At 59.6% G+C, this 55,045-nt stretch carries 57 protein-coding genes (2 of these 57 only partly in view); 33 read left to right on the top strand and 24 right to left on the bottom strand.

Annotated features, from left to right (window positions below; genetic code table 11):
* Positions 1-529 carry the 3' portion of an AEC family transporter gene (locus tag CKW15_RS10360; RefSeq protein WP_095058419.1) on the top strand. The gene continues 413 nt to the left of window position 1, outside the view, so 529 of the gene's 942 nt are visible here — the last part of the coding sequence; the start codon falls outside the window, past its left edge; its stop codon occupies positions 527-529.
* Positions 530-602: 73 nt separating this feature from the next.
* Here the strand turns inward: CKW15_RS10360 and CKW15_RS10365 are convergent, their stop codons facing one another.
* The 6 genes from CKW15_RS10365 to gatC all read right to left on the bottom strand — a co-directional run bounded on the left by CKW15_RS10365 (position 603) and on the right by gatC (position 5,765).
* Positions 603-983, bottom strand: coding sequence for a carboxymuconolactone decarboxylase family protein (locus CKW15_RS10365; protein ID WP_095058420.1), 381 nt, complete (start codon positions 981-983; stop codon positions 603-605).
* Positions 980-2,041: a calcium/sodium antiporter gene (locus tag CKW15_RS10370; protein WP_095058421.1), complete on the bottom strand. Its 1,062-nt coding sequence runs from the start codon at positions 2,039-2,041 to the stop codon at positions 980-982. The genes CKW15_RS10365 and CKW15_RS10370 overlap by 4 nt, the downstream gene beginning before the upstream one ends.
* Before the next feature lie 50 nt (positions 2,042-2,091).
* Complete coding sequence (locus tag CKW15_RS10375; protein ID WP_095058422.1) at positions 2,092-2,466, bottom strand: septal ring lytic transglycosylase RlpA family protein; 375 nt, start codon at positions 2,464-2,466, stop codon at positions 2,092-2,094.
* Positions 2,467-2,553: 87 nt separating this feature from the next.
* On the bottom strand, positions 2,554-3,999 hold the full coding sequence (gatB, locus tag CKW15_RS10380) for an Asp-tRNA(Asn)/Glu-tRNA(Gln) amidotransferase subunit GatB (protein ID WP_095058423.1): 1,446 nt from the start codon (positions 3,997-3,999) through the stop codon (positions 2,554-2,556).
* 10 nt (positions 4,000-4,009) lie between these two features.
* A complete protein-coding gene (gatA, locus tag CKW15_RS10385; protein ID WP_095058424.1) occupies positions 4,010-5,461 on the bottom strand; it encodes an Asp-tRNA(Asn)/Glu-tRNA(Gln) amidotransferase subunit GatA in 1,452 nt (483 codons plus the stop codon).
* 16 nt (positions 5,462-5,477) lie between these two features.
* Positions 5,478-5,765, bottom strand: a complete 288-nt coding sequence (gene gatC, locus CKW15_RS10390) for an Asp-tRNA(Asn)/Glu-tRNA(Gln) amidotransferase subunit GatC (RefSeq protein WP_007901429.1) — start codon at positions 5,763-5,765, stop codon at positions 5,478-5,480.
* 211 nt (positions 5,766-5,976) lie between these two features.
* Between gatC and mreB the strand changes: the two genes are divergently transcribed.
* The 8 genes from mreB (at position 5,977) to tldD (ending at position 17,191) form a co-directional block, all read left to right on the top strand.
* Positions 5,977-7,014 (top strand): rod shape-determining protein MreB, encoded by a 1,038-nt coding sequence (mreB, locus tag CKW15_RS10395; protein WP_002555108.1) that lies wholly within the window; start codon positions 5,977-5,979, stop codon positions 7,012-7,014.
* 143 nt (positions 7,015-7,157) lie between these two features.
* Entirely contained in the window at positions 7,158-8,273 is a 1,116-nt protein-coding gene (gene mreC / locus CKW15_RS10400) for a rod shape-determining protein MreC (protein WP_095058425.1), read from the top strand.
* Entirely contained in the window at positions 8,273-8,764 is a 492-nt protein-coding gene (gene mreD, locus CKW15_RS10405; RefSeq protein ID WP_095058426.1) for a rod shape-determining protein MreD, read from the top strand. The genes mreC and mreD overlap by 1 nt, the downstream gene beginning before the upstream one ends.
* A gap of 32 nt (positions 8,765-8,796) precedes the next feature.
* Positions 8,797-9,393: a nucleoside triphosphate pyrophosphatase gene (locus tag CKW15_RS10410; RefSeq protein WP_095058427.1), complete on the top strand. Its 597-nt coding sequence runs from the start codon at positions 8,797-8,799 to the stop codon at positions 9,391-9,393.
* Between the two features lie 57 nt (positions 9,394-9,450).
* Complete coding sequence (rng, locus tag CKW15_RS10415) at positions 9,451-10,908, top strand: ribonuclease G (RefSeq protein WP_095058428.1); 1,458 nt, start codon at positions 9,451-9,453, stop codon at positions 10,906-10,908.
* 75 nt (positions 10,909-10,983) lie between these two features.
* Positions 10,984-14,787 (top strand): YhdP family protein, encoded by a 3,804-nt coding sequence (locus CKW15_RS10420; RefSeq protein ID WP_095152085.1) that lies wholly within the window; start codon positions 10,984-10,986, stop codon positions 14,785-14,787.
* A gap of 94 nt (positions 14,788-14,881) precedes the next feature.
* Entirely contained in the window at positions 14,882-15,736 is an 855-nt protein-coding gene (locus tag CKW15_RS10425) for a carbon-nitrogen hydrolase family protein (RefSeq protein ID WP_095058430.1), read from the top strand.
* A 12-nt stretch (positions 15,737-15,748) separates the two neighbouring features.
* Complete coding sequence (gene tldD / locus CKW15_RS10430; protein ID WP_095058431.1) at positions 15,749-17,191, top strand: metalloprotease TldD; 1,443 nt, start codon at positions 15,749-15,751, stop codon at positions 17,189-17,191.
* Between the two features lie 105 nt (positions 17,192-17,296).
* Here tldD and yjgA read toward each other — a convergent pair whose 3' ends face one another.
* Positions 17,297-17,821 (bottom strand): ribosome biogenesis factor YjgA, encoded by a 525-nt coding sequence (gene yjgA, locus CKW15_RS10435; RefSeq protein WP_034148278.1) that lies wholly within the window; start codon positions 17,819-17,821, stop codon positions 17,297-17,299.
* Between the two features lie 108 nt (positions 17,822-17,929).
* Here yjgA and pmbA point away from each other — a divergent pair, with 108 nt between their 5' ends.
* From pmbA to CKW15_RS10465, 6 genes are all read left to right on the top strand, one after another.
* Entirely contained in the window at positions 17,930-19,276 is a 1,347-nt protein-coding gene (gene pmbA / locus CKW15_RS10440) for a metalloprotease PmbA (protein ID WP_095058432.1), read from the top strand.
* A gap of 226 nt (positions 19,277-19,502) precedes the next feature.
* Positions 19,503-19,910 (top strand): FagA protein, encoded by a 408-nt coding sequence (locus tag CKW15_RS10445; protein WP_095058433.1) that lies wholly within the window; start codon positions 19,503-19,505, stop codon positions 19,908-19,910.
* A complete protein-coding gene (locus CKW15_RS10450; protein ID WP_095058434.1) occupies positions 19,891-21,267 on the top strand; it encodes an aspartate ammonia-lyase in 1,377 nt (458 codons plus the stop codon). Before CKW15_RS10445 ends, CKW15_RS10450 begins: the two co-directional genes overlap by 20 nt.
* A gap of 28 nt (positions 21,268-21,295) precedes the next feature.
* On the top strand, positions 21,296-21,724 hold the full coding sequence (locus CKW15_RS10455) for a hypothetical protein (protein ID WP_095058435.1): 429 nt from the start codon (positions 21,296-21,298) through the stop codon (positions 21,722-21,724).
* A gap of 1 nt (position 21,725) precedes the next feature.
* Positions 21,726-22,337, top strand: coding sequence for a superoxide dismutase (locus CKW15_RS10460; RefSeq protein ID WP_095058436.1), 612 nt, complete (start codon positions 21,726-21,728; stop codon positions 22,335-22,337).
* A gap of 29 nt (positions 22,338-22,366) precedes the next feature.
* The gene (locus CKW15_RS10465; RefSeq protein WP_095058437.1) at positions 22,367-23,260 is read left to right on the top strand and encodes a ZIP family metal transporter; all 894 of its coding nucleotides are present in this window, start codon (positions 22,367-22,369) and stop codon (positions 23,258-23,260) included.
* A gap of 168 nt (positions 23,261-23,428) precedes the next feature.
* Here CKW15_RS10465 and CKW15_RS10470 read toward each other — a convergent pair whose 3' ends face one another.
* The 10 genes from CKW15_RS10470 to CKW15_RS10515 all read right to left on the bottom strand — a co-directional run bounded on the left by CKW15_RS10470 (position 23,429) and on the right by CKW15_RS10515 (position 30,455).
* Positions 23,429-23,701, bottom strand: a complete 273-nt coding sequence (locus tag CKW15_RS10470; protein WP_095058438.1) for an HPr family phosphocarrier protein — start codon at positions 23,699-23,701, stop codon at positions 23,429-23,431.
* 15 nt (positions 23,702-23,716) lie between these two features.
* Positions 23,717-24,574 carry an RNase adapter RapZ gene (rapZ, locus tag CKW15_RS10475; RefSeq protein ID WP_095058439.1) on the bottom strand — a complete coding sequence of 286 codons (858 nt, stop codon included), beginning with the start codon at positions 24,572-24,574 and terminating at the stop codon, positions 23,717-23,719.
* A gap of 2 nt (positions 24,575-24,576) precedes the next feature.
* Positions 24,577-25,041: a PTS IIA-like nitrogen regulatory protein PtsN gene (ptsN, locus tag CKW15_RS10480; protein WP_095058440.1), complete on the bottom strand. Its 465-nt coding sequence runs from the start codon at positions 25,039-25,041 to the stop codon at positions 24,577-24,579.
* Between the two features lie 12 nt (positions 25,042-25,053).
* On the bottom strand, positions 25,054-25,362 hold the full coding sequence (gene hpf / locus CKW15_RS10485) for a ribosome hibernation-promoting factor, HPF/YfiA family (protein ID WP_060542979.1): 309 nt from the start codon (positions 25,360-25,362) through the stop codon (positions 25,054-25,056).
* A gap of 74 nt (positions 25,363-25,436) precedes the next feature.
* Positions 25,437-26,930 (bottom strand): RNA polymerase factor sigma-54, encoded by a 1,494-nt coding sequence (locus CKW15_RS10490; RefSeq protein ID WP_095058441.1) that lies wholly within the window; start codon positions 26,928-26,930, stop codon positions 25,437-25,439.
* Between the two features lie 186 nt (positions 26,931-27,116).
* A complete protein-coding gene (gene lptB / locus CKW15_RS10495) occupies positions 27,117-27,842 on the bottom strand; it encodes an LPS export ABC transporter ATP-binding protein (protein WP_053154596.1) in 726 nt (241 codons plus the stop codon).
* The gene (gene lptA, locus CKW15_RS10500) at positions 27,842-28,390 is read right to left on the bottom strand and encodes a lipopolysaccharide transport periplasmic protein LptA (protein ID WP_095058442.1); all 549 of its coding nucleotides are present in this window, start codon (positions 28,388-28,390) and stop codon (positions 27,842-27,844) included. Before lptA ends, lptB begins: the two co-directional genes overlap by 1 nt.
* Complete coding sequence (gene lptC / locus CKW15_RS10505) at positions 28,377-28,949, bottom strand: LPS export ABC transporter periplasmic protein LptC (RefSeq protein ID WP_095058456.1); 573 nt, start codon at positions 28,947-28,949, stop codon at positions 28,377-28,379. The genes lptA and lptC overlap by 14 nt, the downstream gene beginning before the upstream one ends.
* Before the next feature lie 7 nt (positions 28,950-28,956).
* Positions 28,957-29,481: an HAD family hydrolase gene (locus tag CKW15_RS10510; RefSeq protein ID WP_095058443.1), complete on the bottom strand. Its 525-nt coding sequence runs from the start codon at positions 29,479-29,481 to the stop codon at positions 28,957-28,959.
* The gene (locus tag CKW15_RS10515) at positions 29,481-30,455 is read right to left on the bottom strand and encodes a KpsF/GutQ family sugar-phosphate isomerase (protein ID WP_095058444.1); all 975 of its coding nucleotides are present in this window, start codon (positions 30,453-30,455) and stop codon (positions 29,481-29,483) included. The genes CKW15_RS10510 and CKW15_RS10515 overlap by 1 nt, the downstream gene beginning before the upstream one ends.
* 275 nt (positions 30,456-30,730) lie before the next feature.
* Between CKW15_RS10515 and CKW15_RS10520 the strand changes: the two genes are divergently transcribed.
* From CKW15_RS10520 to hisC, 10 genes are all read left to right on the top strand, one after another.
* Positions 30,731-31,540: an ATP-binding cassette domain-containing protein gene (locus CKW15_RS10520; protein ID WP_095058445.1), complete on the top strand. Its 810-nt coding sequence runs from the start codon at positions 30,731-30,733 to the stop codon at positions 31,538-31,540.
* Positions 31,540-32,337 carry a lipid asymmetry maintenance ABC transporter permease subunit MlaE gene (mlaE, locus tag CKW15_RS10525; RefSeq protein ID WP_095058446.1) on the top strand — a complete coding sequence of 266 codons (798 nt, stop codon included), beginning with the start codon at positions 31,540-31,542 and terminating at the stop codon, positions 32,335-32,337. The genes CKW15_RS10520 and mlaE overlap by 1 nt, the downstream gene beginning before the upstream one ends.
* Complete coding sequence (gene mlaD, locus CKW15_RS10530) at positions 32,337-32,804, top strand: outer membrane lipid asymmetry maintenance protein MlaD (RefSeq protein ID WP_095058447.1); 468 nt, start codon at positions 32,337-32,339, stop codon at positions 32,802-32,804. Before mlaE ends, mlaD begins: the two co-directional genes overlap by 1 nt.
* A gap of 11 nt (positions 32,805-32,815) precedes the next feature.
* Positions 32,816-33,457, top strand: a complete 642-nt coding sequence (locus tag CKW15_RS10535; protein ID WP_095058448.1) for a phospholipid-binding protein MlaC — start codon at positions 32,816-32,818, stop codon at positions 33,455-33,457.
* Positions 33,454-33,759 (top strand): lipid asymmetry maintenance protein MlaB, encoded by a 306-nt coding sequence (locus CKW15_RS10540; RefSeq protein ID WP_095058449.1) that lies wholly within the window; start codon positions 33,454-33,456, stop codon positions 33,757-33,759. Before CKW15_RS10535 ends, CKW15_RS10540 begins: the two co-directional genes overlap by 4 nt.
* Positions 33,760-33,873: 114 nt before the next feature.
* Positions 33,874-34,113: a BolA family protein gene (locus CKW15_RS10545; protein ID WP_007912386.1), complete on the top strand. Its 240-nt coding sequence runs from the start codon at positions 33,874-33,876 to the stop codon at positions 34,111-34,113.
* A gap of 22 nt (positions 34,114-34,135) precedes the next feature.
* On the top strand, positions 34,136-35,401 hold the full coding sequence (murA, locus tag CKW15_RS10550) for a UDP-N-acetylglucosamine 1-carboxyvinyltransferase (RefSeq protein WP_053154618.1): 1,266 nt from the start codon (positions 34,136-34,138) through the stop codon (positions 35,399-35,401).
* Between the two features lie 129 nt (positions 35,402-35,530).
* Positions 35,531-36,166, top strand: coding sequence for an ATP phosphoribosyltransferase (gene hisG / locus CKW15_RS10555; RefSeq protein ID WP_007970278.1), 636 nt, complete (start codon positions 35,531-35,533; stop codon positions 36,164-36,166).
* A gap of 125 nt (positions 36,167-36,291) precedes the next feature.
* Positions 36,292-37,617 (top strand): histidinol dehydrogenase, encoded by a 1,326-nt coding sequence (gene hisD / locus CKW15_RS10560; RefSeq protein WP_095058450.1) that lies wholly within the window; start codon positions 36,292-36,294, stop codon positions 37,615-37,617.
* A 2-nt stretch (positions 37,618-37,619) separates the two neighbouring features.
* The gene (hisC, locus tag CKW15_RS10565; RefSeq protein WP_095058451.1) at positions 37,620-38,672 is read left to right on the top strand and encodes a histidinol-phosphate transaminase; all 1,053 of its coding nucleotides are present in this window, start codon (positions 37,620-37,622) and stop codon (positions 38,670-38,672) included.
* Positions 38,673-38,795: 123 nt separating this feature from the next.
* On the opposite strand, the gene algW is transcribed toward hisC, so the two are convergent.
* The gene (gene algW / locus CKW15_RS10570; RefSeq protein ID WP_095061753.1) at positions 38,796-39,956 is read right to left on the bottom strand and encodes a Do family serine endopeptidase AlgW; all 1,161 of its coding nucleotides are present in this window, start codon (positions 39,954-39,956) and stop codon (positions 38,796-38,798) included.
* Between the two features lie 103 nt (positions 39,957-40,059).
* Between algW and CKW15_RS10575 the strand changes: the two genes are divergently transcribed.
* From CKW15_RS10575 to cysN, 4 genes are all read left to right on the top strand, one after another.
* The gene (locus CKW15_RS10575) at positions 40,060-40,818 is read left to right on the top strand and encodes a Nif3-like dinuclear metal center hexameric protein (protein ID WP_095061755.1); all 759 of its coding nucleotides are present in this window, start codon (positions 40,060-40,062) and stop codon (positions 40,816-40,818) included.
* 261 nt (positions 40,819-41,079) lie between these two features.
* On the top strand, positions 41,080-41,997 hold the full coding sequence (gene cysD / locus CKW15_RS10580) for a sulfate adenylyltransferase subunit CysD (protein ID WP_053154630.1): 918 nt from the start codon (positions 41,080-41,082) through the stop codon (positions 41,995-41,997).
* Between the two features lie 57 nt (positions 41,998-42,054).
* Positions 42,055-42,396 carry a four helix bundle protein gene (locus CKW15_RS10585; RefSeq protein ID WP_095061757.1) on the top strand — a complete coding sequence of 114 codons (342 nt, stop codon included), beginning with the start codon at positions 42,055-42,057 and terminating at the stop codon, positions 42,394-42,396.
* Positions 42,397-42,449: 53 nt separating this feature from the next.
* Positions 42,450-44,348, top strand: coding sequence for a sulfate adenylyltransferase subunit CysN (gene cysN, locus CKW15_RS10590; RefSeq protein ID WP_095061759.1), 1,899 nt, complete (start codon positions 42,450-42,452; stop codon positions 44,346-44,348).
* Between the two features lie 180 nt (positions 44,349-44,528).
* Here cysN and CKW15_RS10595 read toward each other — a convergent pair whose 3' ends face one another.
* From CKW15_RS10595 to CKW15_RS10605, 3 genes are read right to left on the bottom strand one after another with little or no spacing between them, the layout of a single operon-like run.
* Positions 44,529-45,434 (bottom strand): acyltransferase, encoded by a 906-nt coding sequence (locus CKW15_RS10595; protein WP_095059865.1) that lies wholly within the window; start codon positions 45,432-45,434, stop codon positions 44,529-44,531.
* Complete coding sequence (pta, locus tag CKW15_RS10600) at positions 45,435-47,534, bottom strand: phosphate acetyltransferase (RefSeq protein ID WP_095059864.1); 2,100 nt, start codon at positions 47,532-47,534, stop codon at positions 45,435-45,437.
* Between the two features lie 60 nt (positions 47,535-47,594).
* Positions 47,595-47,921 carry a DUF3565 domain-containing protein gene (locus CKW15_RS10605; protein WP_095059870.1) on the bottom strand — a complete coding sequence of 109 codons (327 nt, stop codon included), beginning with the start codon at positions 47,919-47,921 and terminating at the stop codon, positions 47,595-47,597.
* Between CKW15_RS10605 and CKW15_RS10610 the strand changes: the two genes are divergently transcribed.
* From CKW15_RS10610 to CKW15_RS10620, 3 genes are all read left to right on the top strand, one after another.
* Positions 47,890-48,375 carry a peptidylprolyl isomerase gene (locus CKW15_RS10610; protein ID WP_008054392.1) on the top strand — a complete coding sequence of 162 codons (486 nt, stop codon included), beginning with the start codon at positions 47,890-47,892 and terminating at the stop codon, positions 48,373-48,375. The genes CKW15_RS10605 and CKW15_RS10610 overlap by 32 nt on opposite strands.
* Before the next feature lie 112 nt (positions 48,376-48,487).
* A complete protein-coding gene (locus CKW15_RS10615; RefSeq protein ID WP_095059863.1) occupies positions 48,488-48,970 on the top strand; it encodes a glutathione peroxidase in 483 nt (160 codons plus the stop codon).
* 199 nt (positions 48,971-49,169) lie between these two features.
* Entirely contained in the window at positions 49,170-50,273 is a 1,104-nt protein-coding gene (locus CKW15_RS10620) for an NADH:flavin oxidoreductase (protein WP_095059862.1), read from the top strand.
* 104 nt (positions 50,274-50,377) lie between these two features.
* Here the strand turns inward: CKW15_RS10620 and CKW15_RS10625 are convergent, their stop codons facing one another.
* On the bottom strand, positions 50,378-51,577 hold the full coding sequence (locus CKW15_RS10625) for a glycosyltransferase family 1 protein (RefSeq protein ID WP_095059861.1): 1,200 nt from the start codon (positions 51,575-51,577) through the stop codon (positions 50,378-50,380).
* Between the two features lie 40 nt (positions 51,578-51,617).
* On the bottom strand, positions 51,618-52,370 hold the full coding sequence (cysZ, locus tag CKW15_RS10630; RefSeq protein ID WP_095059860.1) for a sulfate transporter CysZ: 753 nt from the start codon (positions 52,368-52,370) through the stop codon (positions 51,618-51,620).
* A gap of 314 nt (positions 52,371-52,684) precedes the next feature.
* Between cysZ and trxB the strand changes: the two genes are divergently transcribed.
* The gene (gene trxB, locus CKW15_RS10640; protein WP_095059859.1) at positions 52,685-53,641 is read left to right on the top strand and encodes a thioredoxin-disulfide reductase; all 957 of its coding nucleotides are present in this window, start codon (positions 52,685-52,687) and stop codon (positions 53,639-53,641) included.
* Between the two features lie 164 nt (positions 53,642-53,805).
* On the opposite strand, the gene CKW15_RS10645 is transcribed toward trxB, so the two are convergent.
* A protein-coding gene (locus tag CKW15_RS10645) for an aspartate aminotransferase family protein (RefSeq protein ID WP_095152086.1) crosses the window boundary here: on the bottom strand, positions 53,806-55,045 show its 3' portion. It continues 11 nt past the right edge of the window; the window shows 1,240 of its 1,251 coding nt (coding positions 12-1,251); its start codon lies beyond the right edge, outside the window; it ends in the stop codon at positions 53,806-53,808.

The following is a 55,045-nucleotide window of genomic DNA, read 5'->3' on the forward strand; positions in this document are numbered from 1 at the left end:
GTTCTACAACACGCTGTCGACCATTGTGCTGGCGGTGTACAGCCCGGTGATCAAGTCCGATCCGTGGAGCATCTGCAAAAGCGTGTTCAGCAATCCGTTGATCATCAGCGTGATTGCGGCGGCGCCATTTGCCTATTTCAAGATCGGGTTGCCGGGTTGGCTGGAAACTTCCGGACAGTATCTGGCGCAAACCACGTTGCCGTTGGCGCTGATCTGCATCGGCGGTACGTTGTCGCTGGCGGCGCTGCGCAAGAGCGGCAACATGGCGCTGAGTTCGAGTCTGGTGAAGATGATCGGCCTGCCGGTACTGGCGACCCTGGGTGCCTGGTTGTGGGGCTTTCGTGGCGCGGAGTTGGGGATTTTGTTTTTGTACTTCGGCAGCCCGACCGCAGCGGCCAGTTTTGTCATGGCCCGGGCGGCTAATGGCAACCATGAGCTGGCGGCGGCGATTATCGTGATCACCACGTTGATGGCGGCGGTCACCACCAATCTCGGGATCTTCGTTTTGCAGTGGGGTGGGTGGATCTAAAGGCAAAGGTCAAAAGATCGCAGCCTGCGGTGTAGGCGCTGCCGCAGGCTGCGATCTTTTCAAAGCAACAAAATTATTCCGGCTTCTGATAACTGTCGATCACTTCCTGCGCTGCCCGAAACGCATCAATCGCCGCCGGCACACCGGCATACACCGCGCAATGCAGCAGGGCTTCACGAATCTCTTCCACTGTGCAGCCATTGTTCAGCGCGCCGCGCACGTGACCTTTCAATTCCTGCGGGCACTTGAGTGCCGTCAGCGCGGCGAGGGTGATCAGGCTGCGGGTTTTCAGCGGCAGGCCTTCGCGATTCCACACACCGCCCCAGGCGTGTTCGTTGACGAAATCCTGCAGCGGCTGGGTGAATTCGGTGGCATTGCCCAGTGCGCGGTCGACAAAGGCGTCCCCCATTACTTGGCGACGCACTTCAACGCCGCTTTTTTTATTCTCGCTCATGGCAATTCTCTCTTGTGGTGTTGGCGACGCCAGGCGCGCAGTGACGTGAACAGCAAATACGCCACCAGCGCCGGCAGGACGAAAAACAGCATCAGGTGTTCAAGCTTGCCCGCCAGCGGCATGCCGGTGGTGAACGACACCACGTGCAGTCCATATGCCAGGTACAAACCCAAAAACAGCAGGCCTTCGGCGCGGGTCACGCGGTAGCCGGTATAGAACAGCGGCAGGCAAAGCACGGCGACACCGAGCATCACTGGCAAGTCAAAATCCAGCGCGTTGGGCGACACCGACAGTGGCGACGGCGCCACCAGTACCGTAACGCCGAGCACCCCCAAGAGGTTGAACAGGTTGCTGCCGATAACGTTACCTACAGCGATGTCACGCTCGCCGCGAATCGCGGCGATCAGCGAGGTGGCCAGCTCGGGTAAGGATGTGCAGACGGCAACGATAGTCAGACCGATGATCCGCTCTGAAAACCCCAGGTCAGTGGCGACCGCGACGGCCGCGCCCAGTAGCAGATGTCCTGCGTAAACCAGCATTGCCAACCCGCTGACAATCATCAGCAAGCTGCTGATCCAAGGCGCCTGTGCCTTGTGGTCATGGCTTGAAACCGGGCGCGCTGAGTGTCGCGATTGGCGCAGCAACAGGCCGAGGTACAGCGCCAGCGCCATCAGCAATATCACGCCGTCCGTGCGGGTCAGTTCTTCGTTCCACGCCAGGACCGACACCAGCAAACTGGCACCGATCATCAGCGGGATGTCCAGGCGCACCAGTTGCCGGGAAACCCGCAAGGGAATGATCAGCGCGGACAGTCCAAGAGTGACGAGGATGTTGAAAATGCTGCTGCCGATCACGCTGCCGACGGCGATGTCGGCGTTGTTCGTCAGGGTCGCTTGCAGGCTCACCGCCATCTGCGGTGCGCTGCTGCCGAGGGCGACGATGGTCAGGCCGATGATCAGGGGCCGGACATGCAGGCGCGCGGCCAGGCGCACGGCGGCGCGGACCATCAGTTCGGCGCCGACAATCAACAGCAGCAGCCCGCTGAACAGTTCGATCACACTGATCAGGGGTAAATCGGCTAATCCGAAAATGGTCGGGACTCCATCCGTCAGTCGTCGAGGACTTGCACGCGAACCTTCGCAGTGCCGCTGCGCAGCATGCCCAGGCGCTCGGCGGCTTCCCGGGACAGGTCGATCAGGCGGCCACGGGTGTGCGGCCCGCGATCATTGATGCGTACCACGCAGGATTTGTCGTTATTCAGATTGGTGACCTTCACCCGTGTACCAAAGGGTAGCTGGCGATGGGCGGCGGTCATGGAATTCATGTTGAAACGCTCGCCGTTGGCGGTGCGTTTGCCTTGGTGTTTGGCGCCGTAGTAAGAAGCCACACCGGTTTTGTCGTAGCCATGCGGATCGACGGTGTCGGTGCTGGCGCAACCGGCCAAGAAAGAGAGCAGGGCGCAAAGGCTGAGCAGATGCTTCATTGAAGGTTTCCCGAAAACAAATGTGGGAGCCAGCAGGCTGGCTCCCACAAGGAGTGGAGCCAGATTTGAAGGCTGGCTCCATTTTCATCAGCCTTCGAGTTTGCTTTTCAGCAATTCGTTCACCTGTTGCGGGTTGGCCTTGCCTTTGGAGGCTTTCATGGCCTGGCCGACGAAGAAGCCGAACATCTTGCCGCGCTTGGCTTCGTCTGCCGCGCGGTATTGCTCGACTTGCTCGGCATTGGCCGCGAGCATTTCGTCCAGCACCGCCGAGATGGCGCCGGTGTCGGTCACTTGCTTGAGGCCGCGCTTGTCGATGATCTCGTCCGCGCTGCCTTCGCCATTGGCCATCGCTTCAAACACCACCTTGGCGATCTTGCCGGAGATGGTGTTGTCCTTGATGCGCAGCAGCATGCCGCCCAGAAGCTCGGCGGAAACCGGCGACTGTTCGATGTCCAGGCCTTGCTTGTTGAGCAGGCTGCCCAACTCGACCATCACCCAGTTCGCCGCCAGCTTGGCGTCGCCGCCGATGCTCGCGACTTTCTCGAAGTAATCGGCTTGTTCGCGGCTGGTGGCCAGCACGCTGGCGTCGTAGACCGACAGGCCGAACTGCTCCTGGAAGCGCTCGCGCTTCTGCGGTGGCAATTCCGGCAGGGTGGCGCGCACGTCGTCGAGGAACGAGTTCTCGATCACGACGGGCAGCAGGTCCGGATCGGGGAAGTAACGGTAGTCGTTGGCCTCCTCTTTGCTGCGCATCGGACGGGTTTCGTCCTTGTTCGGATCGTACAGGCGAGTCTGCTGGATGACTTTGCCGCCGTCTTCGATCAGTTCGATCTGACGCTGGATTTCGCTGTTGATCGCCTTCTCGATGAAACGGAACGAGTTGACGTTCTTGATCTCGCAGCGGGTGCCGAACTCGACCTGGCCTTTCGGACGGATCGACACGTTGCAGTCGCAGCGCAGCGAACCTTCGGCCATGTTGCCGTCGCAAATACCCAGGTAACGTACCAGCGCGTGGATGGTCTTGACGTAAGCCACGGCCTCCTTGGCGCTGCGCATGTCCGGCTCGGAAACGATTTCCAGCAGCGGCGTGCCGGCACGGTTCAGGTCGATGCCGGTGGCACCGTTGAACTCTTCGTGCAGGCTTTTACCGGCGTCTTCTTCCAGGTGCGCACGGGTAACGCCGACACGTTTGATCGTGCCGTCTTCCATGGCGATGTCCAGGTGGCCCTTGCCGACGATCGGCAATTCCATCTGGCTGATCTGGTAGCCCTTCGGCAGGTCCGGATAGAAGTAGTTTTTACGGGCGAACACGTTGTGTTGGCCGATCTCGGCGTCAATCGCCAGACCGAACATCACCGCCATGCGCACCGCTTCCTGGTTCAGCACCGGCAGCACGCCGGGCATGCCCAGGTCTACGAGGCTGGCCTGGGTGTTCGGCTCGGAACCGAACGTGGTGGAACTACCGGAAAAAATTTTCGACCGGGTGGTGAGCTGGGTGTGAATCTCCAGCCCGATCACGACTTCCCATTGCATGTGTGTCTCCTCAGAAGCCGGTTGGGGTGCGGGTGTGCCAGTCAGTGTTGAGCTGATACTGGTGGGCAACGTTCAACAGGCGACCTTCCTGGAAATACGGAGCGAGCAATTGCACGCCGACCGGCAGACCGTCGACAAAACCGGCCGGCATCGACAGGCCAGGCAGGCCCGCGAGGTTGGCGGTGATGGTGTAGACGTCTTCCAGGTACGCAGCGACCGGGTCGCTGTTCTTGGCGCCGAGCTTCCAGGCCGGGTTCGGCGTGGTTGGGCCGAGGATGATGTCGACCTCATTGAAGGCCGCCATGAAGTCGTTCTTGATCAAGCGACGGATCTTCTGCGCCTTCAGGTAGTAAGCGTCGTAGTAACCGGCCGACAGCGCGTAGGCACCGACCATGATCCGGCGCTGCACTTCAGGACCGAAGCCCTCGCCACGGGAGCGTTTGTATAGGTCGATCAGGTTGACCGGGTTTTCGCAGCGGTAGCCGAAGCGCACGCCGTCGAAACGCGACAGGTTGGACGAGGCTTCCGCCGGGGCGATCACATAGTATGCAGGGATCGCGTGCTGCATGTTCGGCAGGCTGATTTCCTTGATCACGGCGCCGAGCTTTTCCAGCTCCTTGACGCTGTTGTGGATCAGCTCGGCGATGCGCGGGTCGAGACCGGCGCTGAAATACTCTTTCGGCACGCCGATGCGCAGGCCTTGCAGCGAGCCGTTGAGGCTGGCGCTGTAGTCCGGCACGGGCTCATCGATGCTGGTGGAATCGTTTGGATCGAAGCCGGCCATGCCTTGCAACAAAATTGCGCAGTCTTCGGCAGTGCGCGCCATCGGGCCGCCCTGATCGAGGCTGGACGCGTAGGCGATCATGCCCCAGCGCGAAACGCGACCGTACGTCGGTTTCAGGCCAGTGAGGTTGGTCAGGGCTGCTGGCTGACGAATGGAGCCACCGGTGTCGGTGCCGGTGGCTGCTGGCAGCAGACGAGCGGCGACGGCGGCGGCAGAGCCACCCGACGAACCGCCCGGTACGTGTTCCAGGTTCCACGGGTTTTTCACCGCGCCGTAGTAGCTCGACTCGTTGGCCGAACCCATGGCGAATTCGTCCATGTTGGTCTTGCCCAGGGTCACGGCCCCGGCAGCGGCGAGCTTGGCGACGACAGTGGCGTCGTACGGTGCTTTAAAGTTGTCGAGCATCTTCGAGCCGCAGCTGGTGCGAATGCCCTGGGTGCAGAACAGGTCTTTGTGGGCGATCGGCGCGCCGAGCAGGGCGCCGCTCTCACCATCGGCCCGGCGGGCGTCCGCGGCTTTCGCCTGCGTCAGCGCCAGGTCTTCGGTGAGGCTGATGAAACTGTTGAGCTGCGGATCGAGCTGGGCGATGCGCGCCAGCAGGACTTTGGTCAGCTCTTCGGAGGAAAACTTTTTATCGGCGAGTCCGCGGGCGATCTCGGCCAGAGTCAATTGATGCATTGCAGGCTCTTTCCCTTTAGTCGATGACTTTCGGAACCAGGTACAGGCCGTTTTCGACCGCTGGTGCGATGGACTGGTAAGCCTCGCGGTGATTGGTTTCGGTCACGACGTCTGCGCGCAGGCGCTGGCTGGCTTCCAGTGGGTGGGCGAGCGGTTCGATACCGTCGGTATTGACCGCCTGCATTTCGTCGACCAGCCCGAGAATGCTATTAAGGGCCGAAGTGATGTGTGGAAGATCGGCATCATTGAGGCCAAGGCAGGCCAAATGAGCGATTTTTTCCACGTCGGAGCGTTCAAGCGCCATTGGGATTCTCCAGTGGAAAACAAAACGGACGGCGTCCGTGTGTTAGATTGTCGGAACACTACCGCACTTCTACGGTCATAAGGCCGCGATTGTGGGGCTTGGTGCACAGAAAAGCGGCCAATTTAACATATTGGCGCCTTGCCCAAAATCCCTGTCGTTGTTAGAGTTTGCCGCACTTTTTTACCCACGCGTTGCCTAGGGTCCCTTTCCCATGTTCAAGAAACTGCGTGGCATGTTTTCCAGCGATCTTTCCATTGACCTGGGCACTGCCAACACCCTTATTTACGTGCGCGAGCGCGGTATCGTCCTGAATGAGCCATCGGTTGTGGCCATTCGGACACACGGTAACCAGAAAAGTGTCGTTGCTGTCGGCACCGAAGCCAAGCGCATGCTGGGCCGAACGCCGGGCAACATTGCTGCCATTCGTCCGATGAAAGACGGCGTGATCGCCGACTTCAGCGTTTGCGAAAAAATGCTGCAGTACTTCATCAACAAGGTTCACGAAAACAGCTTCCTGCAGCCTAGCCCTCGCGTGTTGATCTGCGTTCCGTGCAAATCCACCCAGGTTGAGCGTCGTGCCATCCGTGAATCGGCCCTCGGTGCCGGTGCCCGTGAAGTGTTCCTGATCGAAGAGCCAATGGCTGCTGCGATCGGTGCCGGCCTGCCGGTAGAAGAAGCTCGCGGTTCGATGGTCGTGGATATCGGTGGTGGTACCACTGAAATCGCGCTGATTTCCCTGAACGGTGTGGTTTACGCTGAATCCGTACGTGTGGGCGGCGACCGTTTCGACGAAGCGATCATCACTTACGTGCGTCGCAACTACGGCAGCCTGATCGGTGAATCCACTGCCGAGCGCATCAAGCAGGAAATCGGTACGGCCTACCCGGGCGGCGAAGTTCGCGAAGTCGACGTTCGCGGTCGTAACCTGGCCGAAGGCGTTCCACGTGCATTCACCCTGAACTCCAACGAAGTGCTCGAGGCTCTGCAAGAGTCCCTGGCAACCATCGTTCAGGCCGTGAAAAGTGCTTTGGAGCAATCGCCGCCGGAACTGGCTTCCGACATCGCCGAGCGTGGTCTGGTACTGACCGGTGGTGGCGCCTTGCTGCGTGACCTCGACAAGTTGCTGGCCCAGGAAACGGGTTTGCCGGTGATCGTTGCCGAAGACCCGCTGACCTGCGTTGCTCGCGGCGGTGGCCGTGCATTGGAAATGATGGATAAACACACCATGGACCTGCTTTCCAGCGAATAAGTCGCCGGATTGCCTCTATGCTGTTTAGCGCGCAGGCGGCACTTTGCAGTGCTGCCTGTTCGCGTTTATCTTCTGTCAGTCTGCATCCAGGCCGGATCGCTGCCGTATGAATAAAGAGAACATTTGCCTGGGAGGAGCGGCTTATTAAACCGCTTTTCACCAAAGGCCCCTCACTGGGCGTGCGCTTGTTGGTGCTGGTCGTGCTATCGGTCGCGCTGATGGTGGTCGATGCCCGCTTCACACTGCTCAAGCCAGTGCGTAGCCAAATGTCGCTGGCGCTGATGCAGTCTTACTGGATCACTGACCTGCCGCAGCGGCTGTGGCAGGGTGTTGCCAGCCAGTTTGGCAGCCGCACCGAGCTCGTCGCCGAAAACGAAAAACTCAAGACCGAAAACCTGCTGCTGCAGGGTCGCATGCAAAAGCTTGCCGCCCTGACCGAGCAGAACGTTCGCCTGCGCGAGTTGCTCAACTCTTCGGCACTGGTCAACGAGAAGGTCGAAGTGGCCGAGTTGATCGGCATGGACCCTAACCCCTTCACCCATCGCATCATCATCAACAAAGGTGAGCGTGACGGTGTGGTCCTCGGTCAGCCGGTGCTCGATGCCCGTGGCCTGATGGGCCAGGTGGTCGAGTTGATGCCGTACACGTCCCGTGTGCTGTTGTTGACCGACACCACCCACAGCATTCCAGTGCAGGTGAACCGCAATGGCCTGCGGGCGATTGCCAGCGGCACCGGCAACCCGGAACGCCTGGAGCTGCGTCACGTGGCCGATACCGCCGACATCAAGGAAGGCGACCTGCTGGTCAGTTCCGGTCTCGGTCAGCGCTTCCCGGCGGGTTATCCGGTGGCGACGGTCAAGGAAGTGATTCACGACTCCGGCCAGCCGTTTGCCATTGTTCGCGCCGTGCCGACCGCTGCGTTGAACCGCAGCCGTTATCTGCTGCTGGTGTTCAGCGACACCCGTACCCCTGAAGAGCGTGCCAATGACGCCGCCCAGGCGCAGGAGTCGCTGGATGCGCAGGGTGGTGGGCCAATCATCCCGGCAACCGTGCCGAAACCGGCCATTGTCCCGGCGGCTGCTGCGGCACCGGTTGCTCCGGCCACTCCGGCAGCGGCGGCGAGCGCATTGCCTGCTGCCACGCCAGCCAAGCCTGTTGCTCATCCTGTTGCCAAGCCACCCGCGACTCAACCCGCCACCGTGAAACCTGCTGCCAAACCGCCTGTCTCTGCACCGGCTACCACTGGGGGACGAGAATAATGGCCGGTGTAAAAGCTTCGCGAAACGGCTGGATTGTCTGGTTGACCTTCGCCATCGGTCTGCTGCTGAGCGTTTCGCCGTTGCCACAATTCATGGAAATCCTGCGCCCGCTTTGGCTCGCCTTGTTGCTGGCATTCTGGGCGTTGAACCTGCCGCAGACCGTCGGGATGGTGACGGCGTTTTGCCTGGGCCTGGCTGAAGACGTGCTGTACGGCACGTTGCTGGGACAGAACGCATTGATCCTGACGCTCATCACCTACCTGGTGCTGGCGCTGCAACAACGCTTGCGGATGTTCCCGATGTGGCAACAGAGCCTGGTCATCCTGGTGATCTTCGGCCTCGCGCAGCTTGTTCAACTCTGGCTCAGCGCCCTGACCGGCAATCGCCAGCCAACCCTGGCGTTGGTGTTGCCGGCACTGGTCAGCGCATTGCTCTGGCCGTGGATAAGCTTCGGTTTGCGCGGATTGCGTCGACGCTACAAAATCAATTAATTCGCTCAGGCATTGGACAGGGAGAGGTCTTGATGAAACGGTTGTACCTCGCCTCTGGCTCGCCGCGTCGGCGTGAGCTGCTCACGCAGATCGGCGTGCCGTTCACCGCCATCAGTGCACAAATCGATGAAACTCCTTTGGATCGAGAATCCCCGTCGGCTTATGTCGAGCGCCTGGCGCGCGGCAAAGCCGAGGCCGGGCGCGGTTCGGTCGTGTCTGAAGATCCGTTCTGTGTTCTCGGCGCCGATACCGCCGTGGTGCTCGACGGAAAAATTCTCGGCAAACCCGTCGATGAAGCCGACGCGTGCGCCATGCTGAAGATGTTGTCCGGACACGAGCATCAGGTCTTGACCGCTATTGCCGTGCTCGATGGTGAGCGTTGCGAATCCCGGGTTGTTACCAGTCGCGTGCGTTTTCGGGATATCAGTCGTGAAGAAGCCGTGGCCTACTGGGCCAGCGGTGAACCACGGGACAAGGCGGGTGGATACGGCATTCAAGGACTGGGTGCGGTGTTCGTCGCCGGGCTCAATGGAAGTTACTCGGCGGTGGTCGGACTGCCGCTGTGCGAAACCGCGGAACTGCTCGGCCATTTCGGCATACCCTGTTGGCAAACCCACCACGCGCGCTAAGCGTCGTACTGAACAAATGCGGCCATTATCGTGAATACGCCAGAACGAGATCCTGCCATGAGTGAAGAGATTCTGATCAACATCACGCCGATGGAATCGCGCGTGGCGGTGGTCGAAAACGGTGTCCTGCAAGAGGTTCACGTCGAGCGCACGCAAAAGCGCGGCATCGTCGGCAACATCTATAAAGGCAAAGTCGTGCGGGTATTGCCGGGGATGCAGGCCGCTTTCGTAGACATCGGCCTGGATCGTGCCGCGTTCATTCATGCTTCGGAAATTTCCCTGCGCGAAGGTCCAGCAGTCGAAAGCATCAGTGCCCTTGTGCATGAAGGCCAGAGCCTGGTGGTGCAAGTCACAAAGGACCCGATCGGTTCCAAGGGTGCGCGCCTGACCACGCAACTGTCGATTCCTTCGCGTTACCTGGTGTACATGCCGCGCACGGCCCACGTTGGCATTTCCCTGAAGATCGAAGACGAAGCCGAGCGCGATCGCCTCAAGCAAGTGGTCACCGATTGCGTGGCCAAGGAAGGCATCAAGGAAGCCGGCGGTTTCATCCTGCGCACGGCCGCCGAAGGTGCCGGGGCGGATGAGATCCTGATGGACATCCGCTACCTGCGTCGGCTCTGGGATCAGATCAACGAACAGATCAAGACCATCGGCGCGCCAAGCGTGATCTACGAAGACCTCGGCCTGGCGTTGCGCACGCTGCGCGATCTGGTGAGCCCGAAGATCGAGAAAATCCGTATCGATTCCCGGGAGACTTTCCAGAAAACCACGCAGTTCGTCGCCGAACTGATGCCGGAGATCGCTGATCGCCTGGAGCACTACCCCGGCGAGCGGCCGATTTTCGATTTGTATGGTGTCGAAGACGAAATCCAGAAAGCCCTTGAGCGCAAAGTCCCGCTGAAGTCCGGCGGCTATCTGGTGGTCGATCCGGCGGAAGCCATGAGCACCATCGACGTCAATACCGGGGCGTTCGTCGGTCATCGCAATCTCGAAGAAACCATCTTCAAGACCAACCTGGAAGCCGCGACTGCCATTGCTCGTCAGCTGCGCCTGCGCAATCTGGGCGGCATCATCATCATCGATTTCATCGACATGGAAGATGAAGAGCACCAGCGCCAGGTGCTGCGCACGCTCGAGAAACAACTGGAGCGCGATCACGCCAAGACCAACATCATCGGTATCACCGAGTTGGGCCTGGTGCAGATGACCCGCAAGCGCACCCGCGAAAGCCTCGAACAAGTATTGTGTGAGCCGTGCACCTGCTGTCAGGGGCGCGGCAAGCTGAAGACACCGGAAACCGTTTGCTACGAAATCTTCCGCGAAATCCTTCGTGAGGCTCGCGCCTATCAGGCGGAAGGCTATCGTGTATTGGCGAACCAGAAAGTTGTCGATCGTCTGCTGGACGAAGAGTCGGGCAATGTCGCTGAGCTTGAAGGCTTTATCGGTCGCACGATTCGGTTCCAGGTCGAAACCATGTATTCCCAGGAACAGTACGACGTGGTGTTGCTCTGAATCTTTACGCTTCAGTAGTACCAGAGCGGCTGGCCTCAGCTTTTTGCAAGACTTTTGCCATGGGAGCCAACTGACATGGATCGTCTGACACGCATTTTGGCCACGCTGACCCGCTGGGGGCTGGGCCTTTGCGCGTTGGTTTTGGTGTTGCTGGCGCTCTATGTCAGCCTTGGCCGTGAGCTGTCACCGTTGGTGGCCGAGTACCGTGCCGAAGTCGAAAGCAAAGCCACCGAAGCTTTGGGCATGCCGTTGCAGATCGGTGAGCTGGAAGGCAGCTGGAGCGGCTTCGCACCGATTTTGCTGGCTCACGATGTGACGTTCGGCGAGGGCGCCAATGCCTTGCATCTGGATCAGGTGCGGGCGGTGCCGGACCTCTGGGCCAGCGTGCTGGCGCGCCAACTGCGTATCGCACATCTGGAGCTCAATGGCCTGAAAATCAGCCTCAAGCAAGGCGAGGACGGCCAGTGGGCGCTGGAAGGTTTGCCGGTGAAAGGCGATCAACCCCTCGATCCAGAGCAGTTGCTCAACCAAATGCAGATGATCAGGCAACTGTCGGTGCTCGACAGTCAGGTCACCCTGCAACCGTTTGGCGAGTCGCCGCTGACCTTGACCTATGTCGGCATGAATCTGAAGGTCGGCCCCACTCGTCAGCGCCTCGACGCTCGATTGACACTTCCCGACGGCCAGCCGATGGCCATGAGTCTACGCACCCGCCTTCGCGCCAGTGAGTGGAAGGACGGCGAGGCAGAAGTCTATCTGAGCCTGCCGCAAAGCGACTGGTCGAAATGGTTGCCCGAGCAACTGACCCAGCAATGGAATTTCACCGAGATCAAGGCCGGTGGCGAGCTGTGGGTAAATTGGGGCAAGGGCGTTGTGCAAAGCGTTGCCGTGCGCTTGAACGCGCCACAGCTCAAGGGGGCTTATGCCGAGCGCAAGCCGATCCAGATCAACAATCTGGCCCTGAACGGTTATTTCCAGCGCGGTGCCGAGGGCATGCTGGTGACCGTGGATTCGCTGGCCATGAACCTGGACGAGACGCGCTGGGAAACGCGCTTGCAGGTCAAACAAACGGTGACCACTGACACCGCCGAAGAGCTCTGGCACCTGCAGGCTGATCGCGTCGATCTCACGCCGCTCACGCCGCTGATCAATGCTCTCGGGCCACTGCCCCAGGGGGTTGCCACGGTAGTGGAGCGGCTCAAGGTCACGGGCGGTTTGCGTAATGTGCTGATCGATATCCGGCCCAATGCCACGGGCGACAAAAAATTCGAGTTCGCCGCCAACCTCGACCGGGTCGGCTTCGACGCGTATTACGGCGCGCCGGCGGCACGCAATGTCAGCGGCAGTATCAGCGGCGACCTGGGGCACGGTGAACTGCGCATGGACAGCAAGGATTTCATGCTGCACCTGGACCCGATCTTCGCCAAGCCATGGCAATACATTCAGGCCAACGCGCGGTTGACCTGGAAACTTGATAAAGACAGCTTCACCCTCGTTGCGCCGTACCTGAAGGTGTTGGGTGAAGAAGGCAAGATTGCCGGTGACTTCCTGATTCGGCTGTATTTCGATCCCGTACAGGAAGACTACATGGACCTGCGTGTGGGCCTGGTGGACGGCGACGGTCGTTATACCGCCAAGTACCTGCCGAAGCTCCTCGGCCCGGCGCTGGATGAATGGTTGCGCACCGCCATCCTCAAAGGTGCGGTCGACGAGGGTTTCTTCCAGTATCAGGGCTCACTGAGCCGCGATGCCAAGGACACGGATCGCAGCATCAGCCTGTTCTTCAAGGTTCACGATGCCGAACTGGCATTTCAGCCGGGCTGGCCGCATGTCAGCAAGGTCACGGGCGATGTGTTTGTCGAGGACAGTGGCGTGCGGGTTCTGGCCAGCAAGGGGCAGTTGCTCGACACTCAGGTCAGCGATGTTGACGTCAATATCCCTCACGTTCCAGCGGGGCAAACCTCCCGCCTGTTTCTCGACGGCAAATTTGCCGGTGGTTTGGGCGATGGCCTGAAAATCCTTCAGCAAGCACCGATCGGCACCGCCGACACCTTTGCCGGGTGGGAAGGCGAGGGCGAATTGCAGGGCAAGCTGAAACTGGATATCCCGCTGGCCAAAGGCGAGCAGCCGAAAATTCTCGTCGATTTCAAAACTGACAAGGCGCGGTTGAAACTCGCCGAGCCTTCGCTGGAGCTGACTCATCTCAAAGGTGATTTCCGGTTTGACAGCGGCAAGGGGTTGAGTGGCCAGAACATCAGCGCAAGAGCCTTCGACAAACCGGTGACTGCCCAGATTTTTGCCGATGGACGCGGGGGCAAGCTCAATACCCGCGTCGTCGCCTCGGGGCATGTCGAGGTCAAGAAACTCACTGACTGGCTGAAGGTGACGCAGCCGCTGCCGGTCAGTGGCGTGATCCCTTACAAACTGCAACTGACCCTGGACGGCGCCGACAGCCAACTGATGGTCAATTCCAGCCTTAAAGGTGTGGCGGTCGATTTGCCGGCACCGTTCGGCATGCCCGCCGACGTCGGGCGCGATACAACGTTGCGCATGACCCTGCAAGGCGCCGAACGGCGCTACTGGGTCAACTACGGAAACCTGGCGAATTTTACATTTGCAGCGCCGACCGGCAGTTTTGCCGACGGACGCGGTGAATTGTTTCTCGGTGGCGGCGATGCCGTGTTGCCCGGCGCCAAAGGCCTGCGGATACGGGGTGTACTTTCGGAGCTGGATGTCGGTCCGTGGAAGGCGCTGGTGGACAAGTATGCCGGTCAGGACCCGAGCGGCAGCGCCAAACAGTTGCTCAGCGGTGCCGATTTCAAAGTGGGCAAACTCAGTGGCATTGGCACGACACTGGATCAGGCATCGGTGCAGTTGACGCGTAAACCGGCCTCTTGGGCGGCACAGCTCGACAGTCAGCAGGTCAAGGGCAGCGCCAGCATTCCCGACGCGAAAGGCGTGCCGATTGTGATCAATCTGCAAACCGTGCGTCTGCCGGCGCCGGATCCGACTGTGCTGGCGGACGAAAACTCACCCGACCCGCTGGCAACGGTGGACCCGACGAAAATCCCGGCGATAGATATCACCATCAATCAGCTGTATCAGGGCAAGGATCTGGTCGGTGCGTGGTCGCTGAAAATTCGACCGACGGCCAAAGGCATCGCCTTCAACTCGCTGGATATGGGGCTCAAGGGCATGCTGTTGCAGGGCAGCGGTGGTTGGGAAGGCACGCCGGGGGCCAGTAACAGCTGGTACAAGGGGCGAATCAGCGGCAAGAACCTAGCGGATGTGCTCAAGGGTTGGGGCTTTGCACCGAGCGTCACCAGCCAGGACTTTCATATGGATGTCGATGGCCGCTGGCCGGGCTCGCCAGCCTGGGTGGCGACGAAGCGGTTCTCCGGTAGCCTCGATGCGTCGCTCAATGAAGGCCAGTTTGTCGAGGTCGAGGGCAGTGCCCAGGCATTGCGCGTGTTTGGCCTGCTCAACTTCAACTCCATTGGCCGTCGCTTGCGCCTGGATTTCTCCGACCTGTTCGGCAAAGGCCTGAGTTACGACCGGGTCAAAGGCTTGCTGGTGGCGTCCAACGGGGTGTATGTCACCCGTGAACCGATCCGTCTGACTGGCCCGTCGAGCACCATCGAACTCGACGGCACCTTGAATATGGTGGCGGACCAGATCGATGCGAAACTGCTGGTGACCTTGCCGGTGACCAACAACTTGCCGATTGCCGCGCTGATTGTCGGTGCGCCCGCGATCGGTGGGGCACTGTTCTTGATGGACAAGCTGATCGGCGACCGCGTTTCGCGTTTCGCCAGCGTCAAGTACACCGTCAAAGGGCCGTGGAAAGAGCCGAAAATCACCTTCGAAAAACCTTTTTGAAACCCGCTTTCCGGGCCTATGGAGTAGCATGGCCGAAGGCGCAGCCTTCGGCAGCTCCTACAGGGTATGAAGTGATTTCAGAAAGGATAAGGCCATGTCTGTCGCGGTGATTCAAATGGTCAGCCAGAGCGATGTGCTGGCCAATCTGGCACAGGCCCGTCGCTTGCTTGAGCAAGCGGCTGCTGGCGGTGCGAAGCTTGCCGTACTGCCGGAAAACTTCGCCGCCATGGGCCGCCGCGACATCGCCGACATCGGTCGCGCCGAAGCATTGGGTGAAGGCCCGATCCTGCCATGGTTGAAACAGACAGCACGTGACCTCAAGTTATGGATAGTGGCTGGCACATTACCGTTGCCGCCGGCAGATCAGCCGACGGCCAAGGTGCATGCCTGTTCGCTGCTGGTCGATGACCAGGGCGAAACGGTGGCGCGCTACGACAAATTGCATTTGTTCGACGTGGACGTAGCGGACAATCGTGGGCGTTATCGAGAATCCGATGACTATGCTTATGGCAATGGTGTCGTGGTGGCGGACACGCCGGTCGGCCGGGTTGGCCTGACGGTCTGTTATGACTTGCGCTTCCCTGAGCTGTACAGCGAGTTGCGTGCAGCCGGCGCGGAATTGATCACCGCTCCATCGGCCTTCACTGCGGTGACGGGCGCCGCGCACTGGGATGTGCTGATTCGCGCGCGGGCCATCGAGACCCAATGTTATGTGCTCGCGGCTGCCCAGGGTGGGACGCATCCGGGGCCGCGGGAGACCTTCGGTCACGCCGCCATCATCGACCCGTGGGGTCGAGTGCTGGCGCAACAGGACCAGGGCGAGGCCGTGCTGCTGGCCGAACGCGATAGCAGCGAACAGGCGTCCATCCGGGCGCGGATGCCGGTGTCCAGTCACCGGCGCTTTTTCTCGCAGGGCGCCCGGCGACCTGCATCAGAACGACGAATTTAAGGCGTAAAACATATGAGCGAGTTGTTGTCCTCAGTCAGTGAACACCTCCTGGCGCCTGGCGGCGTGACGATCGAGAGCCTGCAAGGTGTGCTCGGCGATCTCGCCGGCCCGGGCATCGATGCCGCCGACCTGTATTTCCAGGGACAGATTTCCGAGTCTTGGGCGTTGGAAGACGGCATCGTCAAGGAAGGCAGTTTCAACCTCGATCAAGGTGTGGGCGTACGGGCGCAATCGGGTGAAAAAACCGGTTTTGCCTATAGCAACGCCATCACCCTGGAAGCGTTGGGCGCCGCCGCCCGTGCCGCCCGTTCGATTTCCCGCGCCGGGCAGAATGGCACGGTGCAGGCGTTCACCACGCAAGACGTCGCGCAGTTGTACGGTCCGGACAATCCGCTGGAAGTGCTGAGCCGCGCCGAGAAAGTCGATTTGCTCAAGCGCATCGACGCTGCGACCCGTGCCCTTGATCCACGTATTCAGCAGGTCACCGTGAGCATGGCCGGCGTCTGGGAACGGATTCTGGTGGCCTCCACCGACGGCGGCCTGGCGGCGGACGTGCGGCCGCTGGTGCGTTTCAACGTCAGTGTGATCGTCGAGCAGAACGGCCGTCGCGAGCGCGGTGGCCATGGCGGTGGCGGTCGTACCGACTACCGCTATTTCCTCGCCGAAGACCGCGCCATGGGTTATGCCCGTGAAGCGTTGCGCCAGGCGCTGGTCAATCTGGAAGCCATCCCGGCACCGGCTGGCACATTGCCGGTGGTGCTCGGTTCCGGTTGGTCGGGCGTGCTGCTGCACGAAGCGGTCGGCCATGGTCTGGAAGGCGACTTCAACCGCAAGGGCAGTTCGGCCTATAGCGGGCGCATGGGTGAAATGGTTGCGTCGAAGCTGTGCACCATCGTCGATGACGGCACCCTGGCCGGTCGTCGCGGCTCCCTGAGCGTCGATGACGAGGGCACGCCGACCGAGTGCACCACGCTGATCGAGAACGGCGTACTCAAGGGCTACATGCAGGACAAGCTCAATGCGCGCCTGATGGGCGTGGCCCGCACTGGTAACGGTCGTCGCGAATCCTACGCACACCTGCCGATGCCGCGCATGACTAACACCTACATGCTCGCCGGCGAAAGCGACCCGGCAGAAATCATCGCCTCGGTGAAACGCGGTATCTACTGCGCCAACCTGGGCGGGGGCCAGGTCGACATCACCAGCGGCAAGTTCGTGTTCTCCACCAGCGAGGCGTACCTGATCGAAGACGGCAAGATTACCGCACCGGTCAAAGGTGCGACCCTGATCGGCAACGGGCCGGAAGCCATGAGCAAAGTGTCGATGGTCGGTAACGATCTGTCGCTGGACAGTGGTGTGGGGACGTGCGGCAAGGATGGGCAGTCGGTGCCGGTGGGTGTCGGCCAGCCAACGCTGAAGATTGATGCGATCACCGTGGGTGGCACGGGCTCGTAAGGATGTAATGCTCCCGTAGGAGCTGCCGCAGGCTGCGATCTTTGCTTTTCAATAGAAAAAGATCAAAAAATCGCAGCCTGCGGCAGCTCCTACAGGGGGCGAGAATTAACGCAGACCGCGTTGAGTCTCGTCCAGCTCACGGATGTACTTGAAGATTTTACGGCTGGAAGCAGGAGGCTTGTTTTGCGCAACCTCGTGCTGTGCCTGCCGGATCAGGGAACGCAATTGCTGGCGGTCCGCGTCCGGGTAGTCGACGACGAACTTTTCCAGCACGGCATCGTCGCCGGCGATCAGGCGATCGCGCCAACGTTCCAGGTTATGGAAGCGTTCGTTGTACTGGCGAGTGGAGGCATCGAGTTGATCGAGCAAAACCAGAATGGCGTCAGTGTCCTGATCGCGCATCAGTTTGCCGATGAACTGAAGGTGCCGTTTACGCGCGATGTTCGCGGTGTGCTTGGGCGCATCGGCCAGGGCCCGGCGCATAGCGTCGGTCAACGGCAGTTTTGCCAGCAAGTCAGGCTTGAGTGTTGTAAGGCGCTCGCCGAGGTCAACCAGAGCATGCAGCTCGCGTTTGACCTGGGATTTGCTTTTTTCTCCCGTATCGAGGGAGTCGTCGTAAGAATCAACCATGGTGGCCGTCCGCAAAGAAACGCCGCCATGATAACCAGTCGGGGGCCGCTTGTCCGGCCCGGTCGCTCGATGACCGTTACCGAAAGCAGAATTTGAGTGGAGAACAGCATGAGTGCAGTTGAAAGCGTCGGCCCGCAAGCGTTGCCGGCACTGCAGGAGCAAGTCGAGCAGATCATCGCTGAAGCCAAGCGCCAGGGCGCCAGCGCCTGTGAAGTGGCGGTCTCCCTGGAGCAGGGCCTGTCGACCACGGTGCGTCAGCGTGAAGTCGAAACCGTTGAATTCAACCGTGACCAAGGGTTTGGCATCACGTTGTACGTCGGCCAGCGCAAAGGCTCGGCCAGCACCTCGGCCAGTGGACCGGACGCCATTCGTGAAACGGTGGCGGCTGCATTGGCCATCGCCAAGCACACCTCGGAAGACGAAGCCTCGGGCCTGGCGGATGCCGCGCTGATGGCGCGTGATCTTCAGGATTTCGATCTGTTCCACCAATGGGACATCACCCCGGAGCAAGCCATCGAACAGGCCCTGACCTGCGAAGCCGCGGCGTTTGCCGCCGACAGCCGGATCAAGAACGCCGACGGCACGACGCTCAGCACCCATCAGGGCTGCCGCGTGTACGGTAACAGCCATGGCTTTGTCGGCGGTTATGCATCGACCCGCCACAGCCTGAGCTGCGTGATGATTGCCGAGGCCGATGGCCAGATGCAGCGCGATTACTGGTACGACGTGAACCGTCAGGGCAATTTGCTGGCCGACCCGGTGAGCATCGGCCAGCGTGCCGCGCAACGAGCGGCCAGCCGACTGGGTGCGCGTCCGGTGCCGACGTGCGAAGTGCCGGTGTTGTTTTCCGCAGAATTGGCGGGCGGCTTGTTCGGCAGTTTCCTGTCGGCGATCTCCGGCGGCAGTCTTTACCGTAAATCCTCGTTCCTTGAAGGCACGCTGGGGCAGAAACTGTTTCCGGAATGGCTGACCATCGACGAGCGTCCGCACCTGATGCGTGCCATGGGCAGCGCGGCGTTCGATGGCGACGGCCTGGCGACCTACGCCAAACCGTTCGTCGAAAAAGGTGAGTTGGTGTCCTACATCCTTGGCACTTATTCCGGTCGCAAGCTGGGTATGCCGAGTACAGCGAACGCCGGTGGCGTGCATAACCTGTTTGTCACCCATGGCGATGAAGACCAGGCGGCGTTGCTGCGGCGCATGGGCCGTGGCTTGCTGGTGACTGAATTGATGGGGCAGGGCCTCAACATGGTGACCGGCGATTACTCCCGTGGTGCCGCGGGATACTGGGTCGAGAACGGCGAAATCCAGTTCGCGGTCCAGGAAGTGACCATTGCCGGCAACATGCGCGATATGTTCAAACAGATCGTTGCGGTGGGGAATGACCTGGAACTGCGCAGCAACATTCGCACCGGTTCGGTGCTGATCGAGCGGATGACGGTGGCGGGCAGCTAAACCTCGGCCGCTGCACAAAAAGGCGCGCCACCTATTGGGTGGCGCGCCTTTTTATTGGGTTTACGCCAATCCCTGTAGGAGCCCGGCTTGCCGGCGATGGCGATGTCACAGCCGCCATCGCCGGCAAGCCGGGCTCCTACAGAAGGCGATGAGTAGTCCGGCACGCTTGTTTTGGTTCTCATTATCATCTAATAATAAATCTCATTACCGAATGAGCCCCCGGATCATGAGTTCTGCCTTGCACGAGCAGCCGTACCTCGAAAGCTGGCGCTGGATGAGTCGCCAGATCCGTTGCGCGATGAACCCCGACGAGCCTCGCCTGATCGATCACTACCTGGCTGAAGGCCGGTATCTGGCGTGTTGCACGGCCACCTCACCCTGGACCGTCGCCGAAACTTCCTTCCGTTTGTTGCTCGACACTGCCGCCGATGTCGCGCTGCCGTGGCACTGGCGCACCTACTGTCTCGACCAGGCCTGGCGGCCCTTGCGTGAACTCGAACGCCTCTCTCTGTGCACATGCAGCCTCAAGCGCTGGCAGCTCTACACGTGGCAACTGGCTACCTGCGAGTTGCAGCCTTCAATTCCCCTAACTGAACTGGTGCAAGGATTTTCAGATGACCAAGACACGTATTGAGCGCGACAGCATGGGTGAGCTTCAGGTCCCGGAAGACGCCCTCTACGGCGCACAGACGCAACGTGCAGTGGATAACTTCCCGATCAGCGGCCAACCCATGCCGGTGCAGTTCATCCGCGCGCTGATCCTGGCCAAAGCTGCCGCAGCGCGCGCCAACATCGAGCTCAAGCAGATCAGCGAAACCCAGGGCAATGCCATCGTCGAGGCGGCCCAAGGTCTGCTCGAAGGCGATTTCATGCAGCACTTCCCTGTGGATATCTTCCAGACAGGGTCCGGCACCAGCTCCAACATGAACGCCAACGAAGTGATCGCCACGCTGGCCAGCCGCTTGCTTGGCGAAGGGGTCAACCCGAACGATCACGTCAACTGCGGGCAGAGCAGCAACGACATCATTCCGACCACCATTCATGTCAGCGCGGCGTTGGGATTGCATGAGCTATTGCTGCCGGCGCTGACGCACCTGGTACAGGTCATCGAGCGCAAGGCCGAACAGGTGCATCACCACGTCAAAACCGGACGCACCCACTTGATGGACGCCATGCCGGTGCGCATGAGCCAGGTGCTCAATGGCTGGGCGCAACAGCTAAAGGCCAATATCGGTCATCTGCAAGATCTGCAACCGGCGCTGCAATCTCTGGCACAGGGCGGCACGGCGGTGGGTACCGGCGTCAATGCACACCCTGAATTCGCAGCACGTTTCAGCCTGCAATTGAGCCAGTTGACTCACGTTCAATTCCAGCCGGGAAAGGACCTGTTCGCGCTGATCGGTTCCCAGGACACCGCGGTCGCTGTCTCCGGTCAACTCAAAGCCACCGCCGTGTCGTTGATGAAAATCGCCAACGACCTGCGCTGGATGAACTCCGGTCCGCTGGCCGGTCTCGGCGAAATCGAACTGCAAGCCTTGCAACCGGGCTCTTCGATCATGCCCGGCAAGGTCAATCCGGTGATCCCTGAAGCCACCGCAATGGTTGCCGCCCAGGTGATCGGCAATGACACGGTAATCACCATTGCCGGTCAGTCCGGCAATTTCGAGCTGAACGTGATGTTGCCGATCATCGCCCAGAATCTGCTGAGCAGCATCGAATTACTGGCCACTTCCAGTCGTTTGTTAGGCGACAAGGCCATAGCCAGCTTCAAGGTCAACGAAGACCGAATCAAAGAGGCACTGTCGCGCAACCCGATTCTGGTGACGGCGCTCAATCCGATCATTGGTTACCAGAAAGCTGCCGAAATCGCCAAGCAAGCCTATCAGCAAGGTCGACCGGTCATCGACGTCGCGCTGGAGCACACCGACCTGTCGCGCAGCCAACTGGAAGAACTGCTCAACCCGGAAAAACTCACCGCTGGCGGCGTGTAAACCCCCGCTACCGCTTTGGAGGCACACCATGGAGCACTGGAAACGCACGATCGAGAGAGCCAATCGCTTTTTCATGCTGGGTGAACTGGTCGATGCCCGCGAGATGTACCTGCAGGCATTGGCCCTGGCCCAGGTGTTGTTCGAGCGCTGGGCGGATGCTGAAGAGGCGGTAGCAGCTTGCGTGATTTCCCATCACAACCTCGCGGACCTGCATCTGCGCCTCAACCAGCCGGAGGAAAGCGCCGAATACCTCTGCGCCATCCACCAGCGGCTGCTGCAGACCCTGCAGGATCCGCGTTTGTCACCGGCCTTGCGCGAAGCCGCGTTGCGCCAGAGCAGCAAGACTTATGTCGAGCTGCTGAATTTCATCAGCGATCACGGCGAGTACCCACGCACACATCGGTTGCTGCACATCGATGCTGCGAAGCCTGCGCCTCATCACCATGGAGTCCATTGAAATGGCTTTTACCCTGCCTGTCTTGCCGTACGCGTATGACGCCCTGGAACCGCACATCGATGCGCAGACCATGGAAATTCATTACACCAAGCATCACCAGACCTACATCAACAACCTCAACGCCGCCGTTGAAGGCACCGAGTTCGCCGAATGGCCGGTGGAAAAGCTGGTGGCTGCGGTGCAGCAATTGCCCGAGAAGCTCCGCGCTGCAGTGATCAACCAGGGCGGCGGTCATGCCAATCATTCGCTATTCTGGGAAGTCATGGCACCTCACGGCGGCGGAAAACCTGAAGGTGTACTGGCCAATGCCATCGAAGAGCAACTGGGCGGCCTGGACAGTTTCAAAGATGCTTTCACCAAAGCGGCATTGACTCGCTTCGGAAGCGGTTGGGCGTGGCTGAGCGTGACCCCGCAAAAGACGCTGGTGGTGGAAAGCAGTGGCAACCAGGACAGCCCCTTGATGAACGGCAACACGCCGATTCTTGGCCTGGATGTCTGGGAACATGCCTATTACTTGCAGTACCAGAACCGCCGCCCGGAATACATCAGTGCGTTTTACAACGTGATCAACTGGCCGGAAGTTGCTGCTCGCTATCAGGCCGCACTGGTTTAAGTCTTTTATAAAACTATCCAAGGCTGACTATGGGCACTGAAACATTGGCGACCGGCAGTGGACGGATGTTTCGTTACGCGTTTGGATCGTTGTTACTGCTGGCCGGCATGAGTTTGCTGGTTGCGCACGGGCTGGAATGGCTCGATCTGGAGCCGAAGCTGTCGCGGGCGTTGCAGGGCGGTGCGATCTGCGCCCTCGGCACAGCGCTTGGGGCGGTGCCGGTACTGGTGATCCGGCGCATGCCCCTGGCACTCAGCGATTCATTGCTGGGCTTCGGTGCCGGGGTCATGCTGGCGGCGACAGCGTTCTCGCTGATCGTGCCTGGCATTGCGGCGGCGGAAAAGCTAGGCATGAGTCCGTTTGCAGCCAGCGGCCTGATCAGTCTTGGCATCATGCTCGGCGCATTCGGCCTGTTTCTGGTGGATCGCAAAGTGTCAGGGGCATCGCCGGAAATGCTCAATGGTAGCGTCGAACATCCGATCATTCCGCCAAGGATCTGGTTGTTCGTGTTCGCGATCATTGCCCATAACATTCCCGAAGGCATGGCGGTGGGCGTTTCGGCCGGAGGTGGTATGCCGGATGCCGACAGTCTGGCGATGGGCATTGCCTTGCAGGATGTGCCGGAAGGGTTGGTGATTGCCTTGGTTCTGGCCGGTGCCGGCATGTCGCGGTTCAAGGCATTCCTGATCGGCGCTGCTTCAGGTCTGGTCGAGCCAGTTTTCGCACTGTTGTGCGCATGGCTGGTGAGTCTGGCCGAGTTGCTGCTGCCTTTGGGGTTGGCGCTGGCAGCGGGGGCGATGCTTTTGGTGGTCACTCACGAAATCATTCCCGAATCGCGCAGGCACGGCCACGACAAGCTGGCCAGCCTTGGATTGTTGATCGGGTTTTGTTTGATGATGGTGATGGATACGGCGTTGGCTTGATTTGCTGTGTGGCGAGGGAGCTTGCTCCCGTTCGGCTGCGAAGTAGTCGTGAAATCAGCACGCGCGGAGTATCTGGTGCATTGCGATGACAGGCGTTGGGGCCGCTTCGCGTCCCGGCGGGAGCAAGCTCCCTCGCCACAAAGTCACCGGGAAAGAATTCGGTAGCGGTTATTCGCCTTCGTCGAAGAAGTTGTTGATCAATGCCACCAGCGCGTCCAGCGCTTCCTGTTCCTGCTCGCCTTCCGTGCTCAAATGAATGGTGGTGCCCTTGCCAGCGGCGAGCATCATCATGGCCATGATACTTTTGCCGTCGACCATCGATTGGGGGGTGCGTCCGGCTCTGATCTGGCAAGGGAACTGGCCAGCAATACCGACGAATTTTGCAGAAGCGCGGGCATGCAAACCCAGCTTGTTGATGATTTCGATTTCCAGAGCAGGCATCGCGATGTGAATCCTTTAGCTGAGGTCGCGGTGGCGGACCTGGACGTTCTTCAGGGTTTGTTGCAGGGCTTTGCCCAAGCGTTCGGTCAGGTAGACGGAACGGTGATGTCCGCCAGTGCAACCAATGGCAATGGTCACGTAGGCGCGGTTACTGGCGGCAAAACGAGGGAGCCACTTTAGCAGGTATGTGGAAATGTCCTGGAACATCTCTTCGACATCTGGCTGTGCCGCCAGATAATCGGCAACCGGCTGATCGAGGCCGGATTGTTCTCTCAGTTCCGGCTTCCAGTAGGGATTGGGCAGGCAACGTACGTCGAACACCAGGTCAGCGTCTACCGGCATACCGCGCTTGAACCCGAACGACTCCACCAGAAATGCCGTGCCGGGTTCCGGCTGGTTCAAAAGGCGCAATTTGATCGAGTCGCGCAGTTGATACAAATTCAGGCTGGTGGTGTTTATCTTGAGGTCGGCGAGGTCGGCGATGGGGCCGAGCAAGACGCTTTCAACGTTGATTGCTTCGGCGAGCGAACGATTGGCGTTGCTCAGCGGGTGACGTCGACGGGTTTCGGAAAAGCGCTTGAGCAACGTTTCTTCATCGGCGTCCAGGTACAAAATATCGCACTGGATATGCCGGCCGCGGACTTCTTCGAGGAGATCGGGAAAACGTGAGAGATGACTGGGCAGGTTGCGTGCGTCAATGGACACGGCAACCAGCGGTTGAGACAGCTCAGTATGAACAAGTGCGCGCTCGGCAAGCTCCGGCAACAACCCGGCAGGGAGGTTGTCGATGCAATAGTATCCGTTGTCCTCGAGAACGGCGAGGGCGGTACTTTTACCTGAGCCGGAGCGACCGCTGACGATGATCAAACGCATGATTAATGACCGTTTTGCTCGTCCAGGACGACCTGGTACAAGGCTTCATTACTCGGGGCGCTGCGCAGTTTTTCGCGCACTTCCTTGCGGTCGAGCATGCTGGCGATCTGTCGTAACAGTTCCAGGTGAGCATCGGTGGCGGCTTCCGGGACCAACAGCACGAAGAGCAGGTCAACCGGGGCGCCATCAATAGCGTCGAAATCAATAGGTGCGTCCAGGTGCATCAAGGCACTGATGGGCGACACGCAACCTTTGAGGCGGCAGTGAGGAATGGCGATGCCGTTGCCAAAACCGGTAGAACCGAGTTTTTCACGGGCAATCAATGCCTCGAAGACATCTTGCATCTCCAGATCCGGCACTTCGCGATGGATGAGGTTGGCAATTTGTTCGAGGGCTTTCTTTTTACTGCCGCCCGGCACGTTCACCAAAGAACGGCCGGGGGTCAGGATGTTTTCAAGTCGGATCATGGGTTGGGAGTGTTAACGACCGGTTGCGCCCTGAAGGAGGCTCTGGGTCTTTTCCTTATGCTTTTTGAGTTGGCGATCCAGCTTGTCGGTGAGTGAGTCGATCGCCGCATACATGTCGTCATGCTCAGCGTTTGCGACCACTTCACTGCCGGGAATATGCAGGGTGGCTTCGATTTTCTGCTTCAGCTTCTCGACCGTCATCGTGACTTGCACGTTGGTGATCTTGTCGAAATGTCGCTCCAATCGTTCGAGTTTTTCGCCGATGTAGGTGCGAAGAGGTTCGGTCACTTCCAGTTGGTGTCCACTGATGTTGACTTGCATACAGCTTCTCCTTCGTTGCCAGTGCATAAAGCGGTAGATCAGATGATCTACCACTGGAACGCTGTGGCGTGGCTCTACATCAACCGCTTACGTTCGCTCGAAGGCGCGATCCCGAGGGATTCGCGGTACTTGGCGACGGTGCGGCGAGCCACCTGAATGCCTTGTGCCTCCAGTAAACCAGCGATCTTGCTGTCACTCAACGGCTTTTTCTGATTTTCCGCGGCAACCAGTTTTTTGATGATCGCGCGGATCGCCGTAGACGAGCATTCGCCGCCTTCGGAGGTACTGACGTGGCTGGAGAAAAAGTATTTCAGCTCATAGATACCCCGTGGGGTATGCATGAATTTCTGGGTGGTTACCCGTGAAATCGTCGACTCGTGCATGCCCACCGCTTCGGCAATGTCATGCAGGACCAATGGCTTCATGGCTTCGTCGCCGTACTCCAGAAAGCCGCGCTGGTGTTCGACGATCTGGGTAGCGACTTTCATCAGGGTTTCGTTGCGGCTCTGCAGGCTCTTGATGAACCAGCGGGCCTCCTGCAACTGATTGCGCATGAAGGTGTTGTCGGCGCTGGTGTCGGCGCGGCGTACGAAGCCTGCGTACTGGGCATTGACCCGAAGCCGAGGTACCGACTCCTGATTGAGTTCGACCAGCCAGCGCTCGTTGTCCTTGCGTACGATGACGTCAGGCACGACGTACTCGGCTTCGGTGGACTCGATTTGTGAACCGGGGCGCGGATTAAGGCTCTGGACCAGTTCGATCACCTGGCGCAGTTCGTCTTCCTTGAGCTTCATGCGACGCATGAGCTGGCTGTAATCTCGGCCGCCAAGCAAATCGATGTAGTCGGTGACCAGCCGTTTGGCTTCGGCCAGCCAAGGTGTTTTGGCAGGCAGCTGACGCAATTGCAGCAGCAGGCATTCGCCCAGGTTGCGGGCGCCGATGCCGGCCGGTTCGAATTGCTGGATGCGGTGCAGGACCGCTTCGATTTCGTCCAGCTCAATGTCCAGTTCCGGATCGAACGCTTCGAGGATTTCCTCAAGGGTTTCGTCCAGATAGCCCTGATTATTGATGCAATCGATCAGGGTGACGGCGATCAGGCGATCGGTGTCAGACATCGGCGCCAGGTTCAATTGCCACAGCAAATGGCTTTGCAGGCTTTCGCCGGCCGATGTGCGGGTAGTGAAATCCCACTCATCATCATCGTTGCTGGGCAGGCTGCTGGCGCTGGTCTGGTAAACGTCTTCCCAGGCGGTATCGACAGGGAGTTCGTTGGGGATGCGTTCGTTCCAGTCACCTTCCTCGAGGTTATCGACGGTCGGTGCGCTCTCCTGGTAGGAGGGTTCCTGGATATCGGTGTTGGGCTTTTGTTCGGTGTTGTCGGCCAAGGGGTCGGCGTTGTCGAAGTCGTCGCCTTCTTCCTGGCGTTCGAGCATCGGATTGGACTCCAGGGCCTCCTGGATTTCCTGTTGCAGGTCCAGGGTCGACAATTGGAGCAGGCGGATGGCCTGTTGCAGCTGAGGTGTCATCGTCAGCTGCTGGCCCATTCTCAAGACTAGCGATGGTTTCATGGCAGGGGCTTAACACCTTATTCGCCGGCGCACATGCGCCATCCACTACAGGGCGCCGAGGCGCCAAACTTAAGCAAGTTATATGCCTGAATCAGAGGCCTTTGCCTAGACCGCTGTAACAATAAAAACGAAAACCTTTGTCGATATGTCGGTCGGCGCCCGTGCGCAAACCAGCGAGCGCAGTCATTACAGGCGGAATTCGTGCCCCAGGTAAACTTCCTTGACCAGATCGTTGGCCAGGATCGTTTCTGCGTCACCTTCGGCAATCAGCTGGCCATCATTGACGATATAGGCCGTTTCGCAGATGTCCAGGGTTTCACGGACGTTGTGGTCGGTGATCAGTACGCCAATGCCTTTGGCCTTGAGGTGATAGATGATCTGTTTGATATCGCCCACCGAGATCGGGTCCACGCCGGCGAAGGGTTCATCGAGGAGAATGAATTTCGGATTGGTGGCCAGTGCGCGGGCGATTTCCACGCGGCGACGTTCACCGCCGGACAGGCTCATGCCCAGGTTGTCGCGAATGTGGCTGATGTGGAATTCCTGAAGCAGGCTTTCCAGTTCCTTGCGACGACCTGCCTTGTCGAGTTCCTTGCGGGTCTCGAGGATCGCCATGATGTTGTCGGCCACCGAGAGCTTGCGGAAAATCGACGCTTCTTGCGGCAGATAACCGATGCCGGCCTTCGCACGACCGTGCATCGGCTGGTGGCTGACGTCCAGGTCGTCGATCAGAACGCGACCCTGGTCGGCCTGCACCAGGCCGACGATCATGTAGAAGCAGGTGGTCTTGCCGGCGCCGTTCGGGCCGAGCAGGCCGACGATCTGGCCGCTGTCGATGGACAGGCTGACGTCACGCACGACCTGGCGACTCTTGTAGGCCTTGGCCAGGTGCTGAGCTTTCAGAGTTGCCATTACTGGGCCTTCTGCTCGTCAGTTTTCTTTTTCGGCTGAATCACCATGTCGATGCGTGGGCGCGACTCGGTGACTTTGCTGCCGGTGGCGCGACCGGCGCTGGCCAGCTTCTTGTTTGTGTCGTAGACGATTTTTTCGCCTTGGGTGATGTTGCCATCCTTGTCGATGACTTTGGCGCGGTCGATCAGCACGACGCGGTCTTGCGAGGCGTGGTACTGGATGGTCACGCCATAACCCTGAACAGGTTTCGTATCGCCAGCGGTTTGCAGTTGCTCGAAGTAGGCGAGGTTGCCCACGGAGGTCACTACATCGATATCGCCGGCCGGGGTGCGGGTCATGGTCACTTTGTTGCCGGTGACCTTCATCGAGCCCTGGGTGATGATCACATCGCCCGTATAGGTAGCAATACCGTTCTTGTCGTCCAGTTGGGCGTCGTCGGCCTGAATGCGAATAGGCTGTTGCTGATCGTCCGGCAGAGCCCAGGCGCTCACGCTTCCCAGTGCTGCGCCCAGACTGAGCAAAATAGGGAGTGTTTTAACGAGCCTCATACTGTCCTCTTACGTTCGATAGCAGGTGTATCCTGCTTTCTTTCAAATACGCCTTCATTCCCTTGCCAGTCGAGACACCGCCAGCGCCGTCGATTCTAACGTCTTGCTCGGTCTGCGCATATTGCTGCTGCGGGAACACGGTCATGCGAGTGGTGGTGATCAGGGTTCTGCGGTTTTTTTCGTCGAAGCGTGTGATGCGTACCGAGTCGATCAGTTCGACCTCGGTGCCATCGGGATTGACCTCGCCTTTCTCGCTCTGGACGTGCCACGGGAATTCGGTACCGCGGAACATGTTCAGGTCGGGATTGGTCAGCAAGGTAACTTCGGTCGCTTTCAGGTGTTCGACCTTGTCGGAGGTCATTTCGTACTGCAATTTACCATCCGGCAGGAACTGTACGCTGTGGGCGTTGATGGCGTAATAGTCGATCTCGCTTTCATTGGCACGCACAACCGGCTTGTCGAGGAAGCGTTCCGGGCTGATGTTCCAGTAGCCGACCGCGGCGAATATCGCCGCGATGCAACCGAACAACAAAATACTGCGAATCTTTTTGCTCAACATATAGGGCTCACAGGTATGCAGCGTTGGCTGCATCGAGGCGATCCTGGGCACGCAGGATCAATTCGCAGAATTCGCGAGCGGCGCCTTCGCCACCGCGGGCAGCGGTGACGCCGTGAGCGTGTTCGCGCACGAAGCTGGCGGCGTTGGCCACTGCCATGCCCAGACCAACGCGACGGATCACCGGCAGGTCTGGCAGGTCATCGCCCAGGTAGGCGACCTGTTCATAGCTTAAGCCTAGTTGCTCCAGAAGACCGTCGAGAACGACCAGTTTGTCTTCGCGACCCTGAAACAGGTGCGGGATACCGAGGTTCTTCGCTCGACGCTCGACCACCGGGGTCTTTCGGCCGCTGATGATAGCGGTCTGTACACCAGCTGCCATCAGCATCTTGATGCCTTGGCCGTCCAGAGTGTTGAACGTCTTGAATTCGCTGCCGTCTTCGAGAAAGTACAGGCGCCCATCGGTGAGAACGCCGTCGACGTCGAAAACCGCCAGCTTGATCTGTTTGCCGCGTTGCAGCAGGTCCGTGTTCATTACATTACTCCCGCGCGCAGCAAGTCGTGCATGTTCAACGCGCCGACAGGGCGGTCTTCACTATCGACCACGACCAGCGCGCTGATCTTGTGATCTTCCATGATTTTCAGCGCTTCGGCGGCAAGCATTTCGGCTCGGGCAGTCTTGCCGTGAGCCGTCATGACCTGATCGATCGTAGTGCTGTGGATATCGATGCTGCGGTCCAGCGTGCGACGCAAGTCACCGTCGGTGAAAATCCCTGCCAGTTTGCCATCGGCCTCCAGGACTACCGTCATGCCCAGCCCCTTGCGGGTCATTTCCATCAGGGCGTCCTTGAGCAGGGTGCCGCGCTGAACTTGCGGCAGCTCCTGCCCGGCGTGCATGACATTTTCCACTTTCAGCAACAGGCGTCGGCCCAGGGCGCCGCCGGGATGGGAAAAAGCGAAGTCTTCGGCGGTAAAGCCGCGGGCCTCCAGTAACGCAACGGCCAAGGCGTCGCCCATAACCAGTGCGGCGGTGGTCGAGGAGGTCGGTGCCAGGTTCAGCGGGCAGGCTTCGTGCTCGACATGCACGTTCAGGTTGACCTCGGCAGCCTTGGCCAGCGGCGAGGCGGGGTTGCCGGTCATGCTGATCAACTGAATGCCCAAACGCTTGATCAGTGGCAGCAAAGTCACGATTTCGTTGGTGGAGCCGGAGTTCGAGAGTGCCAGGATGACGTCGTCACGGGTGATCATGCCCATGTCGCCGTGACTGGCTTCGGCCGGGTGCACAAAAAAGGCCGTGGTGCCGGTGCTGGCCAGGGTGGCGGCGATCTTGTTGCCGATGTGCCCTGACTTGCCCATGCCGACCACGACCACGCGGCCTTTGCTGGCCAGAATCATCTCGCAAGCGCGTACGAAATCTGCGTCGATGTGGGGCAGCAGGCCTTGTACGGCTTCTACCTCGAGGCGGATGGTGCGTTGTGCCGATTGAATCAGGTCGCTGGATTGGCTCATGTCTGAAATCGTATAGCCCGATGAAAAGGCGGCGATTATAGCGTTTATGTTCGAAACCCTCACGCAAGTTCGTTACGCATTGTCATTCCTTGTTACTTAATCCCTCTGAAAGAAGCGTCTTGCCGGGCGTCGCGCTGAAGATGACCCGGCAATGGCCTTGGGCGCGCAGCGGTTGCAGTGATATAGTTCGCCGCCAGTTCGGCCTGCCCGGAAGGTATGTGCTTTCGTCAGAAAGTCAGGCGTCCGAGTGAGAGGCTGCATCGCAAGGAGTTTAGATGAGTGCCGATAACGCCTACGCGGTCGAGCTGAAGGGACTGACCTTCAAGCGCGGTGCGCGCAGCATTTTCAATAACGTCGATATCCGTATCCCGCGCGGTAAGGTCACCGGCATCATGGGGCCTTCCGGGTGTGGCAAGACCACGCTGTTGCGTTTGATGGGCGCGCAATTGCGCCCTACCAAGGGCGAAGTCTGGGTCAACGGGCAGAACCTGCCGAAGCTGTCGCGCAGCGATCTGTTCGATGCCCGCAAGCATATGGGTGTGCTGTTTCAGAGTGGCGCACTGTTCACCGATCTCGATGTGTTCGAGAACGTGGCTTTTCCGCTGCGCGTTCACACCGGGCTGCCGGAAGAAATGATCCGCGACATCGTCCTGCTTAAATTGCAGGCGGTAGGCTTGCGCGGCGCCATCGACCTGATGCCCGACGAATTGTCCGGCGGTATGAAGCGTCGTGTCGCGCTGGCACGGGCGATTGCGCTTGATCCGCAGATTCTCATGTACGACGAACCCTTTGTCGGCCAGGACCCGATCGCCATGGGCGTACTGGTGCGCCTGATCCGCCTGCTCAACGATGCGCTGGGTATCACCAGTATCGTGGTTTCCCACGACCTGGCCGAGACCGCGAGCATTGCGGACTATATCTATGTCGTGGGTGACGGCCAGGTGCTGGGGCAGGGCACGCCTGACGAGTTGATGAATTCGGATGACCCCCGCATTCGTCAGTTCATGACTGGCGACCCCGATGGCCCGGTTCCGTACCACTTTCCAGCGACGGATTACCGCGCAGATCTTCTGGGGAAGCGCTGATGCGCAAAATTTCATTAATAGAGCGCGTACGCCGGTTCGGCCAGGCGGGTATCGACGTGCTGGCGGTGTTCGGACGCTCGGCGCTGTTTCTGTTCCACGCTTTGCTGGGCCGTGGCGGTATCGGTGGCGGTTTCGGGCTGCTGGTCAAGCAACTGCATTCGGTAGGCGTGATGTCCCTGGTGATCATCGTGGTCTCCGGGGTGTTCATCGGTATGGTGCTGGCGCTGCAAGGGTTCAACATCCTGTCGAGCTATGGCTCCGAGCAGGCCGTCGGGCAAATGGTCGCGCTGACGCTGTTGCGTGAACTGGGGCCTGTGGTGACTGCCTTGCTGTTCGCCGGACGTGCCGGTTCGGCGCTGACGGCCGAAATCGGCAACATGAAGTCCACCGAGCAGTTATCCAGCCTGGAAATGATTGGCGTCGACCCGCTCAAGTACATCATTGCCCCGCGCCTGTGGGCCGGCTTCATTTCCCTGCCGGTGCTGGCCATGATTTTCAGCGTCGTGGGCATCTGGGGTGGTTCGTGGGTGGCTGTCGACTGGCTGGGTGTCTACGAAGGCTCCTACTGGTCGAACATGCAGAACAGCGTGACCTTCGCCGACGATGTGCTCAACGGGATCATCAAAAGCATTGTCTTCGCCTTTGTCGTGACGTGGATCGCCGTATTCCAAGGCTATGACTGTGACCCTACTTCCGAGGGGATCAGCCGAGCCACTACCAAGACCGTTGTGTATGCCTCGTTGGCAGTGCTCGGCCTGGACTTTATTCTGACTGCCTTGATGTTTGGAGATTTCTGATGCAAAACCGCACCCTGGAAATCGGTGTCGGCCTTTTCTTGCTGGCTGGCATCCTGGCTTTGCTGCTGTTGGCGTTGCGGGTCAGTGGACTGTCCCCGAGCCCGAGCACCGACACCTATAAACTTTATGCATACTTTGACAATATCGCCGGTTTGACGGTCAGAGCCAAAGTGACCATGGCCGGTGTGACCATCGGCAAGGTCACCGCGATCGATCTGGATCGCGACAGCTTTACCGGTCGTGTGACCCTGGAAGTGGAAAAGCGTGTCGATAACCTGCCGGCTGATTCCACGGCATCTATCCTGACCGCCGGTCTGTTGGGCGAGAAGTACATCGGTATCAGCGTGGGCGGCGAAGATTCCCTGCTCAAGGACGGTGGAACCATCCACGACACCCAGTCGTCGCTGGTGCTTGAAGACCTGATCGGTAAATTCCTGCTCAATACCGTTAGCAAAGACGCCAAATGAGGAACTGTTAAATGATCTCTACCTTGCGACGTGGCCTGTTGGTACTGCTCGCGGCGCTGCCATTGGTAGCCAATGCCGTGGCGGCACCTTCAGCGCACGAACTGGTACAGGACACTACTACCCGTTTGCTCGCCGACCTGGCGGCCAACAAAGAGAAGTACAAGCAGGATCCGCAGGATTTCTATGCGGCGCTGAATAGCATTGTCGGGCCTGTCGTGGATGCCGAAGGCATTTCCAAGAGCATCATGACGGTCAAGTACTCGCGCAAAGCTACACCGGAGCAAATGAAGACCTTTGAAGAAAACTTCAAAAAAGGTCTGTTCCAGTTCTATGGCAATGCCTTGCTGGAATACAACAACCAGGGCATCGTCGTTGATCCTGCCAAGGACGAGTCGGGCGACCGCACCAGCGTTGGCATGACGGTCAAGGGCAGCAACGGCGCGATCTATCCGGTTTCCTATACGCTGGAAAAGATCAATGGCGAGTGGAAGCTGCGTAACGTCATCATCAACGGCATCAACATTGGCAAGCTGTTCCGTGATCAGTTCGCCGATGCGATGCAGCGCAATGGCAACGACCTGGACAAGACCATCAATGGTTGGGCCGGTGAAGTCGCCAAGGCCAAGGAATCCACCGAGAAGCAAACCCAATGAGTGAATCGGCCGTCCTGATGGACGACGCTGGCGAGCTGCGGCTCAGCGGCGTGCTGGATTACCGCAGCGGCCCCGGCCTGCGCGAGCAGGGGCGGGCGCTGATCAAGGCCAGCACTGCCGCGGCGCTGGTGGTTGATTGTTCGGCTGTGACGAAGTCCAGCAGCGTCGGCCTGTCATTGTTGCTGTGCTTCATGCGTGATGCCCAGGCGGCCGGCAAGGCCCTGAGCATTCGTGCGATGCCAGAAGACATGCGTGAAATCGCCCAGGTCAGTGAGCTGACCGAGCTGTTGACGCATCCCTAACCCGCATCGATAAAAAAGCCCCCCGTCAGAGTCCTGCTCCGCGGGGTTCGCAGGCGCGGGGCTTTTTTGTATGATGTCCGACCCGCGCGCACAGGGCGCCGATTGAGGTTGAGCATGCAGGCCGTAGAAGTGAAGAGCTTCCTTGAAGGAAAGCTGCCCGGAACGTTGGTAGAAGTCGAGGGCGAAGGCTGCAATTTCCAGCTGAACGTGATTAGCGATGAACTGGCGGCGTTGAGCCCGGTGAAGCGTCAGCAGCAGATCTATGCCCATTTGAACCCATGGATCACCGATGGCAGCATCCATGCGGTCACTATGAAATTTTTCAGCAGCGCGGCCTGGGCCGAGCGCACCTGAGCCCAAGGGCGTCGAGATTCTTATGGATAAATTGATTATTACTGGCGGTGCTCGTCTTGACGGCGAAATCCGCATCTCCGGGGCAAAGAACTCTGCCCTGCCGATCCTGGCGGCCACGCTGCTGTGCGACGGTCCCGTGACCGTTGCCAACCTGCCGCACCTGCACGACATCACCACCATGATCGAACTGTTCGGTCGCATGGGGATCGAGCCGGTGATCGACGAGAAACTGTCCGTCGAAATCGACCCGCGCACCATCAAGACCCTGATCGCGCCGTACGAACTGGTTAAAACCATGCGTGCGTCGATCCTGGTACTGGGTCCGATGGTTGCCCGTTTTGGCGAAGCCGAAGTCGCTCTGCCTGGCGGTTGCGCCATCGGTTCGCGTCCGGTTGACCTGCACATTCGTGGTCTCGAAGCCATGGGCGCGGTCATCGACGTCGAAGGCGGCTACATCAAGGCCAAGGCGCCTGAAGGTGGCCTGCGCGGCGCGCACTTCTTCTTCGATACCGTCAGCGTGACCGGTACCGAAAACATCATGATGGCAGCCGCTCTGGCCAAGGGCCGCAGCGTCCTGGCCAACGCCGCGCGCGAGCCGGAAGTGGTCGACCTGGCGAACTTCCTGAACGCCATGGGCGCCAAGGTTTCCGGCGCTGGCACCGACACCATCACCATCGATGGCGTCGAGCGTCTGCACACCACCACTTACAAGGTGATGCCAGACCGTATCGAAACCGGTACCTACCTGGTTGCCGCTGCCGTGACTGGCGGCCGCGTGAAGGTCAAGGACACTGATCCGACCATTCTCGAAGCCGTTCTGGAAAAACTCCGCGAAGCCGGTGCCGAAATCACCTGTGGCGAAGACTGGATCGAGCTGAACATGCACGGCAAGCGGCCAAAAGCCGTCAACGTGCGGACCGCTCCGTACCCGGCATTCCCGACTGACATGCAGGCGCAGTTCATTTCCCTCAACGCCATTGCCGAAGGCACGGGCGCTGTGATCGAGACGATCTTCGAAAACCGCTTCATGCACGTCTACGAACTGCATCGCATGGGGGCTCACATCCAGGTCGAAGGCAACACCGCGATTGTCACCGGTATCGAAAAACTCAAGGGCGCGCCAGTGATGGCTACCGACCTGCGGGCTTCGGCCAGCCTGGTGATCTCGGCTCTGATCGCCGAAGGCGACACCCTGATCGACCGCATCTACCACATCGACCGTGGCTACGAGTGCATCGAAGAGAAACTGCAGATGCTGGGCGCCAAGATTCGCCGCGTTCCGGGCTAGTTTCTGCTGCACGGGCACAAGGACGTGCCCAATGGATTTGTTGTATGTCGAGCCGGTTTCCGGCTCGATGCGTGTCCGGCGCCGTTTGCGACCGGGCATAAGATTCCTGATTAAGGGCTGACGTTTCCCATGCTGACTATCGCACTGTCCAAGGGCCGCATCCTTGACGATACTTTGCCGCTTCTGGCTGAAGCGGGCATCGTGCCGACCGAGAATCCGGACAAGAGCCGCAAGCTGATCATCCCCACGACCCAGGACGATGTCCGTCTGCTGATCGTGCGCGCTACCGATGTGCCGACTTACGTCGAGCACGGTGCCGCCGACCTCGGTGTTGCGGGTAAAGATGTGCTGATGGAATACGGCGGCCAGGGCCTGTACGAGCCGCTGGACCTGCAAATTGCCCAGTGCAAGCTGATGACCGCCGGTAAGGTCGGCGCCGTCGAGCCCAAGGGCCGTCTGCGTATCGCCACCAAGTTCGTCAACGTTGCCAAGCGCTACTACGCCGAACAGGGCCGTCAGGTCGACATCATCAAGCTGTACGGCTCGATGGAGCTGGCGCCACTGATCGGTCTGGCGGACAAGATCATCGACGTGGTCGACACCGGCAACACGCTGCGGGCCAATGGCCTGGAGCCACAGGACTTTATCGCGGCCATCAGTTCCCGTCTGATCGTCAACAAGGCTTCGATGAAAATGCAGCACGCCCGTATCCAGGCGTTGATCGACACCCTGCGCAAGGCAGTGGAGTCTCGACACCGCGGCTGATTTACCTGCGCGACCTTGAGTCGCGCCCGTCTATCCGCCTCATAGCCAGAATCTCAGGTGCCCAAGCGGAAACGACTGCTAAGTTAGGGCGCCTGAGTTTTTGCCATTCCTATGAGGCTCTCGCTATGACCGCACCGACTGCAATTCGCCGACTCAACGCTGCTGACCCGGATTTCGCACATCATCTGGATCATCTGCTGAGCTGGGAAAGTGTGTCTGACGACTCGGTCAATCAGCGAGTGCTGGACATCATCAAGGCCGTTCGTGAACGTGGCGACGCGGCACTGGTGGACTTCACCCGGCAGTTCGACGGGCTGGACGTGAAATCCATGGCCGACCTGATCCTGCCGCGTGAGCGTCTGGAACTGGCACTGACCCGCATCACCGTGCCTCAGCGCGAAGCGCTAGAAGTCGCCGCCGCCCGCGTGCGCAGCTACCACGAAAAGCAGAAGCAGGATTCCTGGAGCTACACCGAGGCCGACGGCACGGTGCTGGGCCAGAAAGTCACGCCGTTGGACCGTGCAGGTTTGTACGTGCCGGGCGGCAAGGCGTCGTATCCGTCGTCAGTATTGATGAATGCGATTCCGGCCAAGGTCGCCGGCGTGACCGAAGTGGTCATGGTCGTGCCGACCCCGCGTGGTGAAATCAATGAGCTGGTACTGGCCGCCGCTTGCATCGCGGGCGTCGATCGCGTGTTCACCATTGGTGGCGCGCAGGCAGTTGCGGCGTTGGCCTACGGCACTGAAAGCGTACCGAAGGTCGATAAAGTGGTCGGTCCGGGCAACATCTATGTCGCCACCGCCAAGCGTCACGTGTTCGGCCAGGTCGGTATCGACATGATCGCCGGCCCGTCCGAAATCCTCGTGGTGTGCGACGGCCAGACCGATCCGGACTGGATCGCCATGGACCTGTTTTCCCAGGCCGAGCACGACGAAGACGCCCAGGCAATTCTGGTCAGCCCCGACGCCGAATTCCTCGACAAGGTCGCTGCGAGCATCAGCAAACTGATGCCGACCATGGAACGCGCCGCCATCATCGAGACCTCGATCAACGGCCGTGGGGCGCTGATCAAGGTGCGCGACATGGAGCAAGCCATCGAAGTCGCCAACCGCATCGCGCCGGAGCATCTGGAATTGTCGGTGGCCGATCCCCAAGCCTGGCTGCCGCAGATCCGCCACGCCGGTGCAATCTTCATGGGCCGTCACACCTCTGAAGCGCTGGGCGATTACTGCGCAGGCCCGAACCACGTGTTGCCAACCTCCGGCACCGCGCGGTTCTCATCGCCGCTGGGTGTGTATGACTTCCAGAAACGCTCGTCGATCATCTTCTGCTCCGAGCAGGGCGCATCCGTTCTGGGCAAGACCGCTTCCGTGCTGGCCCGTGGCGAGTCGCTGACCGCCCACGCCCGCAGTGCCGAATACCGCATCGTCGACGAACAAAAGGGAAACTGAACATGAGCAAATTCTGGAGCCCGTTCGTCAAGGATCTGGTGCCTTATGTACCGGGCGAACAACCGAAGCTGACGAAACTGGTGAAACTCAATACCAACGAAAACCCGTACGGTCCATCGCCCAAAGCCCTGGCTGCGATGCAGACCGAACTGAACGACAACTTGCGTCTGTATCCGGACCCGAACGGCGATGTGCTCAAGCAAGCCGTCGCCAGGTACTACGGCGTGCAAGGCAATCAGGTGTTCCTCGGCAACGGTTCCGATGAAGTCCTGGCGCACATCTTTCACGGTTTGCTGCAGCACGATCAGCCACTGCTGTTCCCGGACATCAGCTACAGCTTCTATCCGGTCTACTGCGGGTTGTACGGCATCAAATTCGACGCGGTGCCGCTGGACGAACAGTTCCAGATCAACCCGGCGGACTACGCCAAGCCGAACGGCGGGATCATCTTCCCGAATCCGAACGCGCCGACCGGTTGCCTGTTGGCGCTGGAAGCGGTGGAGCAGATCCTCAAGGCCAGCCCGGATTCGGTGGTCGTGGTGGACGAGGCTTACATCGATTTCGGCGGTGAAACGGCAATCACCTTGGTGGACCGTTATCCGAATCTGCTGGTCACCCAGACCCTGTCAAAATCCCGCTCCCTGGCTGGTCTGCGGGTTGGCCTGGCGGTGGGGCATCCGGACCTGATCGAGGCGTTGGAACGGATCAAGAACAGCTTCAACTCCTATCCGCTGGATCGTCTGGCGATTGTCGGTGCCGCTGCGGCGTTCGACGACCGTGAGTACTTCGACAAGACCTGCCAATTGGTCATCGACAGCCGCGAGAACGTCATCGGGCAATTGCAGGCGAAGGGTTTTGAAGTCCTGCCGTCGGCCGCGAACTTCATCTTCGCCCGTCACCCGAAGCACGATGCAGCGGGTCTGGCGGCGAAGTTGCGCGAGCAAGGCGTGATCGTGCGGCACTTCAAGCAGGAGCGGATTGCCCAGTTCCTGCGGATCTCGATTGGTACGCCAGAGCAGAATCAGGCGTTGATCGACGGCCTCAGCGATCTCTAAAGCACTTCTATCCCCTTGTGGGAGCGTGGCTTGCCCGCGATGAACGATAACGCGGTAAAGCTGATACACCGCGGTGTTCCTATCGCGGGCAAGCCACGCTCCCACAGGACATGTGACGTCTGCTTACTCTTCTTCTTTCTCTTTCACAGGTGCCGGCGGCGGACGCAAGCCGATTTCCGCGGTGAGCTTCAATTCCTTGCCATTGCGCATCACCTGGATCGTGACCTTGTCGGTCGGTTTGATCCGTGCCACCTGGTTCATCGAGCGACGACCGTCACCGGCTGGTTCGCCGTCGATGGCGAGAATCACGTCGCCCAGTTGCAGGCCGGCCTTCTGTGCCGGCCCGTCGCGGAAGATCCCGGCGACCACAATGCCCGGACGCCCGGACAAACCAAAGGACTCCGCCAGTTCCTGGCTCAATGGCTGAACTTCAATGCCCAGCCAGCCGCGAATCACCTGGCCGTGTTCAATGATCGACTTCATCACTTCCATGGCCAGTTTGACCGGGATGGCGAAACCGATGCCTTGTGAGCCGCCGGACTTGGAGAAAATCGCCGTGTTGATACCGGTCAGGTTGCCGTTGGCGTCCACCAGCGCACCACCGGAGTTGCCGGGGTTGATGGCGGCGTCGGTCTGGATGAAGTCTTCGTAGTTGTTCAGGCCCAGCTGATTGCGCCCGGTGGCGCTGATGATGCCCATGGTCACGGTCTGGCCGACGCCGAACGGGTTGCCGATGGCCAGCGCGACGTCGCCGATGCGGATGTTGTCGGAGCGACCGACAGTAATCGAAGGCAGGGTTTTGAGGTCGATTTTCAGTACCGCGAGATCGGTTTCCGGATCGCTGCCGATCACCCGGGCCAGCGTCTCACGTCCGTCCTTGAGGGCCACCACGATCTGGTCGGCACCGCTGGTGACGTGGTTGTTGGTCAGGATGTAGCCTTCCGGGCTCATGATCACGCCGGAGCCGAGGCTCGATTCCATGCGCTTCTGCTTGGGCGAATTATCGCCGAAGAAGCGCCGGAACTGCGGGTCCTCGAACAGCGGATGGCTGGGTTTGTTGATGACTTTGGTGGTGTACAGGTTCACCACGGACGGCGCGGCGATGATCACCGCGTCGGAGTAGGACACCGGGCCCTGCTGCATGCTGGTGGTCTGCGGGGCTTGTTGCAGGTTGACGTCGAGGCTTGGAAGCCCGACCCACTGCGGGTAACGCTGGATGATTAACAGAGCGACAAGCACGCCGGCCAACAGCGGCCAGCCGGAAAAACGCAGCGCCTTGAGCATTAAGCACGTCCTGAGAGAGTTGCAGGCGGTATGAGACCGCTCATAATGACGCGCATTATACGAGGCCGCGCGTGCCTCTGAACGGGATATTTAGGAGTCTTTTATGGCCGTCGCCCTGAGCACACTGGTCGAAGAAGCCGATCGCTACCTCGGCAGTTCGAAAATTGCCGATTACTGCCCCAACGGCCTGCAGGTCGAGGGCCGGCCGCAGGTGATGCGCATCGTCAGCGGCGTCACTGCCAGCCAGGCGTTGTTGGATGCCGCGGTAGAAGCCAATGCCGATCTGGTACTGGTGCATCACGGCTATTTCTGGAAAGGCGAGAATCCTTGCATCACCGGGATGAAGCAACGCCGCTTGAAGACGTTGCTCAAGCACGATATCAGCCTGCTGTCCTATCACTTGCCGCTCGATCTGCATCCGGATGTAGGCAACAACGTGCAGTTGGCACGGCAGCTCGACATCACCGTCGAAGGCCCGCTCGATCCCGATAACCTGAAAATCGTCGGTTTGGTCGGCTCGTTGAATGAACCGATGATGGCCCGAGACTTCGCCCGTCGAGTGCAGGAAGTCATGGGCCGTGAACCCTTGTTGATTGAGGGCAGCCAAATGATTCGCCGGGTCGGCTGGTGCACGGGCGGCGGTCAGGGGTACATCGATCAGGCCGTACTCGCGGGTGTCGATCTTTACCTCAGTGGCGAAGCGTCGGAGCAAACCTTCCACAGTGCCCGGGAAAATGACATCAGTTTTATCGCCGCCGGTCATCATGCTACCGAGCGTTATGGCGTCCAGGCCTTGGGGGATTACCTGGCGCGGCGCTTTGCACTGGAGCACATCTTCATCGACTGCCCGAATCCGATCTGACGATGAACGCGACACTGTAGGAGCGAGCATGCTCGCGATGAACCTGAGAACAACACCGGGTGTCAGGTTTCCAGCGTTATCGTTGACGACCATCGCGAGCCTGCTCGCTCCTACAGAAGCTCTGTATCGCCCAAACGAGCAGGCATATTCATATGCTCTTTCGATCTAGTTGGCGTCCTGATTAGAAGGGGTCGCTGTGCTAGGATTCCCCGCTCGAACACGGCCCGCTGGCCGTTCATAAGAAAGATTTCGTGAGTAGCCATGGTCGACAAACTGACGCATCTGAAACAGCTGGAGGCGGAAAGCATCCACATCATCCGCGAGGTGGCCGCCGAGTTCGATAACCCGGTGATGCTGTACTCCATCGGTAAAGACTCCGCCGTGATGCTGCACCTGGCACGCAAGGCATTCTTCCCTGGCAAGCTGCCGTTTCCGGTGATGCACGTCGACACCCAGTGGAAATTCCAGGAGATGTACAGCTTCCGCGACAAGATGGTCGCCGAGCTGGGCCTGGACCTGATCACCCACGTCAACCCGGAAGGCGTTGCGCAGGGCATCAACCCGTTCACCCACGGCAGCGCCAAACACACCGACATCATGAAGACCGAAGGCCTGAAACAGGCTCTCGACAAGTATGGTTTCGACGCCGCTTTTGGTGGTGCCCGCCGCGACGAAGAGAAATCCCGCGCCAAAGAGCGCGTGTACTCGTTCCGCGACAGCAAGCACCGCTGGGACCCGAAAAACCAGCGCCCGGAGTTGTGGAACGTCTACAACGGCAAGGTCAACAAGGGCGAATCCATTCGTGTATTCCCGTTGTCGAACTGGACCGAGCTGGACATCTGGCAGTACATCTACCTTGAAGGCATCCCGATCGTCCCGCTGTACTTCGCCGCCGAGCGTGAAGTCATCGAGAAGAACGGCACACTGATCATGATCGACGACGAGCGCATCCTCGAACACCTGAGCGATGAAGACAAAGCCCGCATCGTCAAAAAGAAAGTGCGTTTCCGTACCCTTGGTTGCTACCCGTTGACGGGCGCGGTGGAGTCCGAGGCCGAAAGCCTGACGGACATCATTCAGGAAATGCTCCTGACGCGAACTTCCGAGCGCCAGGGCCGTGTCATCGACCACGATGGCGCAGGCTCGATGGAAGACAAAAAACGTCAAGGTTATTTCTAAGAAGCAGTTGCAAGCTTCAAGCGGCAAGCTGCAAGCGAATCAAAAGCGGGTTTCGAAATGGATTTCGAGAAACTGGTTTTTTGGCAAAGAGCCAAAGCATTAGCAGTCAACCTCTACAAGGAAATGGCCGAATGCGGTGATGTGGCTTTCAAAAGTCAGATCACTCGTTCAGGGCTTTCGATTCCCAGCAATATTGCCGAGGGAATGGAACGTTTCACTGCAAAAGAAAAATGTCGATTTCTGTCGATAGCTAAAGCCTCCTGCGGGGAGCTACGGACACAGATAATTATTGGCAGTGAAATTGGTTACATCAGAGAACCGTTGGCGGCACTTTGGATTTCAGAATCTCGCGAGCTTTCAAAAATGCTTAGCGGGTTGATCAATAAAATTTCTGACTAGCTGTACGCCGACAAGCTTGCCGCTTGAAGCTTACAGCTTGGAGCTTGAATGCAATGAGCCACCAATCTGATTTGATCAGCGAGGACATCCTCGCCTACCTGGGCCAGCACGAACGTAAAGAGCTGCTGCGCTTTCTGACCTGCGGTAACGTCGACGACGGCAAGAGCACCCTGATCGGGCGCTTGCTGCACGACTCCAAGATGATCTACGAAGATCACCTGGAAGCGATCACCCGCGACTCGAAAAAAGTTGGCACCACCGGCGAAGACATCGACCTGGCGTTGCTGGTCGACGGCTTGCAGGCCGAGCGCGAACAAGGCATCACCATCGATGTTGCGTACCGCTATTTCTCCACCGCCAAGCGCAAATTCATCATCGCCGACACTCCCGGCCATGAGCAGTACACCCGCAACATGGCCACTGGTGCGTCCACCTGTGACCTGGCGATCATCCTGGTCGACGCCCGTTACGGCGTGCAGACCCAGACCCGTCGCCACAGCTTCATCGCCTCGTTGCTGGGCATCAAGCACATCGTGGTCGCCATCAACAAGATGGACCTCAAGGGCTTCGATCAGGGCGTGTTCGAGTCGATCAAGGCTGATTACCTGCAGTTCGCCGAAGGCCTGAAGCTCAAGCCGACGAGCATGCACTTCGTGCCGATGTCGGCGCTGAAGGGCGACAACGTGGTGAACAAATCCGAGCGCTCGCCGTGGTACACCGGCCAGTCGCTGATGGAAATTCTCGAGACCGTGGAAGTGGCGGGCGATCGCAATTTCACCGACCTGCGTTTCCCGGTGCAGTACGTCAACCGTCCGAACCTGAACTTCCGTGGCTTCGCCGGCACGCTGGCCAGCGGCATCGTCAAGAAAGGCGACGAAGTTGTGGTGCTGCCGTCGGGCAAGAGCAGCCGCGTGAAATCCATCGTCACCTTCGAAGGTGAGCTGGAACACGCCGGTCCTGGTCAAGCCGTAACGCTGACCATGGAAGACGAAATCGATATCTCCCGTGGCGACCTGTTGGTGCATGCCGACAACGTGCCGCCAGTGACCGACAGCTTCGAAGCGATGCTGGTGTGGATGGCTGAAGAGCCGATGCTGCCGGGCAAGAAGTACGACATCAAGCGCGCCACCAGTTACGTGCCGGGCTCCATCGCCAGCATCGTCAACAAGGTCGACGTCAACACGCTTGAAGAAGGCCCGGCCAGCGCGTTGCAGCTGAACGAAATCGGCAAGGTCAAGATCGCGCTCGATGCGCCGATTGCCCTCGACGGTTACGACAGCAACCGCACCACCGGCGCGTTCATCATCATCGACCGCTTGACCAACGGCACCGTCGGCGCGGGCATGATCGTCGCCCAGCCTCTGGCACACGGCACCAGCACGCACCACGGCAAACTGGCTCACGTCGCCACCGAAGAACGCGCCCAGCGCTTCGGCCAGCAACCGGCCACCGTATTGTTCAGCGGCTTGTCCGGCGCTGGTAAAAGCACCCTGGCGTATGCGGTTGAACGCAAGCTGTTCGACCTGGGTCGTGCGGTGTTTGTGCTCGATGGCCAGAACCTGCGCCATGACCTGAATAAAGGTCTGCCACAGGATCGCGCCGGGCGTACCGAGAACTGGCGTCGTGCCGCGCACGTGGCGCGTCAGTTCAACGAGGCGGGTCTGCTGACCCTGGCCGCGTTTGTTGCCCCAAATGCCGAAGGTCGTGAACAGGCCCGGGAACTGATCGGCAAGGAGCGTCTGCTGACGGTCTACGTCCAGGCTTCGCCAACCGTATGCGCCGAGCGTGATCCGCAAGGTCTGTACGCGGCCGCCGGGGACAACATCCCGGGCGAATCCTTCCCGTACGACGTGCCGCTGGATGCCGATCTGGTGATCGATACCCAGTCCGTGTCGCTGGATGAAGGCGTCAAGCAAGTGCTGGATCTGCTGCGCAAACGTGGCGCGATCTAAGCCTTAGCCGCAAAATGAAAAACCCGCCGATGAGTGATCATCGGCGGGTTTTTTGTTGCCTCGAGATTGCTATCGCTGGCAAGCCAGCTCCCACAGGTTTCCCGGTCGTACACAACACTTGTGATCACTGAGAATCACTGTGGGAGCTGGCTTGCCAGCGATGAGGCCGGAACAGGCACCTCAAGACTTGGCGGTATACTCGCGGTGCATCTGGTCGAGCAACGCATCCTTGTCCAGCCACAGCTGATTGATCCAGCCCTGGAACTGCAATCGGTACTCACCGTCCTGGTCGTAGTTCTTGCCAATGAACTGCGGCGGAATCTTCAGCTCTTCAAAATGCGCCACGACATCAGCCACATTCCCGCACAGCAAATCCCAGAAACCTGGGCGCCCGGCCGGATAGTGGATGGTCACGTTGACGATCGATTCCAACTGCTCGCCCATGGCATCCAGCACAAAAGCGATGCCGCCAGCCTTGGGCTTGAGCAGATAACGGAGCGGTGATTTCTGCTGGGCATGTTTGCCCTCGGTAAAACGTGTGCCTTCAACAAAGTTGAAAATGCCCACCGGGTTGTTGCGAAACTTAGCGCAGGTCTTGCGTGTGGTTTCCAGGTCTTTGCCTTTCTTCTCCGGGTGCTTCTCCAGATACGCCTTGGAGTAGCGCTTCATGAACGGAAAGCCCAGCGCCCACCACGCCAGACCAATCACCGGCACCCAGATCAGTTCCTGTTTCAGAAAAAACTTCAGCGGCTGGATGCGCCGATTGAGCACGTATTGCAGCACCAGGATATCGACCCAGCTCTGGTGGTTGCTGGTGATCAGATACGAGTGCTGATAGTCCAGGCCCTGCAGCCCGCTGACGTGCCAGCGAGTACGCCGCACCAGGTTCATCCAGCCTTTGTTGAGGCTGATCCACGCTTCGTGGGTATGGCTCATCAGCCAGCCCGCGAGGCGCTGGGTGAGGGCAAACGGCAATACTTTGACGAGCGCCACACAGAACAGAAACGAGCAAAGCAAAATCGTGTTCAGGGCCAACAGCAACGCGGCAATCACACCGCGTAGCGGAGCAGGTAGGAAATCCAGCATTTACACATCCATAGGTCGGTTGGCGGCTTGAATCGCGGTCAACGCGATGGTGTAGACGATGTCGTCGACTTGCGCACCGCGCGGCAAATCGTTCACCGGTTTGCGCAAGCCTTGCAGCATTGGTCCGAGGCTGACGCAGTCGGCGCTGCGCTGCACGGCTTTGTGGGTGGTGTTGCCGGTGTTGAGGTCGGGGAACACGAACACCGTGGCACGACCGGCCACCTGACTGTTCGGCGCCAGTTGTCGGGCCACGGTTTCGTTGGCGGCGGCGTCGTATTGCAATGGGCCGTCGATCAGCAGCGAGCTTTGCTGTTCATGGGCGAGGAGGGTCGCTTCGCGGACCTTCTCGACTTCTTCGCCGCTGGCCGATTCGCCACTGGAATAGCTGATCATCGCCACCCGCGGCGTGATGCCGAAGGCCGCCGCCGAATCCGCGCTTTGCAGGGCGATCTCGGCCAGTTCGCTGGCGCTTGGGTGCGGGTTCATTACGCAGTCACCGTAGACCAGCACTTCCTCTGGAAACAGCATGAAGAACACCGACGACACCAGCGTGCAACCCGGCGCCGTCTTAATCAGTTGAAGGGCAGGGCGAATGGTGTTGGCGGTGGAGTGAATCACGCCCGACACCAGGCCATCGACTTCATCGAGCGCCAGCATCATGGTGCCGATCACGACGGTGTCTTCCAGTTGCTGCTCGGCCATTGGCGCGTTGAGGCTTTTGCTCTTGCGCAGGGAAACCATCGGCTCGACGTAGCGTTCGCGGATCAGGTCCGGATCAAGTATTTCCAAGCCTGGCGGCAGCTCGATCCCCTGGGCGCGGGCGACGGCTTGCACATCCTCGGGTTTGGCCAGCAACACGCAACGCGCGATGCCACGGGCCTGACAGATTGCCGCGGCTTGCACGGTCAGCGGCTCGCAGCCTTCGGGCAACACGATGCGTTTGTTCGCGACCTGGGCACGCTGGATCAATTGATAGCGGAACACCGCCGGCGACAAACGCATTTCACGCGGGGTGCCGCAGCGCTGGTGCAGCCAGTTGGCATCCAGATGGCTGGCGACGAAATCGGTGATGATCTCCGCACGCTCGCGGTCGTCAATCGGGATTTCCTTGTTCAGGCCATTGAGCTGGTTGGCGGTGTCGTAGGAACCGGTGCTTACCGACAACACCGGCAGACCGGCCTGCAAGGCGCCACGGCAAAGGTCCATGATGCGCGGGTCGGGCAGGGTGTCACTGGTCAGCAACAGGCCGGCCAATGGAACGCCGTTCATGGCCGCGAGGCTGACGGCGAGGATGATGTCGTCGCGATCGCCGGGGGTCACCACCAGCACGCCGGGCTTGAGCAGCTCCACGGTGTTGCGCATGGTGCGGGCGCAGATGATGATTTTGGTCATGCGCCGGGTTTCATAGTCCCCGGCGTTGAGCACTTGTGCGCCCATCAAGTCGGCGACGTCGCGGGTGCGCGGGGCGTTCAGTTCCGGCTGGAACGGGATGCAGCCCAGCAGACGGAAGTCTCCGCTACGCAGCAACGGCGAATGCTCTTTGAGGCGTGAAGCGAAGGCCTCCATGCTTTCGTCAGTCTTGACCTTGTTGAGAATCACGCCGAGCACTTTCGGGTCTTTCGGGCCGCCAAACAGCTGCGCCTGCAACTCCACGCGACCGGAGAGTTCGGTCAGCACTTCGTTTTCCGGCGCCGAGACCAGGATCACCTCGGCGTCCAGGCTCTTGGCCAGGTGCAAGTTGACCCGCGCAGCGTAACTGGCGCTGCGGGTCGGGACCATGCCTTCGACGATCAGCACGTCTTTGCCGACCGCGGCTTGCTGATAAAGCGTGATGATTTCTTCGAGCAACTCATCCAGCTGACCGTCGCCAAGCATGCGCTCGACGTGGGCCAGGCCCAATGGCTGAGGCGGTTTCAACCCGTGGGTGCGCGCCACCAGTTCGGTGGATCGCTCAGGTCCCGTATCACCGGGATGCGGCTGAGCGATGGGTTTGAAAAAACCAACCTTGAGCCCGGCCCGCTCAAGTGTGCGCACCAGCCCGAGGCTGATGGAGGTCAGACCGACACCAAAATCGGTGGGCGCGATAAAAAAAGTTTGCATGCGGATTCTCTGGAGGTGCATGGCAATGGTGAAAGCCTATAACTGGCGATCTACCGAAATTCAGTCGCCAAGGTTATCGCTAACCGAGCCTTGTGCGCACCAACCGCAGTCAAAGGACTGGCCTATTTTTTCCAGGCGTTGCGCGGGGTCCATCACCCAGGCCCGGGATTGCCAGGGTGGCTGGTGTCGCAGATGTTGGGTATGGCCGCAGGAAAGCTCGGCCACCCAGTGGCCGTCTTCGTCCTGATGGAAGCCGGTGATCGTCGAATCCCGTCTGTCCGGGTTGTGTTCGCTTTCGGACGATTGCTTCGCTAAACTTGGTCTTTCAATATTCTTATGCAAAAGGTCTCGCCCCATGCTGATCGCCGCCAATAAGGCTGTCTCCATCGACTATACCCTGACCAACGACGCTGGTGAGGTCATCGACAGCTCCGCCGGCGGCGCGCCGCTGGTCTACCTGCAAGGCGCAGGCAACATCATCCCGGGCCTGGAAAAAGCCCTGGAAGGCAAAGCAGTCGGCGACGAACTGACTGTAGCCGTAGAACCTGAAGACGCTTACGGCGAATACGCTGCCGAACTGGTCAGCACCCTGAGCCGCAGCATGTTCGAAGGCGTTGACGAACTGGAAGTGGGCATGCAGTTCCACGCATCCGCGCCAGACGGCCAGATGCAGATCGTGACCATCCGCGATCTGGACGGCGACGACGTGACTGTCGACGGCAACCACCCGTTGGCGGGTCAGCGCCTGAACTTCCAGGTCAAGATCATCAACATCCGTGATGCCAGCCAGGAAGAAATCGCCCATGGTCACGTCCATGGCGAAGGTGGCCATCACCACTGATTTCTGCGCTAAGCTCAGATAACTGGAGAGGCGCCCGAGGGCGCCTTTTTAGTCTGCGGCCGACACCGCCAAGAGGCTGTATCGAGAAGAACACGGGAATCTGGAGTACGTCATGAGTGCTTTTCACGACCTTAAATTGACAGCCCTGGATGGACAGGAGCTACCGCTGGCGCCTTTCAAAGGGCAAGTCGTGCTGGTGGTCAATGTCGCCTCCAAATGTGGCTTGACCCCGCAGTACGCAGCGCTGGAAAACCTCTACCAGCAATTCAAGGCCAAGGGTTTCAGCGTCCTGGGCTTGCCGTGCAACCAGTTTGCCGGGCAGGAACCAGGCAGCGAACAAGAGATCAAGGATTTCTGCAGCCTCAACTATGGCGTGACGTTTCCGCTGTCCAGCAAGCTGGAAGTCAACGGGCATGACCGTCATCAGTTGTATCGCCTGCTGGCGGGCGAGGGCGCGGAATTCCCGGGTGACATTACCTGGAACTTCGAAAAATTCCTGCTGGGCAAGGACGGTCGTGTGTTGGCGCGGTTCTCGCCACGTACCGCTCCGGACGATCCAACCATCGTTCACGCAATAGAAAAAGCGCTGAGCTGATATCTCCCCCCCTGTAGGAGCTGGCTTGCCAGCGAATGCGGTGTCCCTGACACACCGCGTCGTCTGATTCGCCAGCAAGCCGGCTCCTACGTTATTGACGATCTTTTAGTGCTAAATCACTGCAATCAATAGTGCTGTTCAACGCGGCGGACTCTCCATATTATAGTCGTCATAAAGTCATTCTTCCGTGGAGCGTCCCATGCCTGTCAAAGCCCTGTTCAAACCGTTCCACCTCGGCACCCTCGAACTGCCGACCCGCGTCGTCATGGCGCCGATGACCCGTTCCTTTTCCCCGGGTGGCGTGCCTAATTCGAAAGTGATCGAATACTACCGTCGTCGCGCCGCGGCAGGTGTCGGCCTGATCATCACCGAAGGCACGACCGTCGGTCACCAGGCTTCCAACGGTTACCCGAACGTTCCGCATTTCTACGGTGAAGCCGCACTGGCTGGCTGGAAAAAAGTCGTCGACGCGGTTCACGCCGAAGGCGGCAAGATCGTTCCGCAACTGTGGCACGTGGGCAGCGTGCGCCGTATCGGTACCGAGCCGGACGCCAGCGTGCCGGGTTACGGGCCGTCGGAAAAAGTGAAGGACGGTCAGGTCGTGGTGCACGGCATGACCAAGCAGGATATCCAGGACGTGATTGCCGCGTTCGCCCAAGCGGCCAAGGATGCCCAGAGCATCGGCATGGACGGGGTGGAAATCCACGGTGCCCACGGTTATCTGGTCGATCAGTTCTTCTGGGAAGGCAGCAACCAGCGTACCGACGAGTACGGCGGCAGCCTGGCCAACCGTTCGCGCTTCGCCATCGAGTTGATTCAGGCTGTGCGGGCAGCGGTCGGCGAAGGCTTCCCGATCATCTTCCGTTTCTCCCAGTGGAAGCAGCAGGATTACACCGCGCGCCTGGTACAAACACCGGAAGCCCTGGGTGATTTCCTCAAGCCGCTATCGGATGCCGGCGTGGATATTTTCCACTGCTCGACTCGTCGCTTCTGGGAGCCGGAATTCGACGGTTCCGAACTGAACCTGGCTGGCTGGACGCGCCAACTCACCGGCAAACCGACCATCACCGTGGGCAGCGTCGGCCTGGATGGCGAGTTCCTGCAATTCATGGTCAACACCGACAAGGTCGCGCAACCGGCCAGCCTGGAAAAACTGCTGGAGCGCCTGAACAACGAGGAGTTCGACCTGGTAGCGGTCGGCCGTGCGTTGCTGGTGGATCCGGACTGGGCGCAGAAAGTGCGGGATGGTCGTGAAGAAGACATCCTGCCGTTCAGCCGTGAGGCGTTGATGACGCTGGTTTAAGCGGCGTCTGCATTGACGCCATCGCCAGCAAGCCGGCTCCTACAACTTCTCAGAATCTGTAGGAGCCGGCTTGCTGGCGATGGCGATCTCAAAATCACAAAAAATTAAGGAATAGTTGGTACATCCGGCACCACCATCTCCCCGGCACAAGCCCCGCGCAACTGCCCCTCAAACTGCTCGATAATCGTCGCCCAACCCTGGCGGCTGGCATGCTGGCGCGCATTGAGCCGCACGCAACGCAAGGTTTCCCGGTCTTCCAGCAGCCACGCCGCGGCATCGCAAAACGCCTCTTCATCTCCTGGCATCGCCAGCACGCCGTTGTAACCGTGACGAATATGCTGAGCCGCCGCCGCTTGATCGTAAGCGACCACGCCAAGCCCCGAAGCAAGCGCCTCCAGCACCACATTGCCAAAGGTTTCGGTCAGGCTCGGAAACAGAAACACATCCCCGCAAGCGTAGTGACAGGCCAGGGCTTCACCGCGTTGTGCGCCACAGAAAATCGCCTCGGGCATTTCCTTTTCCAGCGCCTGACGCTGCGGGCCGTCACCGACCACGATCAATTTCAGATTGCGCTGTGGATAAGTCGCCATGAGGTTATCGAAGGCACGCTTGAGCAGACCAAGATTCTTTTCCGGGGCCAGGCGCCCGACGTGGATGACCGCAATGTCTTCCTCAGCCAATCCCCATTGTTCACGCAGGGCGCTCAAGCGTTTGGTCGGGTGAAACAACTGGCTGTCGACCCCTCGAGACAGCAGCGCCAGGCGTTCGAAATTTCGTCGCTCCAGTTCCATGCGCTGGCTGACGCTGGGCACCAGAGTCATGGTCGAGCGGTTATGGAACCAGCGCAGGTAGTGGGTCAGCAGCCGCGTCAGCAGACCGAGCCCGTACTGACTGGAGTATTGCTGAAAATTGGTGTGAAACCCGCTGACCACCGAAATCCCCAGGCGCCGTGCTGCACGCAACGCCGACAGGCCCAACGGCCCTTCGGTGGCGATGTACAGCACGTCGGGGCGATGGCGCTTCCAGCGTCGCAACAGCTTGTGCATCGACGACTGACCCCATTGCAAACCCGGATAACCTGGGAGCGGCCAGCCCCGGCACAGCATCAACGCATCGTCGCTGTTCAGTTGCTGATCGCAACCCTGACGCGGCCGCACCAATTCCACCTGATGCCCGCGCGCGCGCAAACCGTCGCACAAGCGGCCCAGGGTGTTGGCCACGCCGTTGATTTCCGGGGGGAAGGTTTCGGTGATCAGGGTGATATGCAGAGCTGTCGTCATGACCCCAGTGTCGACTGGGGCCATGTCGTCGTTGTGACGGTGGGATGATGGATTTGTGAACGACTCAGCGTTGTGTCACCAGATTCTCGGCACCGCGCTCGCGCACCCAGAACAACGTCGCCCCGGCCACGGCTGCCGGCATCATCAGGATGTTGACCACCGGAATCAGCAGCACCAGATAAACGCTGCCGCCGAAACTCATGCTCTGCCAGCGCTTCTCGCGCAGCCAGGCGAGCATCTCGTTCCAGCCGAGCTTGTGGTTGTCCGCCGGGTAGTCGATGTACTGGATCGCCATCATCCACACGCCGAACAACAGCCACAGCGGCGCGGCGATGATGTTCACCACCGGGATGAAGGACAGAATGAACAGCCCGATCGCCCGCGGCAGAAAGTAGCCGAGCTTGCGCATTTCCCGGACCAGCGTGCGCGGGATCATCGCGATGAGCTCGCCCCAGCTGAAGGCCGGGAAGTCGTCGGTGCCGCGTACCACCACTTCGACTTTCTCCGCGAGAAAACCGTTGAACGGCGCGGCGATGACGTTGGCGAGCATGGTGAAGGTAAAGAACACCATGAACACCACCAGCACCACGAAAATCGGCCAGAGGATGTAGCTGAGAAAACTCAGCCAGTCGGGCAGCGATGGCATCAGCGTATCGACCCACAGACTGAACTGGTGGCTGGCCAGATAGATCAATCCGACGAACAGCACCAGGTTGATCGCCAGTGGCAACAGTACAAACAATCGCAGACTGGGGCTCAACACCAGCTTGAGGCCTTCACGCAGGTATTGCGGGCCGGACAGAACAGGGGCGGGCATAACGTGCTCCGAGCAAAGGGAAAACGCGCCGACCTTACCGACTTTGCCTGACGGGCGAAAGCGCGGCAGCGGTATCGACATTCACTGTAACAAAGACGTCTATATAGTCACGGGAATGGGATAGAGACCACCTATGAGCTGGATTGTTAAACCGTATTTCCTTAATCTTCGCCCCCTCGATACGCTGCACCCAATCTTTTTACAGGACGGTCGTGTTCAAGCCTTCCCCAAGCGCTTCAACCGTTCTTTTTTATTCCCGCCGGCAATCCGGCGTTCCGCGCCAGGTGTTTCGGGCCGGTCAACAGGAGCAGGTCATGTCTGAAGTCCGTCATTCGCGAGTGATTATTCTCGGTTCCGGCCCTGCCGGTTACAGCGCCGCGGTGTATGCCGCCCGTGCCAACCTCAAGCCGCTGCTGATCACCGGCATGCAGGCCGGTGGTCAACTGACCACCACCACTGAAGTCGACAACTGGCCGGGCGACGTCCACGGCCTGACCGGCCCGGCACTGATGGAACGCATGAAAGAGCACGCCGAGCGTTTTGAAACCGAGATCGTTTTCGATCACATCAACGCCGTGGACTTCGCTGCCAAGCCGTACACCCTGACCGGCGACAGCGCGACTTACACCTGCGATGCCCTGATCATCGCCACCGGCGCCAGCGCTCGTTACCTGGGCCTGCCGTCCGAAGAGGCGTTCATGGGCAAAGGCGTTTCGGCCTGCGCGACTTGCGACGGTTTCTTCTATCGCAACAAGCCTGTGGCTGTGGTCGGCGGCGGCAACACCGCTGTTGAAGAAGCCCTGTACCTGGCCAACATCGCCAGCAAAGTGACCCTGATCCACCGTCGCGAAACTTTCCGCGCCGAGAAGATCCTGATCGACAAGCTGAACGCCCGTGTGGCCGAAGGCAAGATCGAGTTGAAACTGAACGCGACCCTGGACGAAGTCCTGGGCGACAACATGGGCGTGACCGGTGCCCGCCTGAAGAACAACGACAGCAGCTTCGACGAAGTGACTGTCGACGGCGTGTTCATCGCCATCGGCCACACCCCGAACACCTCGTTGTTCGAAGGCCAGTTGACCTTGAAAGACGGTTATCTGGTGGTGCAGGGCGGTCGTGAAGGCAACGCCACGGCGACCAACCTGGAAGGCATCTTCGCCGCCGGTGACGTGGCTGACCACGTGTACCGTCAGGCGATCACCTCGGCCGGCGCGGGCTGCATGGCCGCACTGGACGCCGAGCGTTACCTCGACGACCTGCAGAACGCTTGATTCTGCCTTCGTTGAAATGAAAAAACCGGCTTCGGCCGGTTTTTTCATGGGCAAAAAAACAAATCTGTAGGAGCCGGCTTGCTGGCGATAGCGGTACATCTGCCAGTATCGACGGTGCCTGGCACACCGCTATCGCCAGCAAGCCGGCTCCTACGGGATTGGGTTCAGGACAGTTTGGCGAGGCACTCTTCGAGAATGTCCAAGCCTTCCTCCAGCACTTTCGCTTCGATGGTCAGCGGCGCCAGCAGGCGAATGATGTGGCGCGATTTTCCGCTGGGCATCAGCAGCAGACCCGCATCTCGGGCCAGGGCCAGCAGTTGGGTCAATTGTGCTGAAGCGGGCGAGCCGTCGGCGTTGATCAGTTCGATGCCGCGCATGGCACCAAAACCTGTCAGGCGCCCCAGATACGGCGTTAACTTGTTCGCGCACCAGCTTTCGTAGTGACCGACGATGGCCTCTTCCTGCTGCGCACCCCAAGCGTGCAGGTTGGCATCGCTCATTTCATCCAGCGTCGCCAGTGCGGCTGCGCAGGCGATGGGATTGCCGGAGAAGGTGCCGCCAAGCCCGCCCTTGGGCAAGTTGTCGAGCAGCGACTTGCGCCCGACCACCGCGCCCAGCGGCACGCCACCGGCGATGCTTTTACCCAGCAGGATAAGGTCTGGCTCGATGCCCAGTCGTGAGAACGCGAAACGCTGGCCGGTGCGGCCGAATCCGGACTGGATTTCATCGGCGATCAGCACGATGCCTTTGTCGTTGCAGAACGTGCGTAACTTCTGGGCGAACTCGACGTCCATGGTGAGAAACCCGGCTTCACCTTGCACCGGTTCAACGATGAAACAGGCAACGTCATCGACATCGATTTCAACACTGAACAAACGCTCCATGGCCTTGAGAGCATCAGCACAGGTCACGCCATTGTCCTTGCTGGGATACGGCAGATGAAAGACCGGCCCCGGCAGCACGCCGACTTTCTGTTTGTAGGGTGCGACCTTGCCGTTGAGATTGAGCGTGGCCAGCGTGCGGCCGTGGAACGCGCCGTCGAAGGCGATCACGGCGCTGCGTCCGGTGGCGCCACGAACGATTTTCAGGGCGTTTTCCGCCGCTTCCGCGCCGCTGTTGGTGAGCATTCCACTGACCGGGTAATCCACCGGGATGAACGCGCTCAGGCGATCCATCAGTTCGATGTAGGGCATGTGGGGCGCAGCGTTGAACGCGTAGTGGGTCAGCCTTGTGGCTTGCTCGCGAATGGCTTCGACGATGCGAGGATGGCAGTGACCGAGGTTGAGCACGCCAATGCCGCCGACAAAGTCGATGTAGCGTTTGCCATCGGTGTCCCAGACCTCGGCGTTTTTGCCGTGGCTGAGCGTGACGGGGTGAACGATGTTGATCGACTGGCTGATGGTT

This window comes from Pseudomonas sp. Irchel s3b5 (assembly GCF_900187435.1).
Lineage (GTDB): Bacteria > Pseudomonadota > Gammaproteobacteria > Pseudomonadales > Pseudomonadaceae > Aquipseudomonas.

Coding starts and splice junctions, on each gene's coding strand:
- CKW15_RS10365 (WP_095058420.1), bottom strand. CDS start 983: ATGAGCGAGAATAAAAAAAGCGGCGTTGAAGTGCGTCGCCAAGTAATG.
- CKW15_RS10375 (WP_095058422.1), bottom strand. CDS start 2,466: ATGAAGCATCTGCTCAGCCTTTGCGCCCTGCTCTCTTTCTTGGCCGGT.
- gatB (WP_095058423.1), bottom strand. CDS start 3,999: ATGCAATGGGAAGTCGTGATCGGGCTGGAGATTCACACCCAGCTCACC.
- gatA (WP_095058424.1), bottom strand. CDS start 5,461: ATGCATCAATTGACTCTGGCCGAGATCGCCCGCGGACTCGCCGATAAA.
- gatC (WP_007901429.1), bottom strand. CDS start 5,765: ATGGCGCTTGAACGCTCCGACGTGGAAAAAATCGCTCATTTGGCCTGC.
- mreB (WP_002555108.1), top strand. CDS start 5,977: ATGTTCAAGAAACTGCGTGGCATGTTTTCCAGCGATCTTTCCATTGAC.
- mreD (WP_095058426.1), top strand. CDS start 8,273: ATGGCCGGTGTAAAAGCTTCGCGAAACGGCTGGATTGTCTGGTTGACC.
- CKW15_RS10410 (WP_095058427.1), top strand. CDS start 8,797: ATGAAACGGTTGTACCTCGCCTCTGGCTCGCCGCGTCGGCGTGAGCTG.
- rng (WP_095058428.1), top strand. CDS start 9,451: ATGAGTGAAGAGATTCTGATCAACATCACGCCGATGGAATCGCGCGTG.
- CKW15_RS10420 (WP_095152085.1), top strand. CDS start 10,984: ATGGATCGTCTGACACGCATTTTGGCCACGCTGACCCGCTGGGGGCTG.
- CKW15_RS10425 (WP_095058430.1), top strand. CDS start 14,882: ATGTCTGTCGCGGTGATTCAAATGGTCAGCCAGAGCGATGTGCTGGCC.
- tldD (WP_095058431.1), top strand. CDS start 15,749: ATGAGCGAGTTGTTGTCCTCAGTCAGTGAACACCTCCTGGCGCCTGGC.
- yjgA (WP_034148278.1), bottom strand. CDS start 17,821: ATGGTTGATTCTTACGACGACTCCCTCGATACGGGAGAAAAAAGCAAA.
- pmbA (WP_095058432.1), top strand. CDS start 17,930: ATGAGTGCAGTTGAAAGCGTCGGCCCGCAAGCGTTGCCGGCACTGCAG.
- CKW15_RS10445 (WP_095058433.1), top strand. CDS start 19,503: ATGAGTTCTGCCTTGCACGAGCAGCCGTACCTCGAAAGCTGGCGCTGG.
- CKW15_RS10450 (WP_095058434.1), top strand. CDS start 19,891: ATGACCAAGACACGTATTGAGCGCGACAGCATGGGTGAGCTTCAGGTC.
- CKW15_RS10455 (WP_095058435.1), top strand. CDS start 21,296: ATGGAGCACTGGAAACGCACGATCGAGAGAGCCAATCGCTTTTTCATG.
- CKW15_RS10460 (WP_095058436.1), top strand. CDS start 21,726: ATGGCTTTTACCCTGCCTGTCTTGCCGTACGCGTATGACGCCCTGGAA.
- CKW15_RS10465 (WP_095058437.1), top strand. CDS start 22,367: ATGGGCACTGAAACATTGGCGACCGGCAGTGGACGGATGTTTCGTTAC.
- CKW15_RS10470 (WP_095058438.1), bottom strand. CDS start 23,701: ATGCCTGCTCTGGAAATCGAAATCATCAACAAGCTGGGTTTGCATGCC.
- rapZ (WP_095058439.1), bottom strand. CDS start 24,574: ATGCGTTTGATCATCGTCAGCGGTCGCTCCGGCTCAGGTAAAAGTACC.
- ptsN (WP_095058440.1), bottom strand. CDS start 25,041: ATGATCCGACTTGAAAACATCCTGACCCCCGGCCGTTCTTTGGTGAAC.
- hpf (WP_060542979.1), bottom strand. CDS start 25,362: ATGCAAGTCAACATCAGTGGACACCAACTGGAAGTGACCGAACCTCTT.
- CKW15_RS10490 (WP_095058441.1), bottom strand. CDS start 26,930: ATGAAACCATCGCTAGTCTTGAGAATGGGCCAGCAGCTGACGATGACA.
- lptB (WP_053154596.1), bottom strand. CDS start 27,842: ATGGCAACTCTGAAAGCTCAGCACCTGGCCAAGGCCTACAAGAGTCGC.
- lptA (WP_095058442.1), bottom strand. CDS start 28,390: ATGAGGCTCGTTAAAACACTCCCTATTTTGCTCAGTCTGGGCGCAGCA.
- lptC (WP_095058456.1), bottom strand. CDS start 28,949: ATGTTGAGCAAAAAGATTCGCAGTATTTTGTTGTTCGGTTGCATCGCG.
- CKW15_RS10510 (WP_095058443.1), bottom strand. CDS start 29,481: ATGAACACGGACCTGCTGCAACGCGGCAAACAGATCAAGCTGGCGGTT.
- CKW15_RS10515 (WP_095058444.1), bottom strand. CDS start 30,455: ATGAGCCAATCCAGCGACCTGATTCAATCGGCACAACGCACCATCCGC.
- CKW15_RS10520 (WP_095058445.1), top strand. CDS start 30,731: ATGAGTGCCGATAACGCCTACGCGGTCGAGCTGAAGGGACTGACCTTC.
- mlaE (WP_095058446.1), top strand. CDS start 31,540: ATGCGCAAAATTTCATTAATAGAGCGCGTACGCCGGTTCGGCCAGGCG.
- mlaD (WP_095058447.1), top strand. CDS start 32,337: ATGCAAAACCGCACCCTGGAAATCGGTGTCGGCCTTTTCTTGCTGGCT.
- CKW15_RS10535 (WP_095058448.1), top strand. CDS start 32,816: ATGATCTCTACCTTGCGACGTGGCCTGTTGGTACTGCTCGCGGCGCTG.
- CKW15_RS10540 (WP_095058449.1), top strand. CDS start 33,454: ATGAGTGAATCGGCCGTCCTGATGGACGACGCTGGCGAGCTGCGGCTC.
- CKW15_RS10545 (WP_007912386.1), top strand. CDS start 33,874: ATGCAGGCCGTAGAAGTGAAGAGCTTCCTTGAAGGAAAGCTGCCCGGA.
- murA (WP_053154618.1), top strand. CDS start 34,136: ATGGATAAATTGATTATTACTGGCGGTGCTCGTCTTGACGGCGAAATC.
- hisG (WP_007970278.1), top strand. CDS start 35,531: ATGCTGACTATCGCACTGTCCAAGGGCCGCATCCTTGACGATACTTTG.
- hisD (WP_095058450.1), top strand. CDS start 36,292: ATGACCGCACCGACTGCAATTCGCCGACTCAACGCTGCTGACCCGGAT.
- hisC (WP_095058451.1), top strand. CDS start 37,620: ATGAGCAAATTCTGGAGCCCGTTCGTCAAGGATCTGGTGCCTTATGTA.
- algW (WP_095061753.1), bottom strand. CDS start 39,956: ATGCTCAAGGCGCTGCGTTTTTCCGGCTGGCCGCTGTTGGCCGGCGTG.
- CKW15_RS10575 (WP_095061755.1), top strand. CDS start 40,060: ATGGCCGTCGCCCTGAGCACACTGGTCGAAGAAGCCGATCGCTACCTC.
- cysD (WP_053154630.1), top strand. CDS start 41,080: ATGGTCGACAAACTGACGCATCTGAAACAGCTGGAGGCGGAAAGCATC.
- CKW15_RS10585 (WP_095061757.1), top strand. CDS start 42,055: ATGGATTTCGAGAAACTGGTTTTTTGGCAAAGAGCCAAAGCATTAGCA.
- cysN (WP_095061759.1), top strand. CDS start 42,450: ATGAGCCACCAATCTGATTTGATCAGCGAGGACATCCTCGCCTACCTG.
- CKW15_RS10595 (WP_095059865.1), bottom strand. CDS start 45,434: ATGCTGGATTTCCTACCTGCTCCGCTACGCGGTGTGATTGCCGCGTTG.
- pta (WP_095059864.1), bottom strand. CDS start 47,534: ATGCAAACTTTTTTTATCGCGCCCACCGATTTTGGTGTCGGTCTGACC.
- CKW15_RS10610 (WP_008054392.1), top strand. CDS start 47,890: ATGCTGATCGCCGCCAATAAGGCTGTCTCCATCGACTATACCCTGACC.
- CKW15_RS10605 (WP_095059870.1), bottom strand. CDS start 47,921: ATGGAGACAGCCTTATTGGCGGCGATCAGCATGGGGCGAGACCTTTTG.
- CKW15_RS10615 (WP_095059863.1), top strand. CDS start 48,488: ATGAGTGCTTTTCACGACCTTAAATTGACAGCCCTGGATGGACAGGAG.
- CKW15_RS10620 (WP_095059862.1), top strand. CDS start 49,170: ATGCCTGTCAAAGCCCTGTTCAAACCGTTCCACCTCGGCACCCTCGAA.
- CKW15_RS10625 (WP_095059861.1), bottom strand. CDS start 51,577: ATGGCCCCAGTCGACACTGGGGTCATGACGACAGCTCTGCATATCACC.
- cysZ (WP_095059860.1), bottom strand. CDS start 52,370: ATGCCCGCCCCTGTTCTGTCCGGCCCGCAATACCTGCGTGAAGGCCTC.
- trxB (WP_095059859.1), top strand. CDS start 52,685: ATGTCTGAAGTCCGTCATTCGCGAGTGATTATTCTCGGTTCCGGCCCT.